A 56,741-nucleotide genomic window follows, 5' to 3' on the forward strand; every position below is an offset into this window, starting at 1 on the left:
TAAGAAGTCCGGCGGTGTCCTACTCTCCCACACCCTCCCGAGTGCAGTACCATCGGCGCTGGAAGGCTTAGCTTCCGGGTTCGGAATGTGACCGGGCGTTTCCCCTCCGCCATGACCGCCGTAACACTATAAACCTATCAACCCCGCACCCGACCCCGAACCATCCGGGTGGCTGGTTGTTGGTTCAGATTCGCATAGTGGACGCGTAGCAGCTTTGTAGGTCAAGTCCTCGGCCTATTAGTACCAGTCACCTCAACCAGTTACCTGGCTTACAGCTCTGGCCTATCAACCCAATCGTCTATTGGGGGCCTTAACCCACAAGGGTGGGATACCTCATCTCGAAGCAGGCTTCCCGCTTAGATGCTTTCAGCGGTTATCCCTTCCGAACGTAGCCAACCAGCCGTGCCCCTGGCGGGACAACTGGCACACCAGAGGTTCGTCCGTCCCGGTCCTCTCGTACTAGGGACAGCCCTTCTCAAGTATCCTACGCGCACGGCGGATAGGGACCGAACTGTCTCACGACGTTCTAAACCCAGCTCGCGTACCGCTTTAATGGGCGAACAGCCCAACCCTTGGGACCTGCTACAGCCCCAGGATGCGACGAGCCGACATCGAGGTGCCAAACCATCCCGTCGATATGGACTCTTGGGGAAGATCAGCCTGTTATCCCCGGGGTACCTTTTATCCGTTGAGCGACACCGCTTCCACACGCAAGTGCCGGATCACTAGTCCCGACTTTCGTCCCTGCTCGACCCGTCAGTCTCACAGTCAAGCTCCCTTGTGCACTTACACTCAACACCTGATTGCCAACCAGGCTGAGGGAACCTTTGGGCGCCTCCGTTACCCTTTAGGAGGCAACCGCCCCAGTTAAACTACCCACCAGACACTGTCCCCGACCCCGATCAGGAGCCCGGGTTAGATACCCAAACCCAACAGAGTGGTATTTCAACAACGACTCCACCAACACTGGCGTGCCAGCTTCACAGTCTCCCACCTATCCTACACAATCAAGTCCGAATACCAATGTCAAGCTATAGTAAAGGTCCCGGGGTCTTTCCGTCCTGCCGCGCGTAACGAGCATCTTTACTCGTAATGCAATTTCGCCGGGCCTGTGGTTGAGACAGTGGGGAAGTCGTTACGCCATTCGTGCAGGTCGGAACTTACCCGACAAGGAATTTCGCTACCTTAGGATGGTTATAGTTACCACCGCCGTTTACTGGCGCTTAAGTTCTCAGCCTCGCCCCCGAAAGAGCTAACCGGTCCCCTTAACGTTCCAGCACCGGGCAGGCGTCAGTCCATATACAGCGTCTTACGACTTCGCATGGACCTGTGTTTTTAGTAAACAGTCGCTTCCCCCTGCTCTCTGCGGCCATACCACGCTCCACCCGCAAAAGGGGCTTCACGCGTCCGGCCCCCCTTCTCCCTAAGTTACGGGGGCAATTTGCCGAGTTCCTTAACCACAGTTCACCCGAACGCCTCGGTATTCTCTACCTGACCACCTGTGTCGGTTTAGGGTACGGGCCGCTCGAAACTCGCTAGAGGCTTTTCTCGGCAGCATAGGATCACTGACTTCACCTGAATCGGCTCGGCATCACGCCTCACCCACATGCGCCACGGATTTACCTATGGCACGGGCTACACGCTTACCCCGGCACAACCACCGGCCGGGCTCAGCTACCTTCCTGCGTCACCCCATCGCTTGACTACTACCACCCAGGTTCCCACGCTCCCCACCTCAACCCGAAGGTCTCAGCGGCTCGGGCGGTTAGCACAGATAGGTTCATCATGGTCGCTCCTTCGCGGGTACGGGAATATCAACCCGTTATCCATCGACTACGCCTCTCGGCCTCGCCTTAGGCCCCGACTCACCCAGGGCGGAATAACCTGGCCCTGGAACCCTTGGTCATCCGGCGGAAGGGTTTCTCACCCTTCTCTCGCTACTCATGCCTGCATTCTCACTCGTACCACGTCCACGACTCCCTCACAGGGCCGCTTCACCCGTGGCACGACGCTCCCCTACCCATCCACACACCTGCACCCAAACCCATAAAGAATCCAGGCGAAGTCAAAATGTGAATGCCACAGCTTCGGCGGTGTACTTGAGCCCCGCTACATTGTCGGCGCGGAACCACTTGACCAGTGAGCTATTACGCACTCTTTAAAGGATGGCTGCTTCTAAGCCAACCTCCTGGTTGTCTAAGCGACCCCACATCCTTTTCCACTTAGCACACGCTTAGGGGCCTTAGCTGGTGATCTGGGCTGTTTCCCTCTCGACTACGAAGCTTATCCCCCGCAGTCTCACTGCCACGCTCTCACTTACCGGCATTCGGAGTTTAGCTGATTTCGGTAACCTTGTAGGGCCCCTAGACCATCCAGTGCTCTACCTCCGGCAAGAAACACGCAACGCTGCACCTAAATGCATTTCGGGGAGAACCAGCTATCACGGAGTTTGATTGGCCTTTCACCCCTAACCACAGGTCATCCCCCAACTTTTCAACGTTGGTGGGTTCGGCCCTCCACACGGTCTTACCCGCGCTTCAGCCTGCCCATGGCTAGATCACCCCGCTTCGGGTCTAGAACACGCGACTCAACGCCCTCTTCAGACTCGCTTTCGCTACGGCTACCCCACCCGGGTTAACCTCGCCACATGCCACTAACTCGCAGGCTCATTCTTCAAAAGGCACGCCGTCACCCCACACCCAAAAGATGCAAAGCTCCGACGGATTGTAGGCGAACGGTTTCAGGTACTATTTCACTCCCCTCCCGGGGTACTTTTCACCATTCCCTCACGGTACTCGTCCGCTATCGGTCACCAGGGAGTATTCAGGCTTACCAGGTGGTCCTGGCAGATTCACGGCACATTCCACGAGTGCGCCGCTACTCGGGAAAACCCACAGAAGGTTTGCTGCTTTCGCCTACCGGACTATCACCGTCTACGGTCAGCCTTTCCAGACCATTCAACTAGCAACAAACTTTGTAACTCCTCCGCCGTGTGTCAGCACGACAAGCGGGCTCCCACAACCCCGACCACGCAACCCCTGACAGGTATCACACGCAACCGGTTTAGCCTACATCCGCTTTCGCTCGCCACTACTCACGGAATCACAATTGTTTTCTCTTCCTGCAGGTACTGAGATGTTTCACTTCCCCACGTTCCCCCCTACACCCTATGCATTCAGATGCAGGTGACACCACACAACTAGTGCCGGGTTACCCCATTCGGACACCCTGGGATCACAGCTCGGTTGACAGCTCCCCCAGGCCTATCGCGGCCTCCCACGTCCTTCATCGGCTCCTGGTGCCAAGGCATCCACCGTCCGCCCTTGACAACTTGACCACAAAGATGCTCGCGTCCACTATGCAAATCTCAACAAACAACCAACCCACAACCCCACACCCCAACACCTCGCCACCACCGTGACCGGTATGTCAGAGCAGGCCATGCCTGGCACTTCTCCACCAAGAAAACCAAACCCCACCCCCAACCTTCCCGGGGGGCCGCAGTTTGTTCTCTCAGGACTCAACAGGGTGTCATGTGCCATCCCCCACCAGCCGCACCAACCCCAAACCGTTCCACGCGTGTCTTGCGACCGCAGTACTAGGTATGATCGGCCGTTGCCAGCAGAACATGTTCGCCAGTGTCTCCGCCAAATGAGCACCCCAACCCGACACTCGCGGGCCACGGGCTCCATACCGCCATTACAGCGAATGGTGCTCCTTAGAAAGGAGGTGATCCAGCCGCACCTTCCGGTACGGCTACCTTGTTACGACTTCGTCCCAATCGCCAGCCCCACCTTCGACGGCTCCCTCCACAAGGGTTGGGCCACCGGCTTCGGGTGTTGCCGACTTTCGTGACGTGACGGGCGGTGTGTACAAGGCCCGGGAACGTATTCACCGCAGCGTTGCTGATCTGCGATTACTAGCGACTCCGACTTCACGGGGTCGAGTTGCAGACCCCGATCCGAACTGAGACCGGCTTTTTGGGATTCGCTCCACCTCACGGTATCGCAGCCCTTTGTACCGGCCATTGTAGCATGCGTGAAGCCCTGGACATAAGGGGCATGATGACTTGACGTCATCCCCACCTTCCTCCGAGTTGACCCCGGCAGTCTTCGATGAGTCCCCGGCCGAACCGCTGGCAACATCGAACGAGGGTTGCGCTCGTTGCGGGACTTAACCCAACATCTCACGACACGAGCTGACGACAGCCATGCACCACCTGTCACCGCCCCCGAAGGACCCCGCATCTCTGCGAGATTTGCGATGATGTCAAACCCAGGTAAGGTTCTTCGCGTTGCATCGAATTAATCCGCATGCTCCGCCGCTTGTGCGGGCCCCCGTCAATTCCTTTGAGTTTTAGCCTTGCGGCCGTACTCCCCAGGCGGGGCGCTTAATGCGTTAGCTGCGGCACAGAGAACCGGAGAGGCCCCCCACACCTAGCGCCCAACGTTTACAGCGTGGACTACCAGGGTATCTAATCCTGTTCGCTCCCCACGCTTTCGCTCCTCAGCGTCAGTATCGGCCCAGAGACCCGCCTTCGCCACCGGTGTTCCTCCTGATATCTGCGCATTTCACCGCTACACCAGGAATTCCAGTCTCCCCTACCGAACTCTAGCCTGCCCGTATCGACTGCAGACCCGCAGTTGAGCCACGGGATTTCACAGTCGACGCGACAAGCCGCCTACGAGCTCTTTACGCCCAATAAATCCGGACAACGCTCGCGCCCTACGTCTTACCGCGGCTGCTGGCACGTAGTTGGCCGGCGCTTCTTCTGCAGGTACCGTCACTTACGCTTCGTCCCTGCTGAAAGAGGTTTACAACCCGAAGGCCGTCATCCCTCACGCGGCGTCGCTGCATCAGGCTTCCGCCCATTGTGCAATATTCCCCACTGCTGCCTCCCGTAGGAGTCTGGGCCGTGTCTCAGTCCCAGTGTGGCCGGTCGCCCTCTCAGGCCGGCTACCCGTCGTCGCCTTGGTAGGCCATCACCCCACCAACAAGCTGATAGGCCGCGAGCCCATCCCCAGCCGAAAAACTTTCCACACCCCACCATGCGACAGAATGTGAATATCCGGTATTAGCCCCCGTTTCCGAGGGTTATCCCAAAGCCAGAGGCAGGTTACTCACGTGTTACTCACCCGTTCGCCGCTCGAGTACCCCAAAGGGCCTTTCCGCTCGACTTGCATGTGTTAAGCACGCCGCCAGCGTTCGTCCTGAGCCAGGATCAAACTCTCCAACAAAAACTTGAAAAGCATCCCAGCAACAAAAGTTGCCAAAGGAACCATCACCCCAAAAAAAGGGGCAACGAGGTATAAACCAAACTTGGCACTGGCATATACAAACACCCTGTTGAGTTCTCAAAGAACAAACACACACCACAATCGAAACCCCCGTATCGGGGGCCCCGCTCGCGGGGCAACTCGCCTAACTTACCCGGTCGACTTCGCTGTGTCAAGCCGGATCTTTGGCTCAACTTCGCATCGCCCGAAAGGTCCCCGCGCCGCAGCACGCCGGTCGCCCGGTGAGTCGTCTTGCGGGGGAAGCTTACAGACCGGCCGATCGGCTCCCGCGCCCTGAGACGCTTGGCACCGCATCCGCCCGGCTCCTGCCGGCTTGTCTACCCTACCCGGTCGGCTTCGCAATCTCAAATCCGGTTTCCCGGTCGATCGCACCGCCCGCGCCCTGGTTTCGGCCGTTATGTCCGTCCCCTGTGGGCAGAGAGAAAGTTACGCGGATGATCGACGGAACGCAAATCAGCTGTCGTCACTGTCTGAGACCGCGTGCCGCGCGGTGCTGATCCCGCGCCGTGGCACGTGCTCTGCCGTCGAGCGTGGAAGAGTTGGTCCATGGTCCTCGCCGAAGACGCGCTGCTCGGCCTGCTCCTGCCGTTTTGGCAGCTGGTGATCGGGGCCGTCGTGCTGGTCGCGATCGTCGGCTCGGTGCACCGCCTCGTCATGCGCGGACCCTCCCGGATGACCACGATGATGCTGATCAGCGGCGGCGTCGTGGTCGGGCTCACAGTGATCGGGGTGCTCTGGAGCTGACGAGCCGTTAGAGCCGGCGGTTGGCCAGGCTGGGCAGTTCCTGGCGGATCGAGGCCAGCCGGTCGAGGTCGATGTCGGCCACGGTTACGCCGATCGTGTCCGGCGCCTGGGCGACGACCGTCCCCCACGGGTCGATCACCATGCTCCGGCCGAAGCACGTACGCCTCGGCTCGTGGTCACCGATCTGCCCGGCGGCCAGCACGTAGCACTGGTTTTCGATCGCCCGGGCCCGCAGCAGCACCTCCCAGTGATCCCGGCCGGTGTGCGTCATGAACGCGGCCGGCACCACGAGCACCTGCGCCCCGGCCACGGCCAGGCGGCGGTAGAGCTCGGGAAAGCGCAGGTCGTAGCAGATCGAGAGGCCGACCGGGACGCCCTCGACGTCGACCACCACGGCCTCCGTCCCAGGGGCGACAGAGCGCGACTCGTGGTACGAGACGCGGCCGGGAATCTCCACGTCGTACAGGTGGATCTTGCGGTAGCTGGCCGCGAGGTCGCCGCCACGGTCGAAGAGCAGCGACGTGTTGTACGTCCGCTCGGCGTCCGGCCCGGTCTCGTGGAACGACCCGGCGAGCACCCACATCCCCAGCGACCGCGCCCTCTCCGAGAAGAACGCCCCGAACTCGCCGTCGGCCCCCTCCGGCTTCGGCGCGCCCGCGCCCGGGCCGAGATAGTCGACGTACTCCGGGAGGATCGCGAGATCGACCCCGCTCGCGGCGGCCTTGTCCAGCAGCTCGCCGGCGGCGGCGAGGTTGGCGGCACGGTCTTCGCGGGCGTTGAGTTGGCACACGGCGACGCGCATGACGCCAGGCTACGTGGTCGCGAGCACGAGCGCCGTAGCCGCGAGGCCGAGGCCGGCGATCTGCACCGGCCGCAGCCGCTCGCGGTCGACGGCGAGCGCGAGCAGGACGGTGCTCACCGGGTACAGGGCGGCGACCGCGGCGACGATGCTCAGGTGCCCGCGCACCGCCGCGGCGAGGTAGAACGCGTTCGCGATGATCTCCAGCGTGCCGGCCACCGCCGCCCAGCCGAGCGCCGGACGGGGCAGGCGCGCCACGGTCCGCGTGCCAAGGAGGATCGCGGCGCCGACCCCGACGGAGGTGAGCCTCCCCGCGGCGAGCGGCCACATGCCCGCCTCTTCGGTGGACTGGCCGAGCAGCGCGAAGAAGAGCCCGAAGAACACCCCGGCCACCAGCGACATCACGATCAGCCGCGGCGAGACCGCGGTGCGGCCCGCCTGCGGCGTCAGGCTGACCAGCCCGATGGCGACGACCGCGAGTCCGGCGCCGCCGAGGGCGAGCATTCCGGGGGTACGGTCGGTGAGCAGCCCGATCCCGATCGGCACCACCGCCGCTGTGACCGCCGCGAGCGGGGCGACCACCGCCATCGCGCCGCCGGCGAGCGCCCGGTAGAGGAGCACGATCCCGACGAACCCGGCCAGGCCGCTGCTCGCGCCCCACGCCAGGTCGGCCGCGCTCGGCGTGCCGGGCAGCAGGATCACGCAGAGCGCCAGTGTGGGCAGGCAGAGCGCCTGGGAGATCACGGTGACCGCGAGGGGGTGGGCGCGCTGCGAAGCCCGGCCGCCGGAGTAGTCGGCGGTGCCCCAGATCAGGGCGGAGAGGGCGGCGAGCACAATGGGAGTCACCGTGCAGTCGTACCACAATATTGACCACGAAGGACACTCTGTTGACCGACACTGTGGCAGCGCTCACCGCGGCGGTGGCCGGACACGTACGCGCGCTGCGCACCGCGCGCGGCTGGTCCCTCGACGAGCTGGCCGGCCGTTCAGGGGTCAGCAAGGGCATGGTGGTGCAGATCGAGGCCGCCCGCACGAACCCGAGCGTGGGGACGCTGGTGCGGATCGCGGACGCGTTCGGCGTGACGATCGCGCGGCTGCTGGAGCCCGCCGAGGAGCGCACCGTGCGGATCTCCGACGCGGAGTCCGCGCCCCAGCTCTGGCGCGGCGGTGAGGGCGGCTACGGGCGGCTGCTGCGCGGCATGAACGACCCGAGCTTCGTCGAGCTCTGGGAGTGGCGCCTCGCCCCCGGTGAACGTCACACCTCCGAAAACCACATGCCCGGCACGCGCGAGGTGCTCCACATCCTCGACGGCACCCTGACCCTGACGGTCGACGGCACAGACCACACCGTTACGGCCGGTCAAACCATCGACTTCCTCGCCGACCGCCCCCACAGCTACCGCAACGACGCCAGCCAGGACACCCGCCTGGTGATGGTCGCGATCGTGCCCAACACCGAGTGGGACCGCCGCTCGGAGAGTGGCGGTCCCAGGGCCTAGTGCGGTGGCCACTGACCAGTGGTTGCATGAGGTGCTTGCCGCCCTGCCCGAGCCGCGGCTGCACCTCTTCGGCCTTTCGATCGGCGGCTGGACCGCGATGAACCTGGCCGTCCACCGGCCGGAGAAGCTGGCCGGCGTCATCGTGCTCGACCCCGTGATGGTCTTCGCCGACCTCTCCCCCGAGGCGATCGTCCGGTCGATCCCGGCCAGCGTCCGCTGGTTTCCCAAGTCATGGCGGGACGGCTTCGCCAGCTGGACCGCCAACGGCGCGCCGGTCGAGGACGTCCCGGTAGCTCGCATGATCGAGGCGGGGATGCAGGCGTACGTGATCAAGCTCTCCGCGCCGACGAGGCTGACCGAGCAGCAGCTGTCCCAGGTGCGGACGCCGACCCTCGCCCTGCTCGCCGGGAAGTCGCGCATGCACGACACCGCCCACGCCGCCGCGGTGGCGCGAAAAGCCCTCCGGGCCGGCACCGTGAAGATCTACCCGGACGCGTCACATGCGATCAACGGCGAATACCCGGACCAGATCGGCGCCGACGTCGCCGCATTTCTCGCTGGCGTGGACCGATGATCCGCTTTATGCGGTCTTCTCCTCGCGGTGCTCGCGGCGCCGGCGACCGGTGAACTCGCGCGGAACGATCGTCGGGTACACGTTCTCCATGACGACCTCGCGGGTGATCAGCACGCGGGCGGCGTCGGGGTTGCTGGGCACCTCGTACATCACGGAGAGGAGGACCTCCTCCATGATGGCGCGCAGGCCGCGGGCGCCGGTGCCGCGGAGCATTGCCTGGTCGGCGATGGCCTCGAGCGCGGCGGTGTCGAACTCCAGTTCCACGCCGTCGAGCTCGAAGAGGCGCTGGTACTGCTTCACGTAGGCGTTGCGCGGCTCGGTCAGGATCTTGATGAGCGCCTGGCGGTCGAGGTTGCGCACCGTGGTGATCACCGGAAGCCGGCCGATGAACTCGGGGATCAGGCCGAACTTGAGCATGTCTTCCGGCATGACCTGGCTGAAGACGTCGTCGGTCGAGCGGTCGGAGACGGCCCGGAGGTGGGCGCCGAAGCCGAGCCCGCCCTTGCCGACCCGCGACTCGATGATCCGGTCGAGGCCGGCGAACGCGCCACCGCAGATGAACAGCACGTTGGTGGTGTCGATCTGGATGAACTCCTGGTGGGGGTGCTTGCGCCCGCCCTGCGGCGGCACGTTGGCGACCGTACCCTCCAGGATCTTGAGCAGTGCCTGCTGCACGCCCTCGCCGGAGACGTCCCGGGTGATCGACGGGTTTTCGCTCTTTCTTGCGATCTTGTCAACTTCGTCGATGTAGATGATCCCGGTCTCGGCGCGCTTGATGTCGTAGTCAGCGGCCTGGATGAGCTTGAGCAGGATGTTTTCCACATCCTCGCCGACGTATCCCGCCTCGGTGAGCGCGGTGGCGTCGGCGATGGCGAACGGCACGTTGAGCATGCGGGCGAGCGTCTGCGCCAGGTGGGTCTTGCCGCAGCCCGTAGGGCCGATGAGCAGGATGTTGGACTTGGCCAACTCGACCGCTTCACCACCGGACCCGGGCGCGCCGGCCGCCTCTGCCTGGATGCGCTTGTAGTGGTTGTAGACCGCCACGGCGAGCGCCTTTTTCGCCTGGTCCTGGCCCACCACGTACTGGTCGAGGAACTGGCAGATCTCCATGGGCTTGGGAAGCTCTTCCCACTTGACCTCGCCCGACTCGGCCAGCTCTTCCTCGATGATCTCGTTACAGAGGTCGATGCACTCGTCGCAGATGTAGACCCCCGGGCCCGCGATGAGCTTCTTGACCTGCTTCTGCGACTTGCCGCAGAACGAGCACTTCAGTAGGTCGCCGCCGTCGCCGATCCGTGCCACCTACGTTCTCCCTGCGCTCATCGGCCGGAATGCCGGCCCTGGCCTGAGGACGGTCCTGCCTCGTGGATCCCCGATCGCACCCCGGGAGGGCCGGGGCATGTGTGCTGTGCACCTCGACGTTACCCGCTGCTTGGGCGTAATCCGACCCCCAAAATGGGTGTGTCAGGGGCTAGCCAGTCTACGAGGACCGACCCGCCCCTGACCGCCCGAGGGTCAGCTCGCGCTCGCGGCGGCGACGAGGCCCTTCTTGCGGCTGGCCAGCACCGTGTCGACCAGCCCGTACTCCTTGGCCTCCTCGGCCGTCATGATCTTGTCACGGTCGATGTCCTTGCGGACCTTTTCGACCGCCTGCCGCGAGTGCACCGCCAGCAGGTCTTCCAGCTGGGTGCGCATCCGCATGATCTCCCGGGCCTGGATCTCGATGTCCGAGCCCTGCCCGTAGCCGCCCTCGGTGGCCGGCTGGTGGATGATGATCCGCGAGTGCGGCAGCGCCATCCGCTTGCCCGGCGTGCCGGCCGCCAGAAGCACCGCGGCCGCGCTGGCCGCCTGCCCGAGGCAGACCGTCACGATGTCGGGACGGACGTACTGCATCGTGTCGTAGATCGCCGTCATGGCCGTGAACGAGCCACCGGGCGAGTTGATGTACATCGTGATGTCGCGGTCGGGGTCGGTGCCCTCGAGCGTCAGCAGCTGCGCCATCACGTCGTTGGCCGAGGCGTCGTCGACCTGCACGCCGAGGAAGATGATCCGGTCCTCGAACATCTTGTTGTACGGGTTGGACTCCTTCACCCCGTACGACGTGCGCTCGACGAACGACGGAATGATGTACCGGTTGTGGACCTCGCGGAGGCCCGCCGGAATCTGTAGTTCAGTCATGGTGTCTTCCTCAGCTCAGCGTGCCGGCGCCGGACGGGACCTGGGTCGCCCCGGTGATCACGTGGTCGATGAACCCGTAGTCCTTGGCCTCCTGAGCCGTAAACCAGCGGTCCCGGTCGGAGTCGGCCTCGATCTGCGCCTGCGTCTGCCCCGTGTGGAACGCGACCCGCTCCTGGAACATCCGCTTCGTGTACAGCATCTGCTCGGCCTGGATGGCGATGTCGGAGGCCGTGCCCCCCATGCCACCGGACGGCTGGTGCATCATGATCCGCGCGTGCGGGAGCGCGAACCGCTTGCCCCGGGCGCCGGCGCAGAGCAGCAGCTGCCCCATCGACGCGGCCATGCCCATCGCGATCGTCTGCACGTCGTTGTCGATGAACTGCATGGTGTCGTAGATCGCCATACCGGAGTAGACCGAGCCACCGGGCGAGTTGATGTACAGGTAGATGTCCCGGGACGGGTCTTCCGCCGCGAGCAGCAGCAGCTGCGCGCAGATGCGGTTGGCCACGTTGTCGGTCACCTCACTGCCCAGGAAGACGATCCGCTCCTTGAGCAGGCGGTTGTAGACCGTGTCGTCGAGGTTGCCACTGAGCGCGTCGCCGCCGCGGGCCTCGATCGCCCGCGAGGGCATCACAGGAAAATGCTGATCGGTCATGGCAAGCCCTTCGCAATTGTCTCCGTACGACCGACCTTAGCCACTGGTGGCAGCCGCGACCGCAACGTTCGCTCTCAGCGCACGGGCGCGCCGCCGCCGGTACCCCATCTCAGTGGTCGTGGTCGTGATCGTGCTCGTCGGCGCTCCCGCCGCGGAGGTCGTCCATGTTCAGCTCGTTGCCGGCCGAATCGGTGATCTTGATCCGCTCCATGACCAGCGCGAGCGCCTTGCCCCGGCGGACGTCGCCGAAGACGGCGCCGGCGGTGCCCGCCCGGACGAGCTGGTCGTAGTACTGCTGCGGCTGCACGCCGGCCCGCTGGGCACGGTGCATGATCTCGTGGCCGAACTCGTCGTCGGAGACCTGCACCTCTTCGGCGTCGGCCAGCGTGTCGAGCAGGAGCTGGATCTTGACACCCTCGGTGGCCGCGTCGGTCAGCTCGGTGTCGATCTGCTCCTCGGTCTTCTCCTCCGCCGCGAGGTACTCCTCCAGGGAGGCGCCGATCCGCTCCAGCTGGTCGGTCATCGCCTCCTTGCGGTGCTCGACCTCCTCGCGCACGACACCCTCGGGGGCCGGCACGTCGGCGACCTTGACCAGCTCGGCGAGCGCCTTGTCGCGGGCCGCGTAGAGCTGCTCCACCTTCTTGACCCGGGTGACCCGCTCGCGCAGGTCGTCACGGAGCTCGTCGAGCGTGTCGAACTCGCTGGCCAGCTGGGCGAACTCGTCGTCCAGCTCGGGCAGCTGCTTTTCCTTGACCGTGCGGACCGTCACCGAGACGTCCGCGTCACGGCCGGCGAAGTCGCCGCCGACCAGCTGCGACACGAACGTGGCGGAGTCGCCCGCCGACAGGCCGACGAGCACCTCGTCGAGGCCGGGGAGCAACTGCTTGCTGCCGACCTCGTGGGAGATGTTGGTGGCCGAACCGCCCGGCACCTCCTCGCCGTCGACGGTCGCGGCCAGGTCGATCTGGACGTAGTCGCCCTCCTGGGCCGGCCGCTCGACGGTCTTGAGCGTGGCGAAGCGCTCGCGCAACCCGCTGACCTGGTCGTCGATCTCGCTGTCGGCGATCTGCAGCTCGTCGACGCTGATCTCGATCGTGGAGAGGTCGGGCAACGTGATCTCCGGCCGCACGTCGATCTCGGCGGTGAACACCAGCGGCTGGCCGTCCTGGATCTCCGGGAACGTCTCCAGCTCGGGCCGGCCGAGCATCTTGACGTCGTGCTCGCGCACGGCGGCCAGGATCTGGGCCGGGATCGCCTCCTGGATGGCCTCGTTGATCACGGCGGCGCGGCCGACCCGCTGGTCGATCACGGCCGCGGGCACCTTGCCCCGGCGGAAGCCGGGGATCTGGACCTGCGAGGCGATCTCCCGGTACGCCTTCTTGAGGCTCGGCTCGAGCTCGACGAACGGCACCTCGATGGCGAGCCGCACCCGGGTCGGGCTCAGGGTCTCGACGGTGCTCTTCACAGGCGTACTCCTCGATGGATCTTTCCGGCTTGTGGGCCGTGCGGCGTCGCGCGGACGCAATAGCGGCTCGGTCGAGTGTAGAGCCGGCGCGCGGGTCGCCCACCCCGAGGTAGGGGTTTCCCCACCCAGCCTGGGCGCTCAGCCCCACTGACCCGCCGACGTGGCGGCCCGAGAGTGGTCGGCGACAGGTTGTGACGGCAGGAGGAGTGATCATGGCAGGCACGATTTCCCGGCGTTCGATGCTGGCCGGAGCGGTGGCGGGTGTGGCCGGCGCGGCGGTCGGGCTGGGCCGGGCCGGAGCGGCGGGGGCCACGCCGGCCATCGAGATCACGGCGGTGACGGGGGTCACCGTGATCGACGCGGTGGGCGGGGCGCGCCGTCACCAGAACATCCTGATCCGCGCCGGCCGCGTCCTGGACGCCGGCGACCTCCACCGGGTGCCGGTGCCGCACGGCGCGCGGGTGGTCGACGGCCGCGGGAAGTTCCTCATCCCGGGCCTCGCCGACATGCACACGCACGCGACCGAGATCGACCCGACCGACCCCGAGATGTACGTGGTGAACGGCGTCACCACCACCCGCCAGATGTCCGCCAGCGAGGCGGTCCGCGGCTGGCGGCGGGAGATCGAGGCGGGTACGCGGCTCGGCCCCCGCTGGACCGTCGGCAGCTCCATCGTGGACGGTGCGCCGTCGCTGTGGGAAGGGCTCGGCGTGCCGTACATCGCGGTCGCCGGCCCGGCGCAGGGGCGCGCGGCGGTACGCCGGGAGGCGGAGGCCGGGGCCGAGTTCGTCAAGACGTACACCCGGCTCAGCCGCGAGTCGTTTCACGCGATCGCCGCCGAGTCGCGCCGGGTGGGCATACCGTTTCTGGGGCACGTGCCGGACTTCGTCCAGCTCACCGAGGCGAGCGACGCCGGGCTGCACAGTATCGAGCACCTCTTCGAATTCTGGTACGACACCTCCCGCGACGAGCCGCGGCTACGCCGCGAGATAGCCCGCACCCGGATCGCCGGCGGCGACTACGCCGGGTGGTTCACCAAACTCCACCCCATCGAGTACGCGGCGGCGCGGAGCTACGACCGTGGCAAGGCGGCCCGGGTCTTCGAGCGGCTGGCCCGCAACGGCACGTACGTCACGCCCACGCTCACCGTGCACTGGACCTGCGACGTGCCGGACGAGGTGCCGCACGACGACCCGCGGTTCCGGTACGTGAGCGCGGACACGCTCGGTTACTGGCAGTGGGCGACGGAGACCATCTACCTCAAGGGGCGCACGCCGCGGGAGAGCGCCGAGCGCCGCGAGCTCTTCGAGCGCCGGGTGCGGCTGGCCGGCGAGTTGGCCCGCGCCGGCGTACCGCTGATGACCGGCACCGACCTGGGCACCGCGTACCTTATGCCCGGCTTCAGCCTCCACGACGAACTGCGCTTCCTGGTGCGGGCCGGCCTGACGCCGGCGCAGGCGCTGCGGGCGGCCACGCTGGAGCCGGCGCGCAGCCTGGGCCGCCGCGACCAGGGCACGGTCGAGCGGGGCAAGGTCGCCGATCTGGTACTGCTGGACGCCGACCCGCTTCACGACATCGCCAACACCACGCGTATCGACAGTGTCTTCGTGCGCGGCCACCTCATCGATCCCGCCGCCCGGCAGCGGATGCTCGCCGACATCGAGGCGGCCGCTCGACGCCGGCCCGCCCCGGGCGTGGTACCAGCCGCCGCCGGCTGCCCCTGCCACGGCGGCGGGCGCCATCGGCCGTGATCGAAGCTCCCTCCACGTCGCTCTAGCGGCTTGAAGGGAGCTTTGATCACGGGCGGGGGGTAAGGGTCAGGCGCCGACGTAGGCGGCCAGGTGCTGGCCGGTGAGGGTGGCGCGGGCGGCGACCAGGTCGGCGGGGGTGCCCTCGAAGACGATCCGGCCGCCGTCGTGGCCGGCGCCGGGGCCGAGGTCGATGAGCCAGTCGGCGTGTGCCATGACCGCCTGGTGGTGTTCGATGACGATGACCGACTTGCCGGAGTCGACCAGCCGGTCGAGCAGGCCGAGCAGCTGCTCGACGTCGGCCAGGTGGAGGCCGGTGGTCGGCTCGTCGAGGACGTAGACGCCGCCCTTCTCGGCCATGCGGGTGGCGAGCTTGAGCCGCTGCCGCTCGCCGCCGGAGAGGGTGGTGAGCGGCTGGCCGAGGCTGAGGTAGCCGAGCCCGACATCGGCCAGCCGGTCGAGGATGGCGTGCGCGGCGGGCGTGCGCGCCTCGCCGGCGCCGAAGAACTCCTCGGCCTCGGTCACCGACATCGCGAGCACCTCGGCGATGTCGCGGCCACCCAGCGTGTACTCCAGCACGGCCGCCTGGAACCGCTTCCCCTCGCAGTCCTCGCAGGTGGACTCGACCGTGGCCATGACTCCCAGGTCGGTGTAGATGACGCCGGCGCCGTTGCAGGTGGGGCAGGCGCCCTCGGAGTTGGCGCTGAAGAGGGCCGGCTTCACGCCGTTGGCCTTCGCGAAGGCTTTGCGGATCGGCTCGAGCAGCCCGGTGTACGTGGCCGGGTTGCTGCGCCGGGAACCGCGGATCGCGCCCTGGTCGATCACCACCACGCCGTCGCGGCCGGCGACCGAGCCGTGGATCAGCGAGCTCTTGCCGGAGCCGGCGACGCCGGTGACCACGCAGAGCACGCCGAGCGGGATGTCGACGTCGACGTCCTGGAGGTTGTGCGCGGACGCGCCGCGGACCTCCAGCACCTCCGAAGACTTGCGCACCGACTCCTTGAGGGAGGTGCGGTCGTCCAGGTGGCGGCCGGTGATCGTGTCGCTGCCGCGCAGCCCGTCGACCGTTCCCTCGAAGCAGACCGTGCCGCCCCCCGTGCCGGCGCCCGGGCCGAGGTCGACGACGTGGTCGGCGATCGCGATGGTCTCAGGCTTGTGTTCCACGACCAGCACGGTGTTGCCCTTGTCGCGGAGCCGCAGCAGCAGGTCGTTCATCCGCTCGATGTCGTGCGGGTGCAGGCCGATCGTCGGCTCGTCGAAGACGTAGGTGACGTCGGTGAGCGACGAGCCGAGGTGGCGGATCATCTTGGTGCGCTGCGCCTCGCCGCCGGAGAGCGTGCCCGAGGGCCGGTCGAGCGAGAGATAACCCAAACCAATCTCCGCGAACGAGTCGAGCAGGTGCTGCAGCCCACTCAGCAGCGGCGCCACCGACGGCTCGTCGAGGCCCCGGATCCACTCGGCCAGGTCGCTGATCTGCATGGAGCAGACGTCGGCGATGTTCTTGCCGTTGATCTTCGAAGAGCGGGCCTCCTGGCTGAGCCGGGTGCCGCCGCAGTCCGGGCAGGTCGTGAACGTCACGGCCCGCTCCACGAACGCGCGGATGTGCGGCTGCAGCGCGTCGACGTCCTTGGAGAGGTACGACTTCTGGATCTGCGGGATCAGGCCCGAGTACGTCAGGTTGATCCCGTCGACCTTGATCTTCGTCGGCTCCCGGTGGAGGAGGTCGTGCAGCTCCTTCTTGGTGTACTTGCGGATCGGCTTGTCCGGGTCGAAGTAGCCGGCGCCGCGGAAGATGCGCCCGTACCAGCCGTCCATGCTGTAGCCGGGGATGGTGAGCGCGCCCTCGTTCAGGGACTTGCTGTCGTCGTACAGGGCGGAGAGGTCGATGTCGGTGACCGAGCCCATGCCCTCACAGCGCGGGCACATGCCGCCGAGGCGGGTGAAGGTCGCCTTCTCGGCCTTCGTCTTGTTTCCCCGCTCGACCGTGATCGCGCCACTGGCCCGCACCGAGGGGACGTTGAACGAGTACGCGTTGGGCGAGCCGATGTGCGGTTTGCCGAGGCGGCTGAAGAGGATCCGCAGCATGGCGTTGGCGTCGGTGGCGGTACCGACCGTGGAGCGCGGGTTGGCCCCCATCCGCTCCTGGTCGACGATGATCGCCGTGGTCAGCCCGTCGAGCAGGTCGACCTCCGGCCGCGCCAGCGTCGGCATGAAACCCTGCACGAACGCGCTGTAGGTCTCGTTGATCATCCGCTGCGACTCGGCGGCGATCGTCGCGAACACCAGCGAGCTCTTGCCCGAGCCGGAGACACCGGTGAACACGGTCAGGCGGCGCTTCGGCAGCTCGACACTCACGTCCTTGAGGTTGTTCTCGCGCGCGCCCTGCACGCGGATCAGATCGTGGCTGTCGGCGACGTGCGGCATCGTCTCTCCATTAGGGGGTTCTGTTCTCGGTCTTCGTTCGTTGGTTGTTGGGTGGCGTTGTCGGTCCGCTCAGCGGCGTTCCTGGATGCGGATCAGGTTGCCGGCGGGGTCACGGACGGCGAAGTCGCGAACCCCGTAGGGCTGGTCGGTCGGCTCCTGGACGACGTCGGCGTCGCTGGCCTGCACCCGATCGAAGGTGCCGTCCAGGTCGGGTGTCGCCAGGAGGATGCCGGCGTAGGTGCCCTTGGCCATCATCTCGAGGATGGTACGGCGCTCGTCGTCGGTGATGCCGGGGTCGACGCCCGGCGGGTGCAGGACGATTGAGGTGCCGGGCTGGCCGGCGGGGCCCACCGTGATCCAGCGCTTCCCGCCATATCCGACGTCCTGGCGGACCTCGAAACCGAGGGTGTCACGGTAGAAGGCGATAGCCGCTTCCGGGTCGTCCTGCGGAAGAAAGCTCGAGTAGATGCTGATGTCCATGCGGATCAGGCTATGCGCGGGTGAGCACCGTGGCTTCTTGATTCCTGATCGGTCTGGTCACCTGTTTCGCCTGGCAGGCCGGTATCCCCGCGGTCGCGGCGGCGGCCTCGCGCCGGTAGGTGCTGGGCGGCACGCCGACCAGCTCGGTGAAGCGGGTGCTGAAGGTGCCCAGCGACGAGCAGCCGACCGCGAAACAGACCTCGGTGACGCTGAGGTCGCCACGGCGCAGCAACGCCATCGCCCGCTCGATGCGCCGCGTCATGAGGTAGCTGTACGGCGACTCACCGTAGGCAACCCGGAACTCGCGGCTAAGGTGCCCGGCAGACATGGCCACACCCCGGGCGAGCGCCTCGACATCCAGCGGCTGCGCATAATCCCGATCAATCCGATCGCGAACGCGACGCAGGCGCGCGAGGTCACGCAAGCGCTGCTCGGCGGCCGGTCGGCTGGTCACCCCTGAGATCCTGCCACGTCCCGGCTGGGCGTGCCCAGCCTCGCACCCGGCCCCGGCCGCCGTCGCCGGGGCCTTGCCGCCCGCTCCCGCGCCCGGACCTCCCCGTGCCCGCCTTGGCCTGCGCGCCTTGGTCCGGCCTCAGCCACTACGCGGTTTCCGCACTGGGGCGGGGCGATGCGTGCCGCAGGACGGCGAGCGCGGCGATCGGGAGGAGCAGCAGCGTAAGCCCACCAGACAACGCAAGCCCTCCCATGCTCCCGGCCACCTCGATCAGTGGTCCGCCAACGGCCAGGCCGAGCGGTGCGGCCACCGTGGCGCCCGTCGTCCAGAGCGTGACGACCTGCTGTTGCTCGTCGGGCCTGAGCCCCGACTGGAGATAGCTGTATGCCACCGGCGTGAACGGCGCCCACACCAGCCCGCCAAGCCCGAAGACAACCAGCGCGAGCGCGAGGTCGTCGACGAACGCGAGCGCGATCGGGCACATCGCCCACAAGCCGATGATCGCGATCAGCACGTGCCGCTGCGGCAGGTTTCGCAACTGGTTCACCAGGGCGGCACCGACGAACGCGCCAACTCCCAACGCACCCCACATGAGCCCCAGAGCGGACGCGTCGGCGTCCAGGCGCCCCTGCACGTACAGCGGAAGCGCCACTTCGATCGGCATGTAGAAGAAGTTGAAGAAGAACTCGACAACCAGCAGCCGCGCGGCGACCGGCCTTCGCCGCAGGATCCGCCAACCCGACTCGGGTCCTGCCGCATGTGCTGTCGTAACCGCCCGGTCCTCCGGCGACGCTTGCTTGCCCGCCCGGTCCTCCGGCGGCGCTTGCCTGGCCGCTCGGTCCTCGGTGGCCCGTGCTCGTGTCAGAGCCTCTTGGGTTCTTGTCGAAGCCGCACGTGCTCGCGTTGAAGCCGCGCGTGCTCGCGTCAAGGCCGCTCGGGTTCGCCTTGAGGTCGCTTGCCCGGGGATCGACGCCAGGACCGCGACCAGCAGGACCAGCGCACCGCCCGCGTCGAAAAAGAGCGCGACGCCCGCGCTCGCCGACGCCACGATCACCCCGCCCAACACCGGCCCGACGATGTAGAGCGCGAACGTCGTGTTCAGCCCGAGCAGGCCGTTGACGGCGAACCGACCCGTCTCCCCCGCCATGGACGTCGCCAGCAGGCGCCGGCTGCTCGATCCCGCCATCCGGAACATCGCGCCGAACAAGAGCCCACCGATCAGCATGGGCAGCGTCAGCCGTCCGGTGACGGCCAGCACGCCAAGGACGGTGAACGTCAGCGAGCGCAGCACGCAGTCCGCGATCAGGAGGGTCCGCGGCGGCACCCGGACCCGCCCCAACCCGACGGCCAGCGCGAGGAGGGTGGACAGGAGGAACGGCGCCGCCTCCACAAGCCCGATGGCAATCGCCTTGGGGACGCTGCCGTGGATGGACAGCGTCTGCACCGGCATCGCCACGATGATCATGCCCGTACCCGCGTTGGCCAGGAGGTCCCCCAGCAGGAGACCCGCCAAGCGCCGGTCGCGCAGCACGTCACGATACGACCTGTTGGTATCCACGGACGTTCACGCTAGCGGCGCCCTCGTGACCCCTGCTTCTCGATTCCTGACGAGCCTATAGCTTGACGTGGTTGGACCCTGGATACGATTACCAGGGCCCAACCCACTAAATAATGGTCTGGAGCAGCACGGGACAAATCGTTTATGGTGTGGTACTAGGCACTCGCGGCCGTCCTATCATCAGACATATGGTCCCGACGACAAAGAGTGCGAGGGCAAGCGCGGCCAATACCGCCGTCGGTGTGGGCGGGCCGGTGACCGGCAGTTCTCCGTTCAGGTTCGAGACGCCCGGCACGGCCGGTGTTCCGCTCGCGTCGGGAGCGACCGCGTCGTTGGCCGTGGCCCCGGGATCCCCGTCCTCGCAACCGATGCCGTCTCCATCCCGATCGAACCGGTGCGGATCCGGTTGCAGGACTCGGAAGTTGTCTTGGGCCAGATCTGGACAATCGATGTCCGGTGGGCTCGACGGAATGCAGAAATCGGGATAGGCGTCACTGTGCGATCCAAAAGCATCGAGATGCGGGCCGTAAAGTGGTCGCGTGTATATCAACAGCAGTTGTGGCTGACATAAGAGTCATCGTGACCTGGCTTCTTCACGCAAGAAGCGGAATTCCAGAAACGACCACCGACCGACTCGGCTGGGGCAGGATGCTCCAACTCCGGCACGTTCAGCCCGACGCAAGAAGGTTTTCTGTCGACAATCCACGACCGGCTTGACTACCCGCTCTTCTACCGCCCTCACGGCGGTCGCTTCGCTACCGATCGCCACCGCGCTGGCACGACCAGCCCACAGCGGCGGTACAGCTCCCCGGCGCCAGGTCCGAGCGGGTAGCTGAGCTGCGGAAACTCTGGAGCGGGCGACGGGAATCGAACCCGCACCGTCAGTTTGGAAGACTGAAGCTCTGCCATTGAGCTACGCCCGCGTGCGCCCCTGCCGTGCTCGGGCGCGCCACCAGAGTACTGGGTCGGGGCGGCCAGGCGCGCGCGGCATCCGGGGTATGTCGGCGTGGGGCGTTGCGCCAAAGGTCAAGGGGACCGCATAGACTGCGGGGCGCACGGGGTGTGGCGCAGCTTGGTAGCGCACTCGCTTTGGGAGCGAGGGGCCGTGGGTTCAAATCCCGCCACCCCGACTTGACGGGCCTCTGACCTGCACAAACGCGAGCCAGGCGTTTGGTGTTCCTCGATAGAGATTCGATCAGCCCCTCCTCGGCGGCGTTGCCCCGCCATCCGGCCAGCCCGAACCCCGGGCCGCGGGAGCAACGAGTTCGGCTGCGCCACGGAGGACGCAGGCTCGAACACGCCCTCTCGTCGGGCCATGCAGGTGGGCCGGTGGTCACTGTGATGTATGTGGACGGTCGGGGCGGGTCGGGTCCGGCTGTTGATGCCGGATGCGGGAGTACGCTTGCCGCAGTCTATCGAATAGCGATAGGTTCCTGTCGTAGTTCGATCGAAGGAGAGGCGATGGGAAGACTGACGGTGCTGGCGCTGCGTCTCGTGCTGGGGGTGCTGTTCGCCGGTTCGCTGTTCGTGCAGACGGTGGTGGTGGCCGTCAACGCGGTCGAGCTTGACGCCGACCTGGCCGAGATGCGCCACCCGTACCTGTTGATCACATTCCTGGTTCTTGGCTTGGTGACGTTCCAGGTCGTCCTGGTCTGTGTGTGGCGGCTGGTGACGATGGTGCGACGCGGCACCGTGTTCTCCCACACGGCTTTCCGCTACGTGGACGTGGTGATCGGCGCGATCGTGGCGGCGGCCCTGCTGATGGCCGTCCTCGCGGCCGTCCAGGCCCCTGGCGAGGACCTCTCCCCGGGCATGGTTCTCATGCTGGGCGGCGCCGTCCTCGCCGTCCTGGGGGTCGCGCTGATCGTGCTCGTGCTGCGGATGTTGCTGGCTCAGGCCGTCGCCCGCGACGCCCAGGCAGCGCACCTCGAGGCTGAGCTCGAGGAGGTCGTCTGATGCCGATCGTCGTCGACATCGACGTCATGATGGCCCGACGAAAGATGTCCGTGGGCACGCTCGCGGACCGGGTCGGGATCACGCCTGCCAACCTCGCGAAGCTCAAGAACGGCCGCGCCAAGGCGGTACGTTTCACGACCCTCGCCGCACTGTGCGAGGTGCTCCAGTGCCAGCCCGGTGACCTGCTGCGCTGGGAGGCCGATGTCCCGGCGGACGGCGCTGCGGACGGAGCGGACCGATGATCGAGGTACGCGGGCTGACTCGACGCTACGGCGATGTGCTGGCCGTCGACGACCTGAGCTTCACCGTCGAACCGGGCGAGGTCACCGGGTTCCCCGGGCCGAACGGGGCGGGCAAGTCCACGGCGGTCTGGACCTCGACGCGGCCGCCTGATCGCCGACACGACCACGCAGGACATCCTGAACGGGTTGGGACACCGCGGCCGGACCGGCCCTCACCCTGCGGTTGGACCCGGGCCCCCGACCTGCTAGCCCACGGTCGCGTCTCAGCAGTACGAGGCCGGCGCCGGCGTTGCCGCGAGGTCCGCGCAGCCGCGTTGGGTTCGCCGGCGCAGGGCCGGGACGCCCGCGAAGGTGTGAGTGAGGCGTTTCAACGCTGCCGGGTGTGGGAACGATCGGGCCACCATCCTTGGTCAGCACCGACGCTGACCGGGAAAGGGGGACGGCATGTCCGGTAGCACCATCCCGCAGACGGTGACCGCACCCAGCCCGCACCGAAGCCATATCCGCTACCGGATGCGCGCCCCGACCCCGCACCGTCCAGGGCCGCCGAGCGAGGTCAACGTGCGGGTCACGCTGCCCCGAGCGAGCTGGACCGTGCCGGTGGTTCGGCGGCTGTCCCGGACCGTTCTGCGCCGTCGCCTCGTCGGAGAGGAATGCCGGGCCGCGGTGGAGGTCGCGGTGTGCGAAGCGTGCAGCAACGCCGTCCGTCACGCGGACCCGGCCACCCACTACAGCTTGCGGCTCGCCGTGCAGCAGTCGATCTGCCTGGTCGAGGTGGCCGACACCGGCACCGGGTTCGACCTGCCCCGCGAGGCGATGATGGCGTCCGCATACGCGGTGTCCGGACGCGGACTCGCGCTCATCGCCCACCTCACCGACCAGCTGGAGATCCGCCGGCAGCAGCCGACCGGCACCGTGCTGCGCTTCGTCAAACACCTCCACCGGTAACCCGTCCGATCAACGCCTCAGGCCCGCCGAACGCCGCGTGCGCCGCGGCCAAGCTGCGCCATTACCCGCGGGCCTATCGGCGGACGGCGTGCCCTCCGTGCGGTGCATCTACCACCGTGGACGGCCGGATCCAGCATTTGCGCCTTCAGTCAGCAGCAAACCGTCGAGGTCGAGCAACCGCAATACGCGCAGCACGATGCCATGGGCATTGACGACGTGGTAGGTGATGCCGGCCTGCCGGGCGGCCGTTCGTCCCTGGAGCAGCGCGCCGATACCGGCGCAGTCGCAGAACCGCACCCGGTCCAGGTCGACGACCACGGTGTGGGGGCGGGGCTCGACAGACACGGCGGCCGTGATGGCGTGGCCGAGGGTCCCGCTGGTGTTCAGGTCGATCTCGCCGTCGACGGCGAGACGGATCGTGCCGGTGCGATGTGTGATGGTCGGTGCGGTCAAGGCTGTCATGGCGGCCTCCTCACGTTGTGTGGCCTGCCAAGGTCATCGGACGCGCCCGAGCTGCTACCGCCTTCCGTTCGATCTTCTCAACCCATCAACTCTACGCCCGTCCACGCCTGACCGCGGACGACCGACGCAGACTCGGCCGCGAAAGATACGACCCGGAACGATCGGAAGACCCGCGCTGCGCCAGCCAGAGCGGCGTCGTGGCGCCCGGGCCGATAGTCTGTGCTCTATGCACCAGAACGACCGGTTGTCATGTCGGGTGCAGGCACACGGCGATGCGGTACACCTCATCGTGGCCGGCGACCTGGACCACAGCACCCGCGACGCCTTCGACGACGCCGTACGGGCCGTCCTGACCGGCCATCCCGGGAGCATCGTGCTGGACCTGACCGCCGTACCGTTCGTCTCCTCCGAAGGCGCCGCCGGTCTGGTCGAGACGAGCCACCGCTCCGCCGCCATCCACTGCCGGCTCACGATCATGCCCAGCCGGACGGTCGAGCGCCGCCTGGACCTGCTCGGCCTCACCCAGGTACTCAACCTGAGCCCTGCCACCCCACCAGCCGCGCCTACGCCGCGGGGACGCCCGCCCACACGGCCGGGGCCCACACCGCCCGCCCCCCCACGGCCCGCGCCAACCGACCAGCGCCACCATTCCGTTGGCTAGTTGACAAAGCCAGCCGTCGTCAGCCACCTCGTGCCGCGACATCCGACATCTTGGGGCATCAGCCGCCCGACCGAGCCGTCGCGCACTTCCGCTGCTACCAGCGCGGTCTTGGGATGAGCACGGAACGACGCGGCGGCCCGCCCATTACGAGTCGTCGTCGGCAAACGCGACGTGAGGCGTCCGCGCCAATCGGGCGGTTTCGCCCGCCCGTATGAAGCGGGGCACACCAGGGTATGAAACGGCGGCCGTTGATGGCTTGGTGATCAACGTCGCGCTCCACCGGGCGACGAGCCACTCGACGGCACGCGGCGCGATGCGATGGGCGGCCAACGCCAGGTGTGTGCGGGCCGGAGGGTGTGCCTGGTGCTACCTGGGCCGGTCGACACGCCGTTCTTCGTGCGTGCCGCCAACCACACCGCCTGCTGAAGGTTCAAAGCCAGGCCTCTGATCGCGAACTTGGCCCACCCGTTCCCGGCAGTCCCGCTCCACGTCCGAAAGGGCTTCTTGGCCGCGCGACGCGAGTACCAGGCTTGCCCCTTCCACGGCGAACGCCAGCGCGGTCGCGCGGCCGATTCCGCTGGACGCTCCCGTAACCACCACGACCGCGTCACGGAAAGTTCTGCGTTCGGCCATCACACCTCCTGCGCGACGCGGCGGGAACGACATCCACGATGTACCCAACCGCGCGACAGTCACGCCGTCGGCGTGTCAGGCCGTCTGCCACCCAGCGGTGGGGTCGGCGGTGGGCGGGGCTTGTTTGGTGAGCACGGCGAGCAGGCCGGTCAGCTCCAGGACCCGGCGGGGCCCGTCCTGGACGTTGGTGATGTAGAACGTCATGGCTTTTTCGGTCGCCTGCGTCTGCGCCAGGACGAGGTCACGGATCCCGTTGGAGTCCATAAACGACACCCGATCGAGGTCTACCGCGACACATTTGGTGTCGTCCGCGTGGATCGCCTGCGATAGGGCGGTGGCAAGCCTGGGGCTGCTTTCCATGTCAATCTCGCCGGCCACGGTCAGGTAAACGGTCCCGTCGGCAGTGGTGCTGCTCGTGATGGAGACGTCTGTCAATGGCTCGCACCCCTTCGCCCGTTTCGGCCCGATCGCCGGGATCCCTGCTTCTCCAGCGTCAGAGTACGCCGACCGATGCGCCGGTACGGGGCATGATCAGCCGGCCTCCCGGTGGAGCGGCCGGCAGCGCGGCGGCACCGACGACGTCGATGAACGGCACGCCCGACAGCGCCGACCTGCTCGAACCGCGCCAGCTCGCCTCACCCTGGACGCGCCGGGGCTGGGGCTTCAATCCATGCCTCTACGGCCGGGAGCCCAGAAGGGCTTGGTCATGACGTCACGCCGACCCCAGCCGCGGTCGCTGACGAGGTGGTTGCGGACCAGTTGGATCGTGCCGGCCTCGCCCGCCAGGTAGGCCGTGCCCGGCGGCGACGGCAGGTCGAGGCGAGCGACGGCCGCGCCCAACTCCGCCGAGCGTACGGGCGAGCGGCCACGGCGGTGGACCCAGACGACGTTGCCGGGGATTGGGAGCTGCTCGTGTTCGGTGTCGACCTCGATGACGGCGTACACCGGGGCGTCGTCGTCGAGCGCACGGATCATGGCACCGAAGGCGACCGAGGCCGTCTCGTCGCCGACGAACAGGTGGTAGGGACTGGGCCGGCAGAAGAAACGCCCTTCTGGCCCGAGGATGTGCACCCGATCGCCTTCGCTGACGGTGCGAGCCCATTGGGCGCCCGGGCCCTCACCGTGATCGAACACCCGCAGCTCCAGACAGGTGTCGTCGTAGCGCCACACCGAGTATGTCCGTAGTGCTCCGACGACGCGGTCGACCAGGAAGTTGGCGGCTCCGACCTGCACCCGTACCTGTTGGCCTGGCCGTATCGACAGGCCGGCGATCTCCGGACCGGTCAAGGTGATTGCCTTGAACCGGGCGCCGAGGGATTCGACCTTGTGCACCGTAGCGCTGCGCAGCAGATTGTCGAGCAGTCTCTTCATCGCTCCTCACTCGTTCGCCTGGTCGTCACGGTCGCGCCGGCTAGGTCCGCGTTCACGCCCTCGTGGACCGATCTTGAGCCCGCCGACCTCTGCGCTGCCACCGGTAAGCTGACGGACGATGCCGGAAACCCGCCAATCCTCGCCCGCGCTACTTCGGGGATCCATACCCAGTGGCGGTGGGTGGGTTTCGCATGGTTACCACCTCGGCTCCCACTCCCATCCCGAGGGTCAGCTGGTGTACGCCGCCGCCGGTGCCCTGGCCACGACGACCGAACGCGGCACCTGGGTCGCTCCGGCCAATCAGGTGACGTGGACACCGCCCGGCTTCGAACACTCCCACCGCTTTTACGGCAGGACCGACGTCCGTCTCGTCGCCATCCCGGCCGACCAGTGCGACGCGCTCGTGGCGCACCCCAGTGTGTTCGCCGTCAGCCCCCTGCTGCGAGAGGCCCTCCTGGCCCTGACAGATCGGCCAGAGATCAGACCCAGCGCACACAGCCGGCTGCGCGGTGTCGTGATCGACGAACTCGCCGAGGCCCCGGAGCAGTCCCTGCACCTACCCGAGGCTCGCGACGACCGGCTGCACGCGGTCACCCGTCTCCTGCACGACAACCCCGGCTCGACCGCGACTCTGGCCGAGCTGGCCAGGGCGTCGGGCGCGAGCGAGCGCACCCTGAGCCGCCTGTTTCACAGCGAGCTCGGGATGAGCTTTCACCGCTGGCGCACCATCCTGCGCGTCCAGCACGCCCTGGTCCATCTCACCAACGCCCGGTCGGTCACCGACACCGCGATGGAGTGCGGGTGGTCCAATCCGTCGAGCTTCATCGACGCGTTCACCGCAGTCGTCGGCCAGACCCCGGGCGTTTACCAGGCGCACCTGCGTCACGCCACCGCGTAGGTTGTGGCGCCCGCACCGTCCTGCGCGGTGCGCCCGCCGCCGTGATGCCGCATGTTCAGCGTGGCAACACGCACGCGCTGCTGCGCAACGAGCACACCTGGGTGCCCACGCTGGCCCCGCGCCTTTCGCTGCCGGTGCCCGTCCCGCAGCGAATCGGCCAGCCGTCCGCACGGTTCCCGCGGCCCTGGCTCATCACCACCTGGCTTCCGGGCACGCCCGCTGACCGCGCCCCCATCACGCGCACCGCGGACGCGGCCACATCCTTGGCCGCTTTCCTGACCGCGCTTCACCAACCCGCCCCCGCCGGCGCGCCCACCGGCCGGCACCGTGGCGGACCCAGGCCGAGCGCGCCGAGGGCGTCCACGGCCGCCCCGGCGGCAAACCGACCTGGGCCCCCCGCCCACGCCGCCCTGCGACGCCTCATCACCACGATCCCCTGACCATCTCAACCTGCGCGGCTTCGACCCGGCCGCTTCGCCGCGTTCATCCGTTCCCGCACCGTGAGCAGCTCGGACCAGGAGGCGAAGCCTGGCGCCGCCGGCCTCGCGCCGGCGGCCTGCGGGGAGGCTGCCAAAGCCGCGGTGATGGCGACGTCGTGGTGGTGGAGCGCTCAGGACGTAGCGTGTGGGGGGATGCCGCTGACGCGCCGGTTCATGCCGGGTGACATGACCGAGTCGGAGACCAGGATGTCCAGGACCATCGACTGGCTGCCCGCCGCGAACTCCTCCAGGGCCGGCTGGATGTCGTCGAGCCGGCGGATGGTCGCCCCGCGCAGCCCGAAGCCGCGGGCGATACCGGCGATGTCGTTGCGTCCGTAGGTGGCGCCGCGGTCGACAAGGCCGGCCGCGCGGAGCTTGTGGACCTCGGAGCCGAAGGCGCCGTCGTTGAGGACGCAGATCAAAATCTTGAGTCCGTACCGCCGCAGGGTCTCCAGCTCCTGCACGTGCATCATCACACCACCGTCGCCCTCGAAGAGGATCACCGGCGATCCGGGGCGGGCGATCGCGACGCCGGCCGCGTAGCTGATGCCGTTCCCGACCGCGCCGAACTCCCTGATGGTCAGGAAGTGGGCCGCCGGTACGTCGTGCATGTGCGTGGCGAAGTACCCGCAGTGGCCGGCCGCGTTGACGTGTTCCCAGTCGCGGGGCACGAGGCGGTCGAAGACCTCGATCACCGCCCGCGGGTCCAGGTATCCGTCCGCGATGTCGTAGGCGGTGCGGTCGGCGGGCTCGGTGCGGACGCGTGTGGCGTACCCGGCGACGTCCCAGCCGCCGTCGCCGGTGAAGTCGCGGCTCTTGAGCTCGCCGAGCAGCGCCCGTACACCGGCGGCGGCGTCCGCGCCCACGTGCGAGCTGGCCACCACGCGGGCGTGCCGGAGGCCGCCGGGGCTCTCGTCCAGCTGCAGCACCCGCCGCGGGTCGATCAGGTGTCCGCTGTTGGTGGTGAAGCTCGTCATGCTGGCGCCGACGGCGATGACCAGGTCGCAGCCGTCGAACACCTCGCGGGTCACGGCGTGGGAAAAGCCGCCTGCGACGCCGACGCTTCTCGGGTGGCCGGCGAAGAGGCCGCGTACCGGCAGGGTCGTGGCCAGTGCCGCGTCGCAGAGTTCGGCCAGCTCCACGCAGGCGTCGGTGGCGTCCTTGGCGGCCGCTCCGCGCCCGGCCAGCACGACGATCCGGTGCGCCGCTAGGACCCGTTCGGCGGCCCGCCGGATGTACTCCGGGTGCGGCAGACGCGGCCCGGCGTCGGGCGGCTCGCCGATGCCGTCCTCGGCCTCCACCGGGTGCTCGCCGGGGTCGATCATTTCCTGCTGGAGGTCCATCGGGACGCCGAGGACGACCGGGCGGCGCTCGGCACGGACCAGGTAGAACGCCTGGGTGACCAGCCGGGGCAGCGTCGCCAGGCTGTGCACCTGGATGTACTCGGCGCCGCTGGCCCGCACGAGGGGCGCCTGGTCGATCCCCTGGTTGTACCAGGGCGCGTGCAGCGGAGGCTCGCCGGCGAGCATGAGCAGGGGTGTCCGCGCGGCGGCGGCGGTCGCGAGCGCGGTCATCGTCTGGGTGAGTCCGGGTCCGCAGGTGACCGAGGTGACGCCGAGGTGGCCCGTCTTCTGGGCGTACGCCAGCGCCATCGAGACCGCGCAGTGCTCGTGGCGCACGTGCACCGACCGTACGTCCGGGTACTCGGCCAGGGCGGCGTCCCAGTACATGTTGCCGTCGCCGGTCAGCACGAAGACCGCGCGGACCTCCTCCCGGTGGAAGCGTTGCGCGAGATAGCGGTAGACCGGAATCCCGGTGCTAGCCGGCGTAGGCATCGTGGCTCCCCAAGATCACTGTTCCGGCGGCCTCGAACATACCGCCGACACCCTGAACCATGCTGACGTCGACGCCCGGTACCTGCGCGGCGGCCTCGCCCCGGACCTGACGCACCGCCTCCAGGAGCAGGAACATCCCGTAGAGCCCGGTGTGGGTGTAGCTCAGGCCGCCACCGTTCGTGTTCATCGGCAGCGTTCCGCCGGGCCGCGTGTGACCCTCGGCGATGAACGCCCCGGCCTCGCCCCGCGCCACGAAACCGCAGTCTTCGAGGGCGTAGATCGGCAGGTGGGCGAAGGCGTCGTAGACCATGAGGTGGTCGACGTCCCGCGGCCGCAGGCGCGCCTCGGCGAACGCCGCCGTCGAGGCGTCCACGAACGCGCGCGATGTCGTCAGGTCACCCATCGTCGAGATCATCGAGGTCTCGCACGCCTCGCCCGCGCCGAGGACGAAGACCGGCGGCTTGCGAAAGGACCCGGTCCTGGCCCGGTCGGCCGAGGTCACCACGACGGCGCCGCCGCCGTCGGTCACCAGGCAGCACTCCAAAAGACGCATCGGGTACGCCACCATGCGCGACGCGAGCACGTCGTCGACGGTGATCGGGGAACGAAACATCGCGCGCGGCACCTTGCTGGCCCAGGTCCGCTGGGCGACCGCCACCGATGCGAGCTGTTCGTGGGTGAGCCCATACTTCTTCATGTACCGGAGCACGCCGATCGGAAACAGCGTCGGCGGGGTGAACGCGCCGTAGGGCTGCTCGAACTGGCCCATCGGCGACGCCGGGTCGGTGACTCGGGGCGGGCGGCCGACGCGGGAGCGGTTGGAGGCCCCGTGGGTGATGAGAACCGTCTCGCAGAGGCCCGATTGGATGGCCGCGACGGCGTGGCGGAGGTGGAGCAGAAACGATCCACCGCCGATGTACGTGCCGTCCAGGTAGCGCGGCCGCAGCCCGAGGTGATGGCTGACGGTGATCGCGGGAAGGCCCGCCGTGGCCAGCCCGTCGATGTCGGCCAGGGTCAGTCCCGCGTCCGCGACGGCCGACCGCGCGGCCTCCGCGTGCAGTTCGAGGGCTGACTGATCCTCGATCACGCCCAGCCTCGCCGTCTCCGCGGCGCCGACGATGGCCCCGCCCGCGGGGCTAGCCACGGGCGTCGACCGGCGCCGGCCGGAAGACCGGAAGCGTGACGTCCCCGCGCGGCTCGAAGTCGACGACGAGGGGCATGTCGAGTACCAGCGCCTCCGGGGTCTGTGCGATCCCCCGAACCGAGCTCATCAGGCGGGGTCCCTCCTCCAGTTCGACGATCGCGATGGCGTACGGGACGTCCTGCTCGAAGCCCGGCGCGGCGATGTGGCTGATCAGGTACGAGTGCAGCCGTCCCCGCCCGGAGAGCGTGGTCCAGGTCAGCTCCGTGGACCAGCAGGTCGGGCAGGCGCCGCGCGGGTAGAAGACGTACGCGTCGCAGCCGGCGCAGTAGGGCAGGCGCAGCTCGCCGCGCTCGGCCGCCCGCCAGTACTCGGCCGTCTCCGGCGTGGGCGCCGGGGCCGGCTTGGCCGCGCGGGACGTCACGGGCCCACCTTGACGGTTCCCGCGTCGGTCAGGGCGCGCACCTGGTCGGCCGAGTACCCGAGCTCGGCCAGCACCTCGGCCGTGTGCTCGCCCAGGCGCGGGGCGACCGAGCCGGTGCCGAGCCGGGTGCCGTCGAGGATGATCGGCGAGGCGAGCATCCGAAACGCGTCCCGGTCTCCGCCCTTCGCCTCGTACACCAGGTCTCGGGAGGCCAGCGTGGTCGACTCCAGGACCTGGCGGATGTCGAGCACCTCGGCGCAGGTGATGCCGTGTCCTCTGAGGACAGTCAGCCAGGTCTCGGTGGAGTCCTGGCGCAACCGGCTCGCCAGCAGCTCCTGCAGCGCCCGCTGGTCGCCGAGCCGCTCCTGCGGGGTACCGAACGCGCGCACCTCGTCCGCGGCGAGTCCCAGTGCCTGGACCAGCCGCTCCCAGTCCGCCGGCGCGTACGCGGAGAGCACGATCCAGCCGTCCCGGGTCGGGAAGCAGCCGTACGGGGCGGCCGCGCGGTGCAGGTTGCCCATCCGGGACACCGGTTCGCCGTCGAGGAGGTGCCGCTGGCCGACGTCCGCCAGCAGGGTCACGAGCGTGTCGTGCAGCCCGAGGTCGATCCAGCAGCCGAGCCCGGTGGCGTCGCGGTTGACCAGGCCGGCGAGGACCGCGATCGACATGTACAGGCCGCCGGAGAGGTCGCCGATCGGTACGCCGATCCGGGACGCGCGGTTGCCCGGGTGCCCGGTGATGTCGATCAGCCCGGCGAAGGCCTGGTTGACGATGTCGAACGAGATCCGCTCCCGCATCGGACCGGTCGCGCCGAAGCCCGACAGTGAGCAGTACACGAGATCGGGTTTGATCTTTTTGGTGGTCTCGTAGTCGAGCCCGAGGCGGCGCATCACCCCCGGCCGGAAGTTTTCGACCAGCACGTCGGCCGCGCGGATCGCGGTGAGCAGGACCTCGCGCCCCTCCTCCGTGCGCGCGTCGATCGCGAGGCTCTTCTTGCCCCGGTTGACGGCCATGAAGTACGAGCTCTCGTCGCCGACGAGCGGGCGGTGGCGGCGGGTCGGGTCACCGATGCGCGGCTCCTCGACCTTGACGACGATGGCGCCGAGGTCGCTCAGGATCTCCGCCGACCACGGCCCGGCGAACATCCGGGTGAAGTCGAGCACCCGGATCCCGGACAGCGGCGGGTTGGGTGGGGACTGGCTCATCGGCCGCTCGATTCGAGTTGGGTGTCCGAAGTGGACAGGATGCTCGCCAGGTCGTGCTCGCCGGCGCGGGGGGCCCGCCGCGCCGGTGGGTGATAGGTCGAGCCGTCGGAGAGCAGAAACCGCAGCGGTGAGCCGACCGTCCGTACCGGGCGGGAGAGTCCGGTCAGCGCCGGCGTCATGCCCCGGTGGGTGGTCTGGTCGAGGGAGAGCGCCCGGCCGACCGGCAGCACCGGTCCGTACGGCACGTCGGCCTCGCGCAGGATCTCGCTCCACTCGTCCGTCGTCCGTCGCAGGAACAGCTCGTCGAGGATGGCGGAGAGCTCGTCCTTGGCCCGCATCCGGTCCGGGATCGTCTTGTACCGCGGGTTTTCCAGCAGGTCCGCACGGCCGATGCCGGCGCAGAACTTCGACCAGAACGCCTGCGTGAAGATGGCGATGACGATCTCACCGTCGGAGGTCCGGAACGCGTTGTAGGGAAAGATGGAGATGTGGCCGGTGCCGAGCCGCGAGCGGTGTTCGCCGGTGGCGAAGTAGGCGGAGGCCATGTTGCTCAGGAGCGTGACCGCGGTGTCGTACCCGGCCACCTCGATCCGCTGGCCCGCACCCGCGCGCTGGCGGCGGAAGACGGCGGCCAGTACCGCGATCGCGATGTACGTGCCGGAGACGAAGTCGAAAATGGACGCTCCGGCGCGGGTCGGCGGGTCGTCGGCCTCGCCGGTGAGGTCCATGCACCCGGCGCTCGCCTGGAGCACCAGGTCGTCGCCGGCCCAGCCGGCCCGCTCGCCAAAGCTGCCCCAGGTGCTGCCGTCACAGGTGATGAGCTCGGTCCGGCGGGTGGCGACCTCGCCGAGGGTGCCGGCCAGGTCGCGGCCGATCGGGTTCGCCGAGTCGTAGAGGACGACGTCGGCCCAGTCGAGGAGCCGGTGGATGGCCTCCCGTTCCGCGGCGTCGCCGGCCCGCAGGGCGACCGAGCGCTTGTTGCGGCAGAACGCGAGGCGCTGGTAGCCGAGGCCGTCGATCGCCGGCGCCACGTCGTCGGTGGCGGGGCCGGAGCCGGGCTCCTCGACCATCACGACGTCCGCGCCCAGGTCCGCGAGGAACATCGACGCGCAGTCGATCGGCAGGCCGCGCCCGAGCACCAGCACCTTCGTACCACGCACCGGTCCGGCGTGCTCAGACATGTGCGGGCACCTCGGTGACGACCCGCGCCTCGCCCTTGGCGGTCAGCCGACCGCGGTGGTCGACGGCCTGCATCCGTACGGTGAGCGACTTGGTGTCCGGGTCGACCGAGGTGACCGAGCCGGTGAGCGTGGTGAGGTCGCCGACGTAGTTGGGGGCGCGCAGCTCGATCCTGATCTGCTGGACCCAGGCGTGGTCGCCGATCCAGTCGGTCACGAGGTGCCCGAGCCAGGCGCAGCGCTGCCAGCCGTAGTCGTACGGCCCGGGCATGCCGATCTTCTGGGCGATCTGCTCGTCCCAGTGCACGCACTCCGGCGCGTCCGGCACCCCGTACTCGTTGAGCATGCCGGCGGCGGGGTGGCGGTCGAGGTACTCGTACCACTGCCGGGAGGACTTGATGAACACGCCGGCGCCGACCCCGTTGAGCCAGCAGATCACGTCGGCGACGCTGAGCGGGCCCTTGATGAGCGAGGGAAGCTCGTCGCCGACCCTGATCTGGCTCAGGTCGAGCACCCCGCCGCCGCGCCGCGCCTTCACCTCGTCCAGGTACTTCTGCTTGATCTCGGCGATCTCGTCGGCGGAGAACGTCTTGCGGGTCAGCGCCTGGTACTTGCCCCGGTCCCGCGCCTCGTCCCGCAGGGTCCGGAAACTGTAGCTGGTGGCCGTCGCGACAAGCTCGTCGCCGTTGGAGTGGGTGGTCACGTTCTGCTGGACGTAGCTCGTGCCGGCGTACTTGCCCTGCCGCTCCTCCAGCGAGTCCAGCGCGGTGACGGACGTCAACCGGTCGCCTTCGCAGACCGGGCGCTCGAACTCGATCCGCAGGCCGGCGAAGAGCGCGTGTACGCCGCGAAGCCCCTGCGGCCGGGTCCGGGCCACGGTCGCCAGGAACGTCGGCGGTGCGATCACCCGGCCGAAGGGGGTCGCCGCCGCGTACTCGGGCTCGCGAAACAGCGGGTTGTCGTCGCCGACGCCGAGCGCGTACCGGCCGATGATGTCCGCGGTGATGAGCCGGTTCACCTGCTGGAGCTCGTACTTCTGACCGATGCGTGCTCGTAGCGCTTCGACCATCGGGGGAAGGTCAGCTGCGGTCAGGCCCATGGGAGTCCTCATCTCGTTCGGGGCACGGCCCGGTGCACGTGAGCCGGTCCGGCACCAGCGTCGCGCCGGTGCCGGGGATCCAGATTGCATGCAACATCTTCGTGAGCAGGCTTAAGCGTGTCAAGCCTTTCGCCGGGATGGGGCGTTCAAGGAGTGCACCGCTTGGCGTGATTGCACGCAACCTGTATGCTCCGGTGCCAGGCGCCGCTCCGATCGAGCGGCTCGCCCCGATCCCATCGAGAAATCAGGCGCCGCCGCTCCGCTTCGCCGCGCGCCGGGATGGATGCGCCGTGGACAGCTTCACCTCCCTCGCCGGCCTGAAAGTCCTGGAACTCTCGGGTGACATCGCCGTCGCGTACTGCGCCAAGGTCCTCGGCGAGTTCGGGGCGGACGTGGTGAAGGTGGAGCCGCCCGGTGGCGACTGGGTGCGCGGGTTCGGCCCCACCGGTCCGGCGCCCGACAGCGCGGTCTTCATCTACACCAACACCGGCAAGCGGACCGTCGTCGCCGACCTCCACGATCCCGCCGACCCGATCGTGCCCGGACTCCTCGCGGCGGCCGACGTCGTGATCGGCTCGGCCAGCGCCGAGGAGCTCGAAGACCGTGGCCTGTCGCCGCACCGGCTCGCCCACGACCACGGCGTGGTCTACGTCTCCATCCGCCCGTACGGCTTCGCCGGCCCGGGCGCCGGCCGCCCCGGCACCGAGCTCGACGTGTTCCACGCCGGCGGCGAAGGGCTTCTGCTGCCCGGCGGGCTGAGCTACGAGCTGTTTCCGGACCGGCCACCGGTGAAGGCGGGGCGGCACCTGACCGACTACGACGCCGGCAACGTCGGGGCGCTCCTGGCCCTCGCCCTCACCATGCGGCGGCTCGAGACCGGCGCCGGCGCCTTCGCCGACGTCTCCAAGCAGGACGTCGCGATCTCGCTCGGCCGGGTCACCATCGACCGCCAGCTCAACCAGGGCATCCGGGTCAACCGGGCGGACCGCGGCTACGACTACGGCGGGATCTTTCCCTGCCTCGACGGGTACATCACGGTGCGGCCGACCCAGGACGCGTTCTGGGCCAGCCTCGCGACCGGCATCGGCCGCCCCGACCTCGTCGACGACCCGCGCTTCGCCACCCGGGGCGCCCGCGAGACGAACGCGACGGCGCTGGACGAGATCATCCGGAGCTGGTGCGCGACCCGGCGCGCCCGCGACATCTACGACCAGCTGGCCCCGCTCGGCACCCCGGTCGGCTACTACTCCGACGCGCCGGCGCTGCTCACCTCGGAGCACGCGGCGAAGCGCGGTGACCTGGGCGAGGTGAGCGCGGCCGGGCTGAGCCTCGTGGTGCCGCGCCCGGGGTACACGTTCGACGGCCGGCCGCTGCCGGGACCCGAGCCGTGGCCGCCCGCGCCGGCCCAGTCCAGCGAACCGCCCCCGGGCTGGTCCACGCCCCGCCGACCGGCCGCCGGAGATGGCCGGGACCTGCCGGCCCACGGCCCGCTCACCGGCGTCCGCGTGCTCGACCTCACCTGGGTCGCCGCGGGACCGTACACGACCGAGCTGCTCTCCATGCTCGGCGCCGAGGTGGTGAAGGTCGAGTCCAGCGCCAAGCCCGACCTCTTCCGCCAGGTGCCCGACGACGACGCGGCCGGCCTCAACAGATCGGCCCGGTTCAACTCCGTCAACCTCAACAAACAGAGCGTGGGCATCAACCTCCAGGTCCCGCGGGGACGGGCGCTGCTGCGCCGCCTCGCGCTGGCCGCCGACCTGATCGTGTCGAACTTCCGGCCGGGCGCGCTCGAACGGCTCAGCCTCACCTACGACGACCTCAAGGACGCCAACCCCGACGTGGTGGTCGTCTGCATCTCCAGCGCCGGCCGCGGCGGGACGGATCCGGGCTACGCCGGCTACGCGTCTATCTTCAACTCCATGGGTGGTCTGGGTCATCTGACCGGCTACGCCGACGGGCCCGCGGTCGAGGTCCGCGACTCCGTCGACCTGCGCACCGGCACGGTGGCCGCGGTGGGGGCGCTGGCCGCGCTGCTCGCCCGCCGGCGCGGCGGAGCGGGTACGGCGGTGGACGTCTCGGCCCAGCAGGCGATCACCGGCCTGGTCGGTGACTCCGTGATCGAGTACCAGCTCGTGGGCCGGGTGCCGTGGCGTGCCGGCAACGGGCTCTACGACCTGTGGCCGTACGACGTCTTCCCCTGCCGGGGCGACGACGAGTGGGTCGCCGTCGCCGCCCGCGACGCCCGTGACCGCGGCCGGATCGGCGCGGTGGTCGGCCTGGACCTGGCGGCGGCGGTCAGCGAGGAGGAGCGCCGCTCGGCCGAGGCCGGCATCGCCGCGTGGACCTCGGCCCGAGACGCGACACAGGTCGTCGCCGCGCTGCACGCCGTGGACGTACCCGCGGCGAAGGTGCTCGGCGGCGACGACATCCTGCGCGACGCGCACGTACGCGAGCGCGGGCTGCTGCGCGAGCTGGACCATCCGACGCTGGGACCGCAGATCGTCGTCGGCGCGCCCTGGCGGATCGACGGCGAAGTGGCCGCCACGTCGCCGGCGCCCGCGCTCGGCCGGGACACGGTCCGGGCGATCCGGTCCTGGACCGGGCTGCCGGCGGCCGAGATCGCCGAACTCGTCGAGATGGGCGCGGTGGAGGCGACGACCGATGAGTGATGGTCTACAGTGGACAGAGTTCACCCACTCGCCACCGGTCACGGCGACCGACATCCGGCGCTGGGCCATCGCCACGTACTGGCCCGAGCGGCCGCCGGCCCTCTACGTCGACGAGGAGTACGCGGCGACGACCCGCTGGGCCGGCATCATCGCGCCCCGCGACTTCAACCCGTTCGCCTGGCTGCTCACCGCCCCGCCCGCGGCGAAAGGCGCCGCCCGGTCGGACTTCCCGCACCATCCACACGTGATGAACGGTGGGCAGGCGGACCGCTACGGCGCACCGATCCGCCCCGGCGACGTGATCTCGACGCGGTCGCGGCTGGCCGGCGTACGCAGCCGGGTCACCCGGCTCGGCGACACCCGCCTGGTATCGACGGAGGAGGAATGGGTGAACCAACGACACGAGCTGGTCCGGCTCCGGACCGGGACACTGCTGCGGTACGCGTCGTGACCGGCGTGCTCGGGGCCGCCGACATCCGCGCCGGGACACCGCTGCCACCCTGGACCCGGCGGACCGACGTCATGAACTGGAACCGGTACGCGGCCGTCAACGACGAGTTCATCTACATCCACATGGACGACGAGGCGGCCCGTTCGGCGGGCAACGGCCAGGGGACGTTCGGCATGGGCAACCTGCGCTTCGCCTACCTGCACAACGCCCTGCACGCCGCGTTCGGCGACGACGCGGTCGTGACCGAGCTCGAGTGCCGGTACCGGTCGGTCAACCAGAAGGGCGACGTGCTCACCGTCGTGGGCGTGGTCACCGACGCCCAGCGGGCGGACGGCGACCTCGTCGTCCGGCTGGACCTCGACATCCACAACGCCGACGGGGCCTCCACCTGCCCCGGCTCGGCGGTTGTCGTCCTGCCCGGGCGTTCCCATGCCTGAGCCCGCGCCGGAGTCCTTCGCCGACCTGGCCGCGTGGCTGCGGGCCGGGCTGGCACGCCCGGCGACCTCGACGTGGCTGGAGTGCGACGGCATCAAGCTGCACACCCGGGAGTGGGGTACGCCCGGCCGCCCGGGAGTCGTCCTGGTCCACGGCGGTGCGGCCAACACGCACTGGTGGGACCACATCGCGCCCTGGCTGGCCGGCGAACGCCACGTCGTCGCCGTCGACCTCTCCGGGCACGGCGACAGCGAGTGGCGGCCGGACGGATACACCTTGTCGCGCTGGGCGGACGAGGTCCTGGCGGTGGCCGACCGCCTCGCCGACGCACCGGCCAGACCCGTCCTGATCGGCCACAGCATGGGCGGCCTGGTCTCGCTGCGGGCGGGGCTGCGGGGCGACCCCCGGCTGGGCGGCGTCGTCGTGCTCGACGTGGCCGCCCGCCGCCGCACCCCGAGCGAGCTCCAGCGCCGGCACGCCCGGGCCACCTCCACCGGACGGCTTTTCGCCACCAGGGAGGAGGCCGCGGCCGCGTTCCAGACATTGCCCGCCGACCGGCACGCGAGCCAGATCCCGTCGATCGTCCGGCACATCGCGGCGGCGTCCGTGCGCTACGTCGACGGCGGCTGGACCTGGAAGACCGACCGCCGGATCTTCCTCCGCGACGAGCTGCACCTCGACGACCTGCGCCCGGCGCCCGTCCCGGTGTGGCTGGTCGCCGCGGAGAACGGTCTGCTCAGCGAGGCCCGGGCCGGCGCCATGGCGCGGCGCCTGGGTGCGGCCGCGACGGTGCTGTCGATCCCGCTGGCCGGGCACCACCTGATGCTCGACCAACCGGTGGCACTGGTCGCCTCCCTGCGGGCGGCCCTCGCCTCGCTGCGGCGCGAGACGCACCACGATGACCAGCGATGACGGCCACCACGGCCATCACGCCAGGATTGCATGCTGGTTGGATACGAGCCAGATTCTCTTGGTATCGTGCCTCGGTGCGATCTGACAGCGAAGCGCGGCGTGGATGACCTCCGAAGGCGGTCCGGGCCGCGTGGACGCCACCGCGTGGCCACTCGTCGCGGAGTCGGTGCGGCAATATCTGCAGCAGAGCAAGCGCGGCTCCACCACCGATGCCGTGACCGACGCGCTGCGTGAGGCCATCCTCGACGGAGTCATCCCGCCCTCGACCTGGTTGCGCGAAGAGGATCTGGCCGGCGCGCTCGACGTGAGCCGCACTCCCGTCCGCGAGTCGTTGCGGCGCCTCGCCGACGAGCACCTGGTGAGCCGCATCGCCAATCGCGGTTCCGTGGTGCAGCCCATGACGATCGACGACGTCTTCTCCGTCTACCTCATCCGCAGCGCCCTCGAAGGACTGGCGGTCTTCACCGTGACGTCCCGGCCGCCGGACGGCCTGCTCGACCGGTTGCTGCAGATCCAGCGATCCGCCGCGAAGTGCGCCGAGAGCGGCGACAGCATCGAGGGCAACCGGCTCAACCTGGAGTTTCACCGCGTCATCCGCCGCGCCACGGCCAACGCATACCTCGTGCGGTTTCTCGACCAGGTGGAAAACATGGTCCGCCGCTCGGGAGTCAGCACCTACGCCGACCCCGACCGCGTCCGCAAAAACCTCGAAGAGCACCAAGCCATCATCGAGGCGATCGCGTCCGGCGATCCCGACCTGGCCCAGGACGCGGTGACCGAGCACATGCGAAAGGCCCGCGAGGCCCGCATCAAGGCGCTGATGGTCCCCAGCCCGCGCCCCCGCCGCCCCGTCCCCGGCGGCATCTCCCACGACTAGAGAGCTTCGGAGTCGGGGGGCCGCGCGGGTGAGCTAGCGGGAGCCGGTCACGACGGACGAGCGTGACTCGCGGCGGCGGCGCTGTTCGCGGGGGTCGGCCACCGGGACGGCGGCGAGCAGTTCGCGGGTGTAGGGCTCGCGCGGGCGTTCGATGACGGCGTCGACGTCGCCCTCCTCCACGATCCGGCCGTGCTGTAGAACCGCCATCCGGTGGGAAAAGAACCTGACGACGTCGATGTCGTGCGAGATGAACAGGTAGGACAGGTGTGCGTCGCGGCGCAGGGCGATGAGCAGGTTGAGGATCTGCGCCTGGACGGAGAGGTCCAGCGCGCTGGTCGGCTCGTCGAGGATGACGAGTTGCGGGTCGCGGATCAGGGCCCGCGCGATCGCGATCCGCTGGCGCTGGCCGCCGGAGAACTGGGCGGGATAGCGCGCCGCGACGTCCGGAGACATGTCCACTTTGGAGAGCACATCGGCGACCCTGCTCCGCGTCTCCCGGCGGTCGACACCGGTGGCGCGCAAGGGTTCGCCGAGTGTCTGGCCGATCGTGCGGGAGGGGTTCAGCGAGCTGTACGGGTCCTGGAACACCACCTGGATCCGGGAGCCGAGCGCCCGCCGGCGCTTTGGCGGCGCCTGCGTGATGTCCTCGCCGTCGAACACGATCCGGCTGCCCGGTCCGGTCGCCACCAGGCCGAGCACCGCGTTTCCGATCGTCGACTTTCCCGAACCCGATTCGCCGACCAGACCGAGGGTCTCGCCCGGCGCGAGGCTCAGGCTCACCCCGTCGACCGCCCGAAACCGCTGTCCTCTCCGGCGGCGGTCGGTGGAGTCGAACTCGACGGTCAGGTCGGTCACCGTGAGCAGTGGTTCAGCGGGCATCGTGGGAAAAGACCTTCTCGTCGACGAGCAACGGATAGAGGCAGCGGGAGGCGTGGCCGGCCGCGGTCTCGTTGAGGGCGACCGGGTCGCGCGTGCAGTCGTCCCGGGCGATCGGGCAGCGCGGGCTGAAGTGGCAGCCGGTGGGCCACGATCCGGGCTGCGGCACCCGCCCGCCGATCGCCGGGAGCAGGTCACCACGGGCCGCGCGGCCCGGCATGCACCCGAGCAGGCCCGCCGAGTACGGGTGCCGTGGCCCGTCGAACAGGTCGAGGACCGGCGCCTGCTCGACGACCTGCCCGGCGTACATGACGTAGGCCCGCTCGCACACGTCGGCGATGACTCCCCAGTCGTGGCTGATGATCAGCACCGCCATACCGGTCTGCCGCTGGAGCCGGCGCAGCAGACCGAGGATCTCGGCCTGCACGGTCACGTCCAAGGCGGTCGTCGGTTCGTCGGCGACGAGCAGCCGGGGGCGGCCGGCCAGTGCCATGGCGATGGCGACCCGCTGCGCCATCCCGCCGGAGAGCTGGTGCGGGTAGCTGCGCATGACCCGCTCCGGCTCACGCAGGTTCACGTCGCGCAGCAGAGCGACGGCGGCGCGGGCGATCTCCCGCCGGCTGCCGGGTTGGTGGCGCAGCAGCACTTCCTTCAGCTGGTGCCCGACGGTGAAGACCGGGTCGAGGCTGGCGACCGGCTCCTGCGAGATCAGGGCGATCTGCGCGCCGCGCAACCGTTGTAGCTGGCGGGGGCCGAGCTTCGTGATGTCCTGACCGTCGAAGAGGATCCGGCCCCCGGTCACGGCCACCGGTTGCGGGAGCAGGCCCAGGATCGCGCGGCCGGTCATCGACTTGCCGCAGCCCGACTCGCCCACCAGCCCGACGGTCTCGCCGGCGCGGATTTCGAGCGTGACGTCCGAGATGATGTCCGCCTGGCCGGTCGCGGCCGGTACCGAGACGGTCAGCCCGCGGACGCGCAGCAGGGCGTCGCTGTCGTCCGGTGTCTCCGTCGCGGGCTGGGCCGGCGTGGCGGCCGGCTCCTTGGCGTCCCCGGCGACCTTCCGGCGGACCCGGTCGGCGCCCCGCGCCCGCCCGGCCGTCGAGTCGCGGATCGCGTCGCCCAGGAGCCCGAAGGAGAGGATCGACAGGGCGATCGTCGCGCCGGACGGCACCAGCATCCACGGCGCGATCGCGACGAACTGGGAGGCGTCCGCGACCATGTTGCCCCAGCTCGGATCGGGCGGCTGGGCGCCGAACCCGAGGAAGCCGAGGCCGGTCTCGACGAGGAGGGCGACGCCGGCGAACAGCGAGGCCCGTACCACGATGGGCCCGGAGACCCGGGGCAGCACGTGGTTTACGAGCACGTGGCGGGTCGTCAGCCCGGACACGCGGGCGGCCTTGATGTAGAGCTCGTTGCGGACGGCGATCGTGGATCCCCGTACGACCCGGGCCATCCCCGGCGCGCCCAGCACACCGAGCGCGATCATCGCGACGGACTCGTTGTTGCCGAAGATGGCGACGATGACGAGCAGCATCACGATGCCGGGAACGGCGAGCAGGACGTCGATGATCCCGCCGGCGACCCGGTCCACCCATCCGCCGAGATAGCCGGCGAGCAGGCCGATCGGCACGCCGACGGCGATGACGGTCGCGACCGCCTGGGCGGTGCCGGTCAGCGACACCCGCGCCCCGAACAGCAGCCGGCTGAGCAGGTCGCGTCCCAGCGCGTCGGTGCCCAGCAGGTGGCTGCCGGTCGGGCCGGACAGGGAGTTGCCGAGGTCCGTGGCGGTCGGGTCGTATGGCGCCAGGAGGTCGGCCAGGATCGCGCCGGCCGCCAGGAGCAACAGCAGGCCCAGGGCGAGCGCGCCCAGCGGGTGCCGCCTGAGCGACCGCAGAAAACGCACCCGCTGCGGCCTGGCGCTGTTGGTGTCGGGAGTCAGGCTGTAGGTCATGAGACTCGGGCCTTCGGGTTGAGCCATCCATACAGGACGTCGACGAAGAGGTTGACCAGCACCACCACCACGGTGAAGGTCAGCACGATGCCTTGGATGACCGGGATCTCGTGGCGGTGGGTGGCATCGACGACCAGTCCGCCCAGGCCCGGCATGGCGAAGACGCTTTCGACGAGGACGGTCCCGTCGAGCAGGCTGATGAAGACCAGACCGACCACAGTGGAGACCGGGATGGCGGCGTTGCGCAGCGCATGCCGGAAGATGATCGACCGCTCCGGGATGCCGCGGGCGCGCAGGGCCAGGATGTACTCGCGGCCGAGGGTGTCGAGCATCGCGTCCCGGGTCTGTTTGGCCACCATCGCGATCGCGTGGACGGCGAGCGCGGTGATGGGCAGGACGAGAGCCAGCGCCCACGCCCGCGGGGATACGTCGATCGGGACGAAGCCGGTGGCCGGAAACCAGCCGAGCCCGACGGCGAAGAGTGCCACCAGGACCAGCCCCACCCAGAAGCTGGGAAAGGAGAACCCGACGAGCGAGATGACGTCGACCGCCTTCGCCAACCAGCCGGCCCGCAGGGCGCTGACGACTCCCAGCCCGACCCCGATCAGCGTCGCGACCACGGTCGTCAGGAGGACCAACGACGCGGTCACGCCGACCCGGCTGATGATTTCGCCGGAGACGGAGAGCCCGGTGACCGGTGAGGTGCCGAGGTCCCCTTGGACGACTCCACGCAGCCAGTCGGCGTACTGCGCGAACAGCGACTTGTCGAGCCCCAGTTCGGCACGGAGCGCCTGGTACGCCTCCGGCGTGAAGTCGTCCCCGAGGATCGTGCGAGCCGGATCGCCCGGCGCCAGCGTCGCCATCACGAATGTCAGGAACGGCACGATGAACAGCAGCGGCACCGAAATGGCCAGACGCCGGGCAATCAGCTTTGTCACACGCAGTCCTTCCACACACTCAGCGTCGCGTGTGCCTACTTGGCGGGCATGAAGTCGACCGGGTCCGCCTGCTGCGCGCTCGGCGACACGGCCAGCCCTTTGATGGAGTCGTTGGCGTAGTAGTAGATCGGCACCGCGACGACCGGCACGTAGCGCCCGGTCTCCACCAGGCGGCGGATCAGCTGCTTGTAGAGCGCCTCCCGGCCCTCGACCGTGGGGATCGCCGCGGCGTCGGCGCGCAGCTTGTCCACAGTGGGGTCGGAGATGCCGAACGGATTGAACGTCTTGGAGTTCTGGAAGAGCGTCGTACCGAGGTTGTGTATCTCGCCGTCGCTGCCGAAGGAGACGCCGAAGACGGGCAGCTTCGCGGCGGTCTGCGCCTCGCTGTAGGTGCCGTCGTTGGCTTCGGTCTTCAGGTCGACGGTGATGCCGATCGCCTTCCAGTCGTCGACCATCGCCTGGACCACCAGGCTCAGACCGCGCTTGGTGTTGGTCGTGACCGGCAGGGTGAAGCCGTTGGGGTGTCCCGCCTCGCGCAGCAGATCCTTCGCCTTGGCCGGGTCGTACGTGTAGAAGCTCGTGGTGTTGTATCCCGACTGGCCGGGCATGACGATCTGCTCGGTCGGGACGCCGTTGTCGCCCAGCAGCCCCTTGGCTATCTTCTCCCGGTTGACCGCGTAGTTGAGGGCCTGCCGGACCCGCACGTCCTTCAGCTCCGGCACCAGCTTGCCGTCGGCGTCCCCGACGATGACGCCGAACCACTGCCGCGGCGTGCTGGCGACCTGCAGGCCGGCTTGCTTCGCCGCGTCGGCGGTGGTGAAGTCACCCTGGATGGCGTCGATCTGGCCGGTCTTCAGCGCGGCCAGCGCGGTATTCGCGTTCGCGATCACCTTGACGACGACCTTGTCGTAGTAGGCCGCCTCCGGCTTCCAGTAGTGGGTGTTGCGCACGAACGTGTATGTGTCTTTGGGAACGGTCGCCTTGGGGTCCAGGACGTACGGTCCGGCGCCGTACGTCTGCGTGGTCATCAGGTCCGGCTTCGCGAGGGCCTCGCCGCTGGCCAGGTCGCCGACGAACTTCGCCTGGGTGAAGAGCTCGGGCATCGCGGGGTGGGGCTCGGAGAGGTGGATTCGCAGCGTCAGGTCGTCGACGACCTCCAGCTGGGAAAACATCTTGATCTTCGAGGCCGCCGACGAGGCATCGGCGTAGTGCTCGAAGTTGCGCTTCACCACGTCCGCGTTCAGCGGGGTGCCGTCACTGAACTTGACGCCGGCCCGGAGCTTGAGCTCGAACAGTGTGTTGTTGTCGCCGATGTACGACCACGACTCGGCCAGCCGGGGCTGGAGGCTTCCGTCGGAGGCCCGGAAGATGAGCGGGTCGTAGGCGAGTTCGGTGACCCACAAGGCGTCGGTCACCGCTTTGGCCGGGTCGAGGCTGACCGCGGGGGCGGGCATGCCGAGCCGAAGCACCTTTTCGCCGGTTGTCGCGGCCGTACTCCCGGAGCAGCCGGCGGCCAAGAGGGTCAGAGCGACGAGGCCGATCGTGGTCAGCCGCCACCGGATCCCGGTGCTGTGCTGTTTGCGCTCGCTGGTCGCCCCGGGGAGCTGGCGCGCTCCGCCCTCGTCGCTGCGCTCCTCGGATCGGGGCTTGCCAGCCCCGGGGCGGGGGCTTGCCGGATGAACAGTCATTGGTTGTCGGATCCTCACGTGAGGTCAATCGGGTGGGCATCGGTGCCGATGCCCACAGATCCATGGCGCTACGAAACCGACCGGGCGCTTGAGCGGGCCGCGCGGCTTCCGGGGCGGTGGTGACGGCAGCGATGGGCAACAGGCGCTGAGAGTGTGTATGCAACTTCCTCGGCGCAGTCGTCCACCTTTTTCACTGCTCGTACCTCCGCTCTCCCCCTCACTGATCACGGTGTGGTCGACAATTGCATGCAACATTGTGATCGTCCTCACCGTCACTGTCAACCGCACGAAGGCGAGCGCCAGACTGGACGCCGAGACACGGGACGGTCCGCAGTCGGTCCCCATCCCGGGCGCCTGTCCAACTGTTGACAGTTGACAGAACATACGCGACAGTGAGGCGGCGCACAAGGTCAGGGAGGAGCCAGACTCCATGCACGACCACCAGGTCTTCGCGGTGAAGTTCGGCGAGGCGAAGGCGGGCAGCCAGGCCCAGTACTTCCTCAACCCGCCGGCGGAACTGCACGAGCAGCCCGGCCATCTCGACTTCTGCGTATGGCTGGTGCGCACCGCTTTCGGTGACGTCGTCGTGGACGCGGGCTTCACGTCGACGGTCGCGGCGAAGCGAAACCGGACGCACTTTCGCGAGCCGTCACAAGGCGTCCGCCTGCTGGGCGTGGAGCCGGAAGACGTGTCGCATCTGCTGCTGAGCCACTTCCACTACGACCACGTCGGCGACGTCGAGCCGTTCGGCCGGGCGCGGGTCGTGGTGCAGGAGCGGGAGATGGCGTTCTGGACCGGCCGGTTCGCCGCACGCGCCGAGTTTCGCCGGCTGGTCGAGACCGAGGACATCCAGCGGCTCGTCGGCCTGAGCCTGGCCGGGCGGGTGGAGTACGTCGACGGCGAACGGGAGATCGTGCCCGGCGTGCGGGTGCACCGGGTCGGTGGCCACACTCCCGGGACGCAGATCGTCTCGGTCGAGTCGGCCAAAGGGACCGTCGTGCTGGCCTCGGACTCCGCCCACCTGGGGTACCACGTGACGCACGACTGCCCGGCCAAGCTGTTGACCGACCTTCCCGAGATGTACGCCGCCTTCGACACGATCCGCGCGCTGGCGGGCTCGCCGGAGCTGGTCGTTCCCGGCCACGATCCGGCCATCTTCGACCGCTTCCCCGCGGTACCCGGACTCGACGGCATCGCCGTCCGGATCGCCTGACGCCAACGGCCCACACAGGAGGACATGACGATGGACTCGCGAACGCCCGGCATGGCGGTGTGCGTCGTCGGGCTCGGACATCTGGGCGGGGCGGTGGCCGCGCGTCTCGCGGCGACCGGCTTCCAGACCTACGGGTTCGACATCGCCGCCGCGGCCCGGGACCGCTCGGCCGCGGCCGGCGTGCGGGTGCGTGACCGCTTGCCGGACGCCGTCGCCGGCGCCGACGCGGTGATCACCAGCCTGCCCGACGGCGCGGCGGTGACGGAGGCATGGCTCGGCCAAGGCGGTCTCGTGGAGTCGGCACGCCCCGGCACGTACCTGATCGAGCTGAGCACCATCGGACCGGACACGATGCGCGCGGTCGCCGGGCCCGCGGCGGCCGCCGGTCTCAAGCCGGTCGACGCCCCGGTCAGCGGTGGCCCGATGGACGCCGCGAAGGGACAGCTCGTGGTGATCGCCGGCGGGGACGAGCCGGACATCGCGGCGGTCCAGCCCGTGCTGCGCGCGGTGGCCGGCGCCGTGCACCTCTCCGGTCCGCTGGGTACCGCCAAGGCGGTCAAGCTGGTCAACAACCTCATCACCAACGCGACCGTGCTGGTGTCGGCCGAGGCGTTCCAGATCGGCGTCGCCGCCGGGCTGGCTCCCAGGCGCCTGTTCGACCTGCTGTCCCAGATGGGCGGCGGCAGGTCACACCACTTCCAGAAGCGGTTTCCCTGGGTGCTCGAGCGTGACTTCGACGCCCGGTTCAGCATCCGGTTGGCGGAGAAGGACTTCCGGCTCGGGCTGGAGCTCGCGGACCGGGTGGGCGTTCCCCCACCGGCGGCGTCGGCGATCCGCTCCATCTACGCGGTCGCGGTGGCCGAGGGCCTCGCCGACGACGACATCGTCGGGCTGGTGCGGCTCTACGAGCGCTGGACGAGGCCGCCCGGCGCGGTGGAAGCCCCGGCCGCGGCATCGCCGGATCCGGTGGAGTCCGCGGTGACCGGCGACGGGAGGCAACGGCGATGACGGGTGTGCTCAGCGGCCGGATCGCCGTCGTGACCGGCGCGGCCTCCGGGTTCGGTGCGGCGACCGCGCTGCGGTTTCACGCCGAGGGCGCGCGGGTCGTCGTGGCCGACCGCGACGGCGACGGCGTGAAGCGGGTCGCCGAGGCGCTGGGGGGCGACGCGCTCGGCATGACCGTGGACGTCTCGCGAACCGAGGACGTCGCGCGGATGGTCGAGGCGGCGGTCGACACGTTCGGCGGCCTGGACATCCTGGTCAACAACGCCGGGATCATCCACGCCAAGGGCTCGATCGAGACGCTCGCCGAAGCGGAGTTCGACCGCATCGTCGACGTCAACCTGCGCGGTACGTTCCTCGGGATCAAGCACGCGGTACCGGTGCTGCGGCGCAGCCGCCACGCGGTGATCCTCAACACCGCGTCGGTCGGCGCGCTCGTACCGCGGATCAACACCTCGATCTACTCGGCGACCAAGGCGGGGATCATCTCGCTGACCCGGTCGGCGGCGCTCGATCTCGCCCCGGCGATCCGGGTGAACGCGGTGTGCCCGCTGGCCTCCGCCACCCCGTTCCTGGCCGGTGGCGCGGGCGGTGGCGGCGCCGTCTACGACGCGTACGTCGCCGGCATGACGTCCGACGCACGGCACTCGGTGCCGCTGGGCAGGCTGGTCCGTCCGGAGGAGGTGGCGGCGGCGTTCACGTTCCTGGCCAGCGACGACGCCGCCTTCATCACCGGCGTCGCCCTTCCGATCGACGGCGGCCGGTCAGCCGGCGACCTGGTCAGCCGAGGACAAGGAGGACGGTCGACGTGACCGACGACCGCGCCCGTCTGGTGCCGGCGCCCATGACCGCCCCTGACGCCCACGAGCTGCGGCTCGCCCTGCGGACGGCGCTGGCCGGACCGCGGCCGCTGGTACTGCCGGGGGTCACCGACGCGATGAGCCTGCGCCTGGTGGAGCGGGCCGGGTTCGAGGCGGCGTACGCGACCGGCGCCGGGCTCGCGAACGCGCAGCACGCGCTCCCCGACATCGGGCTGACCTCGATGGTCGAGGTCGTCGAGCACGTGGGGCGGATGACGGCGCTGGCGTCGATCCCGATCGTGGTCGACGCGGACACCGGCTACGGCGGCCCGCTGGCGACCGTGCGCACGGTCCGGCTGCTCGAACGGGCGGGCGCCTCCGCCGTCCAGGTCGAGGACCAGCAGATGCCGAAGCGGTGCGGCCACTTCGACGACCACGACCTCATCCCGACCGGCCACATGCAGACGAAGATCGCGGCGGCCTGCGAGGCCCGCACCGACGAGGCGCTGGTCATAATCGCGCGGACGGACGCCCGGTCGGTGTACGGCATCGAGGACGCCATCGAACGGGCGAAGGCGTACGTCGAGGCGGGTGCCGAAGTGATCTTCGTGGAGGCGCCACGGACCATCGAGGAGCTGGCGCTCGTCGGCACCGAGCTGGCCGGCGTCCCGCTCGTCGTCAACGTGGTCGAGGGCGGCAAGACCCCGGAGCTCGATCTCAAGGAGTACGCGGAGCTGGGCTTCAGCGTCGTCCTGTTCGCCAACTACCTGATGCGGACGATGATGCGGGCCGGCATCGAGGCCCTGCGACATCTGCGCGACCACGGGGAGACGGCGAGCCGAGCCGACCAGATGGTGACCTGGTCCGAACGGCAGGAGCTGTTTCGGCTGGCCGACCTGAGCGCGGCGGAGGCGCTTCTCGACCAGCCGCTCGCGGACGTCCTCGCGGCGACCGGAAACCGGCTGCCATGACGAGGATCGCGGGCCTGCCGTACGAGGACGACCTCCCCGAGCGGGCCGGAGTGCTCGTGCTCGGATCGGGGCTGGCCGGTTGCGCCGCCCTGCTCGCGGCGGCCGAGGCCGGCCGGTACGCGGTGATGCTGGAGAAGACCGGTTCGATCGGCGGCTCGACCGTGCTGTCGGCCGGCCTGTCCGCGTTCGCCGGCACGGACGAGCAGCGTGCGCACGGCATCGCCGACTCGACCGAGCTGCTCCGCCGCGACCTGCTCGACGTCGGCGGCCACCGCAACGACGTGGCGCTGGTCGACCTGTACTGCGCGCACCAGCTGGAGACGTACCGGTGGCTGCGCTCGCACGGCGTGGTCTACGGCGAGATCCACGCGGCCTCCGGCCAGAGCGTCCCGCGAAGTCACCCGACCGACACCACCGCGATGCTGGTACGCCTCCTCACCGCCGCGGGAAAGCTCGGCGCCCGGCTGGTCATGGAGACCACGGCGCAGCGGCTGGTGTACGAGGACGGCCGGGTGACGGGGGTCGACGTCTGCCTCCACAGTGGAGAGCGGCGCCGCGTGCCGGCGGACGCGGTCGTCCTGGCCACCGGCGGCTTCGCCCGCAGCGACGAGCTGCTCGCCACGTTCGCGCCGCAGATGGAGCACGCGCTGCGCGCCGGTGGGGCCGGGTGCCAGGGTGACGGGCTCAAGATGGCGATGGCGATCGGCGCCGGGATCCGTGACACGCCCTACATCAAGGGCACGTACGGCATCTACGCCGAGCCGCATCCGCACGAGGACGGCACCGGCATCCTCGCCGTCTACAAAGGAGCGATCGCGGTCAACGGCGCGGGCCGGCGGTTCGTCGACGAATCGCGAAACTACAAGGAGATCGGCGACGTCGCGCTGCGGCAGCCGGGCGGGACCACCTGGCAGGTCTTCGACTCGGCGGTCCTGGCCCAGTCGAGCGACGACGTGCCGATCTACGCGTTCGCCGAGCGGGACCGCGCCGGCATGCTCGTGCACGCCGGCTCGGTCGAGGAGCTCGAACGGAAGCTCGCCCTACCGTCCGGCTCGCTCCAGACGACCGTCAAGGAGTACAACCGGCGGATCGCCGAGGGCGAGCCGGATCCGGTGGGGCGTGAGTTTCTCTGCGGCGGCTTCGGCCGTCCCTTCCCGCTCGACACGCCACCGTTCTACGCGCAGCCGACCGGGACGGTCGTCCTGGCCACGTACTGCGGTGTCACCGTCGACACCGAGCTGCGGGTACTCGACTGGTGGGGTGAGCCGATCGGGCACCTCTTCGCCGCCGGCGAGGTCGTGGGCGGTTTTCACGGCAGTGGCTACATGACCGGTACGTCGATCGGCAAGGCCGCCATCTTCGGGCGGCTGTCGGGTACGCACGCGGCGGCGGTGGAGAGTGAGCTGACGTGGTAGACCTGTTCGATCTCACCGGCGCCACCGCGCTGGTCGTCGGCGCGGCCGCCGGAGGTCTGGGCGAGTGGGCGGCCCGCACGCTGGCCGAGCACGGTGCGGCCGTGGCGGTGGCCGACCTCCCCGAGCGGCAGGACGATCTCGCCGTCACCGGTGCGGCCGCCGGCGCCTCCTGCCACAGCGTGGACGTCACGGACGAGGACTCCGTGGCGCGCCTCGTCGACGGCGTCCGCAACCGGTACGGACGGCTGGACATCGTCGTCAACGCCGCCGGGGTCATGCTGCGCAAGCCGTACGACCGGACCACACCGCGGGAGTTCGAGCAGGTGGTCCGCGTCAACCTCACCGGCTGCTGGCTCGTGGGCCGGGCCGCCGGCATGGCCATGACGGCCCAGGGGCGCGGCGGGCGGATCGTCAACCTGTCGACCGTGTACGCCGACCGGGTGGGGCCGGTGCCCGAGTCGGCGTACTACGCGTCGAAGGCGGCGGTGGCCAACCTGACCCGCTCGCTGGCGAGCGAGTTGGGCGCGCACGGCATCACGGTCAACTGCCTCGCCCCCGGCGTCTTCTACCCCACCAAGATGACGGCGCCGCTGGCCGAGGACCCGGAGCGACTGGCCTGGTTTACCCAACGCACGCTGCTCGGCCGGCTGGGCGATCCGGCCCGGGACCTCGCCGGTCCCCTGCTCCTGCTCTGCGGCCCGGCGTCGTCCTACATGACCGGCCAGATCGTGTACGTCGACGGCGGATGGTCGGCCTGGTGACGGGCCGGCCGGGATGGACGGAGAGCGGATGAACTCGACCAGGACGGCCCTTCTCATGCTCGACTACCAGGTCGCGCTCTGCGACGGCGGGCCGCACGGGCGGATGCCCCAGCTCGCCGAGCAGGTCGCCCAGCGGGGCGTGCTGGAGACCGCGGCACGCGTGCTGGCCGCCGCCCGGGCGGCACGGTGGCCCGTCTTCCACGTCCGCCTCGCGTTCGAGCCGAGCTACGCCCTGCGGACCAACCGGTTGCCCAGGTTCGAGCCGTACGAGACGCAGCGGGCGATGCTCGCCGACTCGCCGGAGGCGCGGATCGTCGACGCGGTGGCACCGCTCGACACGGAACCGGTGGTGGACAAGGGCTGCGTGGACCCGTTCGTCGGCACCCCGTTGCTCCCGGCGCTGGCCGCGGCCGGTGTGGGACATGTCGTGCTCGGCGGCGTCGCGACGAACCTCGTCGTCGAGTCGACCGCCCGGCACGCGTCGGACGCCGGCCTTCGGGTGACGGTGGTCGAGGACATGTGCGCCTCGTTCCGGCCAGACTTCCACGCGTTCTCGGTCCAGCACATGCTGCCGCTGTTTTCGACGGTCACGACGGCGGCCGCGGTCATCCCCACCTTCGAGATCGAGGAGGTCGCCAGATGAGGTACGACGTCGTGGTGGTGGGGGGTGGAGTCGCCGGCCTCTGCGCGGCCTGCTCCGCCGCGGAGGCCGGTGCGACCGTGGTCCTGCTGGAACGGTCGCCCGAGGCCGAGACCGGCGGCAACACCCGCTACACCGAGGCGTTCCTGCGGATGAAGTCGCTGGCGGAGACGGCCGACGGCTTCGAGACGGCCCTGGTCGACGACTTCATGGGGTATCCGGATCCGGGCGTCGTGCGGGAGGCCGCGCTGCCAAGCGGGCGGCAGAGCGGGCTCTGGCGCTCCGTCCCGACGGTCGATCCCGAGTACGTCGCGACGCTGTCGGAGATGGCGCCGAAGGCCCTGGCCTGGATGGCCGGGCACGGCGTGCGGTTCGACCACGTGCCGACGCCCTTCCTCACCCAGACCACCACGCGGATGGCCCCGATCGGCGGCGGGCTCGCCATCGTGGAGACGATGGGCAGGGCCGCGCGCGACCTCGGCGTCCACTTCCGCTTCGAGACCACGGCCCGCGAACTGATCACGAGCGACGGTGAGGTGGTCGGGGTCCGGGCCACCACCGGCGAGTACCTGGGCCGGGTGGTCCTGGCCTCCGGCGGATACCAGGGCAACGCCGAGATGATGGCCCGTTACCACCCCGGCCGGGCGATGACCTGCCGGCCCGTCGCCCGGGGCGGCCACTACAACAAGGGCGAGGGCATCGAGATGGCCCTGCGCGCCGGCGCGGCGACCGCCGGAAACTTCAGCCTCTTCCACGCCGAACCGGTGGACCCGCGCTCGGCACAGGCCGAGGCGGCCATCTTCTGCTTCCCGTACGGGGTGCTGGTCAACAAGGAGGGCCGGCGCTTCGTCGACGAGGCCCGGGGCGCGGTCGACGCCTGGTACGAGCGGACGACGCGGACGATCCAGGCGCAGACCGACGGGATCGCCTGGGCGCTGCTCGACCAGCAGGGGCTGGCCGTGCCGAACATCATGTCCGGGATCCGCACCGACGTGCCCCCGATCCGGGCCGGCGGGATCGGTGAGCTCGCCGACGCGCTGGGCGTCCCCGCCAAGGCGCTGACGTCCACAGTGGACGCCTACAACCGGGCCTGCCCGGACCCCGCGACCTTCGACCACAGTAGACCGGACGGGCTCGCCACCGTGGGCCTGGCGCCGCCGAAGTCCAACTGGTCGCGGCGCATCGAGGTGGCCCCGTTCGTCGCCTACCCCGTCATGTGCGCCAACGTCTTCACCTTCGGCGGGGTCAAGACGACCGCCGCGGCGGAGGTCGTCGACCGCGACGGCCGGCCGATCCGGGGGCTCTACGCGGCGGGTGAGATGACCGGGCTCTACTACTCCAACTACGTCGGCTCGACGTCCGTGTTGCGTGGGTTGACGTTCGGCCGCATCGCCGGCATCGAGGCCGCCGGCCTCGCCCGCGCGGCCACCGCCGCCGCCCGCGGTACCGGCCTCACTCGCGGCACCGGCCTCACTCGCGGCACCGGCCTCACTCGCGGCACCGGCGAAGGAGGCGCGTGAGCGATGCGGATCTGGCACCAGAGCTTCACGGTCCTTGCGGACGTACCCCGGTACCGGCAGGCGCTGGAGCGCCACCTGCGCGCCCAGGCCCAGCCGGAGACCACGATCGACCTGCACGGGATGCGGCCCGGCACCTACCCGTCGGACTACCCGGGCTCGCACATCGGCTACGCGTACCTGGCCGGTCTGCACAAGGAGCAGTTCGTGCACGCGGCGTTGCGGGCGGAGGACGAGGGCTACGACGCCTTCCTCATCGCCACGATTCCCGACACGGCGTACGAGGAGATCCGCACGCTCGTCGACATCCCGGTTGTCGCGTTTGGACAGACGTCGGTGCTCATGGCGGCGATGCTCGGCGACCGCGTTGGCATCGTCAACTTCATCGCCGCACTCGAGCCACAGCTCCGCCGCAACCTGCGCAACTACCGGCTCGACCAGCTCGTCGGCCCCATCGTGCAGGTGGAGGCGGGGTTCGGTGACGTCATGGCCGCGTACGAGGATCCGGAGCGGCTCCGCGCCGCCTTCGAGCGGGCCGCCCGCGTGGCGATCGCCGACGGAGCCACGGTCATCGTCCCCGGTGAGGGGCCGCTGAACGTCTTCCTGGCCGACCTCGGCATCGCGCGCGTCGACGACGTACCCGTGCTGGACTCGCTCGGCACCTGTGTCCGGGTGGCCGAGGTCAGAGCCGCCCAGTACCGGACGCAGGGTCTGGTTCCGTCCCGGGTCGGGTTCTACGGGGCCCAGCCGCCGCGGCCGCTGCTCGACGCCGCCCGGCGGTTCTACGGCGTACCGGCGGCCCTGACGTGACCGGTGACCTGGTCGACGTGGGACCCGACGTCGCCGTCGCGGGCGGCGGTGCCTGCGGGGTGATGGCCGCTCTCCGGGCCGCTCAGAACCCCGATCTCGTGGTGGCCGTGTTCGAGAAGTCGACCCGGGAGGGCTGCAACGCGGCCATCTCGTCGGGGTCGCTGGCCGCCGGTGGGACCCGGTTTCAGCGCGCGGCCGGGATCGACGACTCGCCGCTGAAGCACGCCGAGGAGATCCTGGCCGCCTCCGGCGACAAGGAGTGGCGCCCGGTCGTGGAGGCGGTGTGCGCGGTCGCCCCGGCCATGGTCGAGTGGCTCGCCGACACCGGGTACCCGATCGAGATCGGTACCGACATGCCGCGCGCCGGCATGTCGGTGCCACGCCTGCACACCGACAGCGGCCGGCAGGGCGGGGGACGGCTCATGCGGCACCTCCGCGGGCTGCTCGGGTCGTACCCCAATGTCGCGTTCGTGGACGAGGCGCCGGTTGTCGACCTCGTCGTGGACGCCGGCGCCGTGAGCGGTGTGGTGGTCGACCAGAACGGCCGTCGCCAGCGGATCGGCGCCGGCACCGTCGTGCTGGCCGTGGACGGGTTCGCCGGCAACCCGGCGCTGGTGAAGGAACACCTCAGCGACCTCGGCAACCCGTACCACGGTGGCGTGTCGACCTCGACCGGGGACGCCCTCGACTGGGTCAGGCGGCTCGGCGGCCGGGTCCGCAACATGGGCGCCGGCCTGCGCTCCGGGCTCGTCGTGGTCGACCACGGCACGCGCGTGTCGCCGGCCCTCCCGTTTCACGGCGCGGTCCTCGTCGCCGCCCGCGGGCGGCGCTTCGTCGACGAGCAGCGGTACGGCTACTCCGCGCTCGCCCAGATCCTGCGGAGGCAACCCGGCGAGCGGGCCGCCATGATCTTCGACGCCACCGCGCTCGCGGCGACCCGGGAGTCGGAGATGATGCGGCAGTGCCTGGCGGCCGGGGCCATCCGCGAGGTCGCGACGCTCGACGGACTCGCCGCACAGCTCGGGCTGGACGTCGAGCGGGTACGGGAGGCGGTCCGCGCCCGTCCGGGACGGCGCCAGCTCCGGCCGCCGTTCCAGCTGGCCTGGGTGACCCACGGCCTGCTCGCCACCCAGGGCGGGGTGGTCATCGACACGCAGGGCCGCGTGCTGGACAGCGCCGACCGGCCCATCCCGCACCTCTACGCCGGCGGCGGCACTGCCTGCGGGCTGGCCGGCCCGTCGTCCGACGGCTACCTCTCCGGCAACGGGCTGCTGTCGGCGTTCGGCATGGGTTGGATCATCGGCAACGCCCTCGCGTCGCGGCCGACCGGCCGGTCCGCGCTGTAGGCCGGGCCCGCGAGTCGGTCCGCGCTGTAGGCCGCGCCGGCCGGTTCGCGCTTTGGTCGGGATGGCCGGTTCGATTCGCGCTTTTAGCCCGGCCCGGCCCGCGGCTCAGCGCAGGAGGAGCGCCACGGCGCTCTCGAAGGAGCGCCAGAGATGGGCCTCCAGGAGCTTGGCCGTGCGCGCGGCGTGCCCGGCGAGCAGTGCCTCGGCGATCGCCTCATGCTCCTGGTAGGCCTCGCGGGCCCGGGCCGGCTCCCGCGCCGAACGCCGCCGGGCGATCGAGATCTTGGCGTTCACCTCGCGAAGTGCCTGGTCCAGGGCGGCGTTGTCGGCCATGGCGACCAGCGAACGGTGGAAGTCCATGTCGGCCGGGTACGCCGCGTCACTCTTCAGCGCCGTCTGGGCGCCTTCGAGCGCCTGCATGATGGCCTGGCGCCCGGCCGGGGGCAGGCTCGCGCACGCCTTGCGCGCGCTGTAGGTCTCGATCGCGATCCGCAGCTCGTACAGCTGGCGGAGCTCTTTCTCCTCGACCGCGGTGACGAACGCGCCCTTGTGCGGGACGATCTCCAGCAGCCCCTCGCTCGCCAGCCGCTGGATGGCCTCGCGGAGCGGACCCCGGCTGATCCCGAGCTCTTCGGCGATCGTCACCTCGTTGAGCCGGGTCTGCGGGCTCAACTCGCCGGCCAGGATCATCTCCCGGATCGCGTTTTCGGCGACGTCCCGCACCGTGGTGCGCCGCAACCCACCACGGGCCACCGTCGTGGGCGGCTCGGTCATGAATCTCCCAACCAGGGTCCAGCTGTCGTGACGAGCGATCGTCGCACACGATTGTGACTGGTCCAGATTAACAACTGTTTTCAGTCGACAGTTGCCCACACCGATACGGTAATCGCCTGGAACAGGACGAACGGCTCCTTCTCGTCGTTCGGCACGGCGGCGGCCGCGTACGGGCCTGTGGAACGTCGTGGGCGCGATCAGGCGCCGGCTGCGCGGGCACCCTCAGGTGCGGGGCACCCGCGCGACCTTCCCCACTCCGAACCGTTGGCCAGCTTCCACATCATCCTG

The 56,741-nt window shown here is 69.4% G+C and carries 50 protein-coding genes, 2 tRNA genes, 3 rRNA genes and 2 pseudogenes; 27 read left to right on the top strand and 30 right to left on the bottom strand.

What is annotated here, in order from left to right; all coding sequences use genetic code 11:
• Positions 1-6: 6 nt before the first annotated feature.
• From rrf to RB614_RS13385, 3 genes are all read right to left on the bottom strand, one after another.
• Positions 7-123, bottom strand: a 5S ribosomal RNA gene (gene rrf / locus RB614_RS13375).
• Between the two features lie 94 nt (positions 124-217).
• Positions 218-3,337, bottom strand: a 23S ribosomal RNA gene (locus RB614_RS13380).
• 385 nt (positions 3,338-3,722) lie between these two features.
• Positions 3,723-5,237: ribosomal RNA gene (locus RB614_RS13385) — 16S ribosomal RNA — on the bottom strand.
• Together the 16S, 23S and 5S rRNA genes form the textbook arrangement of a ribosomal RNA operon.
• 606 nt (positions 5,238-5,843) lie before the next feature.
• Between RB614_RS13385 and RB614_RS13390 the strand changes: the two genes are divergently transcribed.
• Positions 5,844-6,041, top strand: coding sequence for a hypothetical protein (locus tag RB614_RS13390; RefSeq protein ID WP_308712789.1), 198 nt, complete (start codon positions 5,844-5,846; stop codon positions 6,039-6,041).
• Between the two features lie 7 nt (positions 6,042-6,048).
• Here the strand turns inward: RB614_RS13390 and RB614_RS13395 are convergent, their stop codons facing one another.
• Both RB614_RS13395 and RB614_RS13400 read right to left on the bottom strand, forming a co-directional pair.
• Complete coding sequence (locus tag RB614_RS13395; protein ID WP_308712790.1) at positions 6,049-6,843, bottom strand: carbon-nitrogen hydrolase family protein; 795 nt, start codon at positions 6,841-6,843, stop codon at positions 6,049-6,051.
• A gap of 9 nt (positions 6,844-6,852) precedes the next feature.
• Positions 6,853-7,686 (bottom strand): EamA family transporter, encoded by an 834-nt coding sequence (locus RB614_RS13400; protein ID WP_308712791.1) that lies wholly within the window; start codon positions 7,684-7,686, stop codon positions 6,853-6,855.
• Between the two features lie 41 nt (positions 7,687-7,727).
• Between RB614_RS13400 and RB614_RS13405 the strand changes: the two genes are divergently transcribed.
• On the top strand, positions 7,728-8,339 hold the full coding sequence (locus RB614_RS13405; protein WP_308712792.1) for a helix-turn-helix domain-containing protein: 612 nt from the start codon (positions 7,728-7,730) through the stop codon (positions 8,337-8,339).
• A gap of 4 nt (positions 8,340-8,343) precedes the next feature.
• On the top strand, positions 8,344-8,913 hold the full coding sequence (locus tag RB614_RS13410) for an alpha/beta fold hydrolase (RefSeq protein WP_308712793.1): 570 nt from the start codon (positions 8,344-8,346) through the stop codon (positions 8,911-8,913).
• Positions 8,914-8,919: 6 nt separating this feature from the next.
• On the opposite strand, the gene clpX is transcribed toward RB614_RS13410, so the two are convergent.
• The 4 genes from clpX to tig all read right to left on the bottom strand — a co-directional run bounded on the left by clpX (position 8,920) and on the right by tig (position 13,211).
• Entirely contained in the window at positions 8,920-10,215 is a 1,296-nt protein-coding gene (gene clpX, locus RB614_RS13415; RefSeq protein ID WP_308712794.1) for an ATP-dependent Clp protease ATP-binding subunit ClpX, read from the bottom strand.
• 213 nt (positions 10,216-10,428) lie between these two features.
• Positions 10,429-11,091 (bottom strand): ATP-dependent Clp protease proteolytic subunit, encoded by a 663-nt coding sequence (locus RB614_RS13420; RefSeq protein ID WP_308712795.1) that lies wholly within the window; start codon positions 11,089-11,091, stop codon positions 10,429-10,431.
• Positions 11,092-11,101: 10 nt separating this feature from the next.
• Entirely contained in the window at positions 11,102-11,746 is a 645-nt protein-coding gene (locus RB614_RS13425) for an ATP-dependent Clp protease proteolytic subunit (RefSeq protein WP_308712796.1), read from the bottom strand.
• A gap of 109 nt (positions 11,747-11,855) precedes the next feature.
• The gene (gene tig, locus RB614_RS13430; RefSeq protein WP_308712797.1) at positions 11,856-13,211 is read right to left on the bottom strand and encodes a trigger factor; all 1,356 of its coding nucleotides are present in this window, start codon (positions 13,209-13,211) and stop codon (positions 11,856-11,858) included.
• Between the two features lie 212 nt (positions 13,212-13,423).
• On the opposite strand from tig, the gene RB614_RS13435 reads away from it, so the two are divergent.
• Entirely contained in the window at positions 13,424-14,962 is a 1,539-nt protein-coding gene (locus RB614_RS13435) for an amidohydrolase family protein (RefSeq protein WP_308712798.1), read from the top strand.
• A gap of 66 nt (positions 14,963-15,028) precedes the next feature.
• Here RB614_RS13435 and RB614_RS13440 read toward each other — a convergent pair whose 3' ends face one another.
• From RB614_RS13440 to RB614_RS13460, 5 genes are all read right to left on the bottom strand, one after another.
• Positions 15,029-17,383, bottom strand: coding sequence for an ATP-binding cassette domain-containing protein (locus RB614_RS13440; RefSeq protein WP_308712799.1), 2,355 nt, complete (start codon positions 17,381-17,383; stop codon positions 15,029-15,031).
• 69 nt (positions 17,384-17,452) lie between these two features.
• Positions 17,453-17,863 (bottom strand): VOC family protein, encoded by a 411-nt coding sequence (locus RB614_RS13445; protein WP_308712800.1) that lies wholly within the window; start codon positions 17,861-17,863, stop codon positions 17,453-17,455.
• Positions 17,864-17,873: 10 nt separating this feature from the next.
• A complete protein-coding gene (locus RB614_RS13450) occupies positions 17,874-18,317 on the bottom strand; it encodes a helix-turn-helix transcriptional regulator (RefSeq protein WP_308712801.1) in 444 nt (147 codons plus the stop codon).
• Between the two features lie 145 nt (positions 18,318-18,462).
• Complete coding sequence (locus tag RB614_RS13455; RefSeq protein ID WP_308712802.1) at positions 18,463-19,875, bottom strand: MFS transporter; 1,413 nt, start codon at positions 19,873-19,875, stop codon at positions 18,463-18,465.
• An 849-nt stretch (positions 19,876-20,724) separates the two neighbouring features.
• Positions 20,725-20,798, bottom strand: a tRNA-Gly gene (locus RB614_RS13460).
• 133 nt (positions 20,799-20,931) lie between these two features.
• Here RB614_RS13460 and RB614_RS13465 point away from each other — a divergent pair.
• The 5 genes and pseudogenes from RB614_RS13465 to RB614_RS13485 all read left to right on the top strand — a co-directional run bounded on the left by RB614_RS13465 (position 20,932) and on the right by RB614_RS13485 (position 23,021).
• A tRNA-Pro gene (locus RB614_RS13465) sits at positions 20,932-21,005 on the top strand.
• Between the two features lie 331 nt (positions 21,006-21,336).
• Entirely contained in the window at positions 21,337-21,831 is a 495-nt protein-coding gene (locus tag RB614_RS13470) for a DUF2975 domain-containing protein (protein WP_308712803.1), read from the top strand.
• Entirely contained in the window at positions 21,831-22,073 is a 243-nt protein-coding gene (locus RB614_RS13475; RefSeq protein ID WP_308712804.1) for a helix-turn-helix domain-containing protein, read from the top strand. The genes RB614_RS13470 and RB614_RS13475 overlap by 1 nt, the downstream gene beginning before the upstream one ends.
• A pseudogene (locus RB614_RS13480) lies at positions 22,070-22,201 on the top strand (ATP-binding cassette domain-containing protein); the annotation flags it as partial. The gene RB614_RS13475 and the pseudogene RB614_RS13480, both read left to right, overlap by 4 nt.
• A 316-nt stretch (positions 22,202-22,517) precedes the next feature.
• Complete coding sequence (locus RB614_RS13485; protein WP_308712805.1) at positions 22,518-23,021, top strand: ATP-binding protein; 504 nt, start codon at positions 22,518-22,520, stop codon at positions 23,019-23,021.
• Positions 23,022-23,129: 108 nt separating this feature from the next.
• Here RB614_RS13485 and RB614_RS13490 read toward each other — a convergent pair whose 3' ends face one another.
• Positions 23,130-23,483: an STAS domain-containing protein gene (locus RB614_RS13490; protein WP_308712806.1), complete on the bottom strand. Its 354-nt coding sequence runs from the start codon at positions 23,481-23,483 to the stop codon at positions 23,130-23,132.
• 256 nt (positions 23,484-23,739) lie between these two features.
• Between RB614_RS13490 and RB614_RS13495 the strand changes: the two genes are divergently transcribed.
• Entirely contained in the window at positions 23,740-24,144 is a 405-nt protein-coding gene (locus RB614_RS13495) for an STAS domain-containing protein (protein WP_308712807.1), read from the top strand.
• Between the two features lie 366 nt (positions 24,145-24,510).
• On the opposite strand, the gene RB614_RS13500 is transcribed toward RB614_RS13495, so the two are convergent.
• The 4 genes from RB614_RS13500 to RB614_RS13515 are packed head-to-tail and all read right to left on the bottom strand — an operon-like array spanning position 24,511 to position 26,148.
• Positions 24,511-24,810 carry an SDR family NAD(P)-dependent oxidoreductase gene (locus RB614_RS13500; RefSeq protein WP_308712983.1) on the bottom strand — a complete coding sequence of 100 codons (300 nt, stop codon included), beginning with the start codon at positions 24,808-24,810 and terminating at the stop codon, positions 24,511-24,513.
• A gap of 42 nt (positions 24,811-24,852) precedes the next feature.
• Positions 24,853-25,212 (bottom strand): STAS domain-containing protein, encoded by a 360-nt coding sequence (locus tag RB614_RS13505; protein ID WP_308712808.1) that lies wholly within the window; start codon positions 25,210-25,212, stop codon positions 24,853-24,855.
• Between the two features lie 58 nt (positions 25,213-25,270).
• Positions 25,271-25,444, bottom strand: a complete 174-nt coding sequence (locus RB614_RS13510; RefSeq protein WP_308712809.1) for a hypothetical protein — start codon at positions 25,442-25,444, stop codon at positions 25,271-25,273.
• Complete coding sequence (locus RB614_RS13515; RefSeq protein ID WP_308712810.1) at positions 25,441-26,148, bottom strand: siderophore-interacting protein; 708 nt, start codon at positions 26,146-26,148, stop codon at positions 25,441-25,443. The genes RB614_RS13510 and RB614_RS13515 overlap by 4 nt, the downstream gene beginning before the upstream one ends.
• A 118-nt stretch (positions 26,149-26,266) precedes the next feature.
• Between RB614_RS13515 and RB614_RS13520 the strand changes: the two genes are divergently transcribed.
• On the top strand, positions 26,267-27,046 hold the full coding sequence (locus RB614_RS13520; RefSeq protein ID WP_308712811.1) for an AraC family transcriptional regulator: 780 nt from the start codon (positions 26,267-26,269) through the stop codon (positions 27,044-27,046).
• Positions 26,944-27,384, top strand: a pseudogene (locus RB614_RS44160) (phosphotransferase); the annotation flags it as partial. The gene RB614_RS13520 and the pseudogene RB614_RS44160, both read left to right, overlap by 103 nt.
• 272 nt (positions 27,385-27,656) lie before the next feature.
• On the opposite strand, the gene RB614_RS13525 reads toward RB614_RS44160, so the two are convergent.
• The 6 genes from RB614_RS13525 to RB614_RS13550 are packed head-to-tail and all read right to left on the bottom strand — an operon-like array spanning position 27,657 to position 34,407.
• Positions 27,657-29,360, bottom strand: a complete 1,704-nt coding sequence (locus RB614_RS13525) for a thiamine pyrophosphate-binding protein (RefSeq protein ID WP_308712812.1) — start codon at positions 29,358-29,360, stop codon at positions 27,657-27,659.
• On the bottom strand, positions 29,344-30,504 hold the full coding sequence (locus RB614_RS13530) for a thiolase C-terminal domain-containing protein (protein ID WP_308712813.1): 1,161 nt from the start codon (positions 30,502-30,504) through the stop codon (positions 29,344-29,346). Before RB614_RS13530 ends, RB614_RS13525 begins: the two co-directional genes overlap by 17 nt.
• Positions 30,497-30,925, bottom strand: coding sequence for a Zn-ribbon domain-containing OB-fold protein (locus tag RB614_RS13535; protein WP_308712814.1), 429 nt, complete (start codon positions 30,923-30,925; stop codon positions 30,497-30,499). Before RB614_RS13535 ends, RB614_RS13530 begins: the two co-directional genes overlap by 8 nt.
• Positions 30,922-32,130, bottom strand: coding sequence for a CaiB/BaiF CoA transferase family protein (locus RB614_RS13540; protein WP_308712815.1), 1,209 nt, complete (start codon positions 32,128-32,130; stop codon positions 30,922-30,924). The genes RB614_RS13535 and RB614_RS13540 overlap by 4 nt, the downstream gene beginning before the upstream one ends.
• Positions 32,127-33,311 carry a CaiB/BaiF CoA transferase family protein gene (locus RB614_RS13545; RefSeq protein WP_308712816.1) on the bottom strand — a complete coding sequence of 395 codons (1,185 nt, stop codon included), beginning with the start codon at positions 33,309-33,311 and terminating at the stop codon, positions 32,127-32,129. The genes RB614_RS13540 and RB614_RS13545 overlap by 4 nt, the downstream gene beginning before the upstream one ends.
• Entirely contained in the window at positions 33,304-34,407 is a 1,104-nt protein-coding gene (locus tag RB614_RS13550) for an FAS1-like dehydratase domain-containing protein (RefSeq protein WP_308712817.1), read from the bottom strand. The genes RB614_RS13545 and RB614_RS13550 overlap by 8 nt, the downstream gene beginning before the upstream one ends.
• A 290-nt stretch (positions 34,408-34,697) precedes the next feature.
• Between RB614_RS13550 and RB614_RS13555 the strand changes: the two genes are divergently transcribed.
• The 5 genes from RB614_RS13555 (at position 34,698) to RB614_RS13575 (ending at position 39,751) form a co-directional block, all read left to right on the top strand.
• Positions 34,698-37,076 carry a CaiB/BaiF CoA-transferase family protein gene (locus RB614_RS13555; RefSeq protein ID WP_308712818.1) on the top strand — a complete coding sequence of 793 codons (2,379 nt, stop codon included), beginning with the start codon at positions 34,698-34,700 and terminating at the stop codon, positions 37,074-37,076.
• The gene (locus tag RB614_RS13560; RefSeq protein ID WP_308712819.1) at positions 37,069-37,527 is read left to right on the top strand and encodes an FAS1-like dehydratase domain-containing protein; all 459 of its coding nucleotides are present in this window, start codon (positions 37,069-37,071) and stop codon (positions 37,525-37,527) included. Before RB614_RS13555 ends, RB614_RS13560 begins: the two co-directional genes overlap by 8 nt.
• Positions 37,524-37,964 carry a MaoC family dehydratase gene (locus tag RB614_RS13565; RefSeq protein ID WP_308712820.1) on the top strand — a complete coding sequence of 147 codons (441 nt, stop codon included), beginning with the start codon at positions 37,524-37,526 and terminating at the stop codon, positions 37,962-37,964. The genes RB614_RS13560 and RB614_RS13565 overlap by 4 nt, the downstream gene beginning before the upstream one ends.
• Complete coding sequence (locus RB614_RS13570) at positions 37,957-38,874, top strand: alpha/beta fold hydrolase (protein WP_308712821.1); 918 nt, start codon at positions 37,957-37,959, stop codon at positions 38,872-38,874. Before RB614_RS13565 ends, RB614_RS13570 begins: the two co-directional genes overlap by 8 nt.
• A 130-nt stretch (positions 38,875-39,004) precedes the next feature.
• Complete coding sequence (locus tag RB614_RS13575; protein ID WP_308712822.1) at positions 39,005-39,751, top strand: GntR family transcriptional regulator; 747 nt, start codon at positions 39,005-39,007, stop codon at positions 39,749-39,751.
• A gap of 33 nt (positions 39,752-39,784) precedes the next feature.
• Here RB614_RS13575 and RB614_RS13580 read toward each other — a convergent pair whose 3' ends face one another.
• Genes RB614_RS13580 through RB614_RS13595 form a run of 4 tightly spaced genes read right to left on the bottom strand, consistent with a single transcriptional unit; the run spans position 39,785 to position 45,204 of the window.
• A complete protein-coding gene (locus RB614_RS13580) occupies positions 39,785-40,630 on the bottom strand; it encodes an ATP-binding cassette domain-containing protein (RefSeq protein ID WP_308712823.1) in 846 nt (281 codons plus the stop codon).
• On the bottom strand, positions 40,620-42,578 hold the full coding sequence (locus tag RB614_RS13585; RefSeq protein ID WP_308712824.1) for a dipeptide/oligopeptide/nickel ABC transporter permease/ATP-binding protein: 1,959 nt from the start codon (positions 42,576-42,578) through the stop codon (positions 40,620-40,622). Before RB614_RS13585 ends, RB614_RS13580 begins: the two co-directional genes overlap by 11 nt.
• Positions 42,575-43,516 (bottom strand): ABC transporter permease, encoded by a 942-nt coding sequence (locus tag RB614_RS13590; RefSeq protein ID WP_308712825.1) that lies wholly within the window; start codon positions 43,514-43,516, stop codon positions 42,575-42,577. The genes RB614_RS13585 and RB614_RS13590 overlap by 4 nt, the downstream gene beginning before the upstream one ends.
• A 35-nt stretch (positions 43,517-43,551) precedes the next feature.
• Positions 43,552-45,204, bottom strand: a complete 1,653-nt coding sequence (locus RB614_RS13595; RefSeq protein WP_308712826.1) for an ABC transporter substrate-binding protein — start codon at positions 45,202-45,204, stop codon at positions 43,552-43,554.
• 430 nt (positions 45,205-45,634) lie between these two features.
• Between RB614_RS13595 and RB614_RS13600 the strand changes: the two genes are divergently transcribed.
• From RB614_RS13600 to RB614_RS13645, 10 genes are read left to right on the top strand one after another with little or no spacing between them, the layout of a single operon-like run.
• On the top strand, positions 45,635-46,417 hold the full coding sequence (locus RB614_RS13600; RefSeq protein WP_308712827.1) for an N-acyl homoserine lactonase family protein: 783 nt from the start codon (positions 45,635-45,637) through the stop codon (positions 46,415-46,417).
• Between the two features lie 30 nt (positions 46,418-46,447).
• Complete coding sequence (locus RB614_RS13605) at positions 46,448-47,425, top strand: NAD(P)-dependent oxidoreductase (RefSeq protein ID WP_308712828.1); 978 nt, start codon at positions 46,448-46,450, stop codon at positions 47,423-47,425.
• Positions 47,422-48,231, top strand: a complete 810-nt coding sequence (locus RB614_RS13610; RefSeq protein ID WP_308712829.1) for an SDR family oxidoreductase — start codon at positions 47,422-47,424, stop codon at positions 48,229-48,231. Before RB614_RS13605 ends, RB614_RS13610 begins: the two co-directional genes overlap by 4 nt.
• Complete coding sequence (locus RB614_RS13615; protein ID WP_308712830.1) at positions 48,228-49,190, top strand: isocitrate lyase/PEP mutase family protein; 963 nt, start codon at positions 48,228-48,230, stop codon at positions 49,188-49,190. Before RB614_RS13610 ends, RB614_RS13615 begins: the two co-directional genes overlap by 4 nt.
• Entirely contained in the window at positions 49,187-50,605 is a 1,419-nt protein-coding gene (locus RB614_RS13620) for an FAD-dependent oxidoreductase (protein WP_308712831.1), read from the top strand. The genes RB614_RS13615 and RB614_RS13620 overlap by 4 nt, the downstream gene beginning before the upstream one ends.
• Positions 50,599-51,366, top strand: coding sequence for an SDR family NAD(P)-dependent oxidoreductase (locus RB614_RS13625; protein ID WP_308712832.1), 768 nt, complete (start codon positions 50,599-50,601; stop codon positions 51,364-51,366). The genes RB614_RS13620 and RB614_RS13625 overlap by 7 nt, the downstream gene beginning before the upstream one ends.
• Before the next feature lie 28 nt (positions 51,367-51,394).
• Positions 51,395-52,009, top strand: a complete 615-nt coding sequence (locus RB614_RS13630) for a cysteine hydrolase family protein (protein WP_308712833.1) — start codon at positions 51,395-51,397, stop codon at positions 52,007-52,009.
• Positions 52,006-53,526 (top strand): FAD-dependent oxidoreductase, encoded by a 1,521-nt coding sequence (locus tag RB614_RS13635; RefSeq protein WP_308712834.1) that lies wholly within the window; start codon positions 52,006-52,008, stop codon positions 53,524-53,526. Before RB614_RS13630 ends, RB614_RS13635 begins: the two co-directional genes overlap by 4 nt.
• A 3-nt stretch (positions 53,527-53,529) precedes the next feature.
• The gene (locus RB614_RS13640; protein ID WP_308712835.1) at positions 53,530-54,333 is read left to right on the top strand and encodes an aspartate/glutamate racemase family protein; all 804 of its coding nucleotides are present in this window, start codon (positions 53,530-53,532) and stop codon (positions 54,331-54,333) included.
• Positions 54,330-55,679, top strand: coding sequence for an FAD-dependent oxidoreductase (locus RB614_RS13645; RefSeq protein WP_308712836.1), 1,350 nt, complete (start codon positions 54,330-54,332; stop codon positions 55,677-55,679). Before RB614_RS13640 ends, RB614_RS13645 begins: the two co-directional genes overlap by 4 nt.
• Positions 55,680-55,784: 105 nt before the next feature.
• Here RB614_RS13645 and RB614_RS13650 read toward each other — a convergent pair whose 3' ends face one another.
• The gene (locus RB614_RS13650; RefSeq protein ID WP_308712837.1) at positions 55,785-56,453 is read right to left on the bottom strand and encodes a GntR family transcriptional regulator; all 669 of its coding nucleotides are present in this window, start codon (positions 56,451-56,453) and stop codon (positions 55,785-55,787) included.
• Between the last annotated feature and the right edge of the window lie 288 nt (positions 56,454-56,741).

The organism is Phytohabitans maris (genome assembly GCF_031085175.1).
Lineage (GTDB): Bacteria > Actinomycetota > Actinomycetes > Mycobacteriales > Micromonosporaceae > Phytohabitans > Phytohabitans maris.

What these genes read in the sequence shown, in the direction of transcription:
- RB614_RS13545 (WP_308712816.1), bottom strand. Translation starts at nt 33,311, where the DNA reads ATGTCTGAGCACGCCGGACCGGTGCGTGGTACGAAGGTGCTGGTGCTC.
- RB614_RS13395 (WP_308712790.1), bottom strand. Translation starts at nt 6,843, where the DNA reads ATGCGCGTCGCCGTGTGCCAACTCAACGCCCGCGAAGACCGTGCCGCC.
- RB614_RS13540 (WP_308712815.1), bottom strand. Translation starts at nt 32,130, where the DNA reads ATGAGCCAGTCCCCACCCAACCCGCCGCTGTCCGGGATCCGGGTGCTC.
- RB614_RS13585 (WP_308712824.1), bottom strand. Translation starts at nt 42,578, where the DNA reads ATGACCTACAGCCTGACTCCCGACACCAACAGCGCCAGGCCGCAGCGG.
- RB614_RS13560 (WP_308712819.1), top strand. Translation starts at nt 37,069, where the DNA reads ATGAGTGATGGTCTACAGTGGACAGAGTTCACCCACTCGCCACCGGTC.
- RB614_RS13490 (WP_308712806.1), bottom strand. Translation starts at nt 23,483, where the DNA reads ATGACAGCCTTGACCGCACCGACCATCACACATCGCACCGGCACGATC.
- RB614_RS13440 (WP_308712799.1), bottom strand. Translation starts at nt 17,383, where the DNA reads ATGCCGCACGTCGCCGACAGCCACGATCTGATCCGCGTGCAGGGCGCG.
- RB614_RS13610 (WP_308712829.1), top strand. Translation starts at nt 47,422, where the DNA reads ATGACGGGTGTGCTCAGCGGCCGGATCGCCGTCGTGACCGGCGCGGCC.
- RB614_RS13520 (WP_308712811.1), top strand. Translation starts at nt 26,267, where the DNA reads ATGCCGGAAACCCGCCAATCCTCGCCCGCGCTACTTCGGGGATCCATA.
- RB614_RS13435 (WP_308712798.1), top strand. Translation starts at nt 13,424, where the DNA reads ATGGCAGGCACGATTTCCCGGCGTTCGATGCTGGCCGGAGCGGTGGCG.
- RB614_RS13390 (WP_308712789.1), top strand. Translation starts at nt 5,844, where the DNA reads ATGGTCCTCGCCGAAGACGCGCTGCTCGGCCTGCTCCTGCCGTTTTGG.
- RB614_RS13595 (WP_308712826.1), bottom strand. Translation starts at nt 45,204, where the DNA reads ATGACTGTTCATCCGGCAAGCCCCCGCCCCGGGGCTGGCAAGCCCCGA.
- RB614_RS13630 (WP_308712833.1), top strand. Translation starts at nt 51,395, where the DNA reads ATGAACTCGACCAGGACGGCCCTTCTCATGCTCGACTACCAGGTCGCG.
- RB614_RS13600 (WP_308712827.1), top strand. Translation starts at nt 45,635, where the DNA reads ATGCACGACCACCAGGTCTTCGCGGTGAAGTTCGGCGAGGCGAAGGCG.
- RB614_RS13640 (WP_308712835.1), top strand. Translation starts at nt 53,530, where the DNA reads ATGCGGATCTGGCACCAGAGCTTCACGGTCCTTGCGGACGTACCCCGG.
- RB614_RS13580 (WP_308712823.1), bottom strand. Translation starts at nt 40,630, where the DNA reads ATGCCCGCTGAACCACTGCTCACGGTGACCGACCTGACCGTCGAGTTC.
- RB614_RS13470 (WP_308712803.1), top strand. Translation starts at nt 21,337, where the DNA reads ATGGGAAGACTGACGGTGCTGGCGCTGCGTCTCGTGCTGGGGGTGCTG.
- RB614_RS13605 (WP_308712828.1), top strand. Translation starts at nt 46,448, where the DNA reads ATGGACTCGCGAACGCCCGGCATGGCGGTGTGCGTCGTCGGGCTCGGA.
- RB614_RS13570 (WP_308712821.1), top strand. Translation starts at nt 37,957, where the DNA reads ATGCCTGAGCCCGCGCCGGAGTCCTTCGCCGACCTGGCCGCGTGGCTG.
- RB614_RS13650 (WP_308712837.1), bottom strand. Translation starts at nt 56,453, where the DNA reads ATGACCGAGCCGCCCACGACGGTGGCCCGTGGTGGGTTGCGGCGCACC.
- RB614_RS13515 (WP_308712810.1), bottom strand. Translation starts at nt 26,148, where the DNA reads ATGAAGAGACTGCTCGACAATCTGCTGCGCAGCGCTACGGTGCACAAG.
- RB614_RS13500 (WP_308712983.1), bottom strand. Translation starts at nt 24,810, where the DNA reads ATGTCGTTCCCGCCGCGTCGCGCAGGAGGTGTGATGGCCGAACGCAGA.
- RB614_RS13485 (WP_308712805.1), top strand. Translation starts at nt 22,518, where the DNA reads ATGTCCGGTAGCACCATCCCGCAGACGGTGACCGCACCCAGCCCGCAC.
- RB614_RS13550 (WP_308712817.1), bottom strand. Translation starts at nt 34,407, where the DNA reads ATGGGCCTGACCGCAGCTGACCTTCCCCCGATGGTCGAAGCGCTACGA.
- RB614_RS13425 (WP_308712796.1), bottom strand. Translation starts at nt 11,746, where the DNA reads ATGACCGATCAGCATTTTCCTGTGATGCCCTCGCGGGCGATCGAGGCC.
- RB614_RS13420 (WP_308712795.1), bottom strand. Translation starts at nt 11,091, where the DNA reads ATGACTGAACTACAGATTCCGGCGGGCCTCCGCGAGGTCCACAACCGG.
- RB614_RS13620 (WP_308712831.1), top strand. Translation starts at nt 49,187, where the DNA reads ATGACGAGGATCGCGGGCCTGCCGTACGAGGACGACCTCCCCGAGCGG.
- RB614_RS13525 (WP_308712812.1), bottom strand. Translation starts at nt 29,360, where the DNA reads ATGCCTACGCCGGCTAGCACCGGGATTCCGGTCTACCGCTATCTCGCG.
- RB614_RS13475 (WP_308712804.1), top strand. Translation starts at nt 21,831, where the DNA reads ATGCCGATCGTCGTCGACATCGACGTCATGATGGCCCGACGAAAGATG.
- RB614_RS13635 (WP_308712834.1), top strand. Translation starts at nt 52,006, where the DNA reads ATGAGGTACGACGTCGTGGTGGTGGGGGGTGGAGTCGCCGGCCTCTGC.
- RB614_RS13445 (WP_308712800.1), bottom strand. Translation starts at nt 17,863, where the DNA reads ATGGACATCAGCATCTACTCGAGCTTTCTTCCGCAGGACGACCCGGAA.